At 30.6% G+C, this 44,768-nt stretch carries 48 protein-coding genes, 2 tRNA genes, 1 pseudogene, 2 riboswitches and 1 other annotated feature; of the genes and pseudogenes, 12 read left to right on the forward strand and 39 right to left on the reverse strand.

Translation table 11 applies throughout. From position 1 onward, the window contains the following. The 25 genes and pseudogenes from C7U55_RS11025 to C7U55_RS11145 all read right to left on the reverse strand — a co-directional run. A pseudogene (locus C7U55_RS11025) lies at positions 1-423 on the reverse strand (3-deoxy-7-phosphoheptulonate synthase); the annotation flags it as partial. A gap of 54 nt (positions 424-477) precedes the next feature. Then, positions 478-720 (reverse strand) — a binding site (T-box leader). 78 nt (positions 721-798) lie between these two features. Next, complete coding sequence (locus C7U55_RS11030; protein WP_106988606.1) at positions 799-2,703, reverse strand: penicillin-binding transpeptidase domain-containing protein; 1,905 nt, start codon at positions 2,701-2,703, stop codon at positions 799-801. 44 nt (positions 2,704-2,747) lie between these two features. Continuing rightward, entirely contained in the window at positions 2,748-4,898 is a 2,151-nt protein-coding gene (locus C7U55_RS11035; protein WP_106988607.1) for a penicillin-binding protein, read from the reverse strand. Next, positions 4,898-5,188, reverse strand: a complete 291-nt coding sequence (locus C7U55_RS11040; protein WP_048924543.1) for a hypothetical protein — start codon at positions 5,186-5,188, stop codon at positions 4,898-4,900. Before C7U55_RS11040 ends, C7U55_RS11035 begins: the two co-directional genes overlap by 1 nt. Beyond that, entirely contained in the window at positions 5,185-6,120 is a 936-nt protein-coding gene (rsmH, locus tag C7U55_RS11045; protein ID WP_106988608.1) for a 16S rRNA (cytosine(1402)-N(4))-methyltransferase RsmH, read from the reverse strand. Before rsmH ends, C7U55_RS11040 begins: the two co-directional genes overlap by 4 nt. A 10-nt stretch (positions 6,121-6,130) precedes the next feature. Then, entirely contained in the window at positions 6,131-6,562 is a 432-nt protein-coding gene (gene mraZ / locus C7U55_RS11050) for a division/cell wall cluster transcriptional repressor MraZ (RefSeq protein ID WP_048924545.1), read from the reverse strand. Positions 6,563-6,758: 196 nt separating this feature from the next. Beyond that, complete coding sequence (gene rpmF, locus C7U55_RS11055; RefSeq protein WP_048924546.1) at positions 6,759-6,926, reverse strand: 50S ribosomal protein L32; 168 nt, start codon at positions 6,924-6,926, stop codon at positions 6,759-6,761. A 12-nt stretch (positions 6,927-6,938) separates the two neighbouring features. Further along, entirely contained in the window at positions 6,939-7,439 is a 501-nt protein-coding gene (locus tag C7U55_RS11060; RefSeq protein ID WP_048924547.1) for a YceD family protein, read from the reverse strand. Between the two features lie 142 nt (positions 7,440-7,581). Beyond that, positions 7,582-7,824, reverse strand: coding sequence for a stage VI sporulation protein F (locus C7U55_RS11065; RefSeq protein ID WP_106988609.1), 243 nt, complete (start codon positions 7,822-7,824; stop codon positions 7,582-7,584). 52 nt (positions 7,825-7,876) lie between these two features. Then, positions 7,877-9,181, reverse strand: a complete 1,305-nt coding sequence (gene der / locus C7U55_RS11070) for a ribosome biogenesis GTPase Der (RefSeq protein ID WP_106988610.1) — start codon at positions 9,179-9,181, stop codon at positions 7,877-7,879. A 1-nt stretch (position 9,182) separates the two neighbouring features. Beyond that, positions 9,183-9,851, reverse strand: a complete 669-nt coding sequence (gene cmk, locus C7U55_RS11075) for a (d)CMP kinase (RefSeq protein ID WP_106988611.1) — start codon at positions 9,849-9,851, stop codon at positions 9,183-9,185. Positions 9,852-9,891: 40 nt separating this feature from the next. Then, complete coding sequence (locus C7U55_RS11080; RefSeq protein WP_106988612.1) at positions 9,892-10,635, reverse strand: hypothetical protein; 744 nt, start codon at positions 10,633-10,635, stop codon at positions 9,892-9,894. 58 nt (positions 10,636-10,693) lie between these two features. Then, a complete protein-coding gene (locus C7U55_RS11085) occupies positions 10,694-11,353 on the reverse strand; it encodes an ECF transporter S component (protein ID WP_106988613.1) in 660 nt (219 codons plus the stop codon). Positions 11,354-11,423: 70 nt separating this feature from the next. Continuing rightward, positions 11,424-11,537: riboswitch (FMN riboswitch) on the reverse strand. A gap of 54 nt (positions 11,538-11,591) precedes the next feature. Next, on the reverse strand, positions 11,592-12,047 hold the full coding sequence (locus tag C7U55_RS11090; RefSeq protein ID WP_106988614.1) for a pyridoxamine 5'-phosphate oxidase family protein: 456 nt from the start codon (positions 12,045-12,047) through the stop codon (positions 11,592-11,594). Positions 12,048-12,058: 11 nt separating this feature from the next. Then, positions 12,059-12,700 carry an ECF transporter S component gene (locus tag C7U55_RS11095; RefSeq protein ID WP_106988615.1) on the reverse strand — a complete coding sequence of 214 codons (642 nt, stop codon included), beginning with the start codon at positions 12,698-12,700 and terminating at the stop codon, positions 12,059-12,061. A gap of 81 nt (positions 12,701-12,781) precedes the next feature. Then, a riboswitch (FMN riboswitch) is annotated at positions 12,782-12,898 on the reverse strand. A gap of 38 nt (positions 12,899-12,936) precedes the next feature. Next, complete coding sequence (locus tag C7U55_RS11100; RefSeq protein WP_106988616.1) at positions 12,937-13,713, reverse strand: Cof-type HAD-IIB family hydrolase; 777 nt, start codon at positions 13,711-13,713, stop codon at positions 12,937-12,939. A gap of 1 nt (position 13,714) precedes the next feature. After that, a complete protein-coding gene (gene murI / locus C7U55_RS11105; RefSeq protein ID WP_106988617.1) occupies positions 13,715-14,482 on the reverse strand; it encodes a glutamate racemase in 768 nt (255 codons plus the stop codon). Positions 14,483-14,543: 61 nt separating this feature from the next. Next, a complete protein-coding gene (locus C7U55_RS11110) occupies positions 14,544-15,749 on the reverse strand; it encodes a S1C family serine protease (RefSeq protein WP_227213686.1) in 1,206 nt (401 codons plus the stop codon). A 45-nt stretch (positions 15,750-15,794) separates the two neighbouring features. Further along, positions 15,795-17,048 (reverse strand): sensor histidine kinase, encoded by a 1,254-nt coding sequence (locus C7U55_RS11115; RefSeq protein ID WP_106988619.1) that lies wholly within the window; start codon positions 17,046-17,048, stop codon positions 15,795-15,797. Further along, positions 17,038-17,715 carry a response regulator transcription factor gene (locus C7U55_RS11120; protein ID WP_106988620.1) on the reverse strand — a complete coding sequence of 226 codons (678 nt, stop codon included), beginning with the start codon at positions 17,713-17,715 and terminating at the stop codon, positions 17,038-17,040. The genes C7U55_RS11115 and C7U55_RS11120 overlap by 11 nt, the downstream gene beginning before the upstream one ends. After that, positions 17,708-18,661, reverse strand: a complete 954-nt coding sequence (locus C7U55_RS11125; RefSeq protein WP_106988621.1) for a PhoH family protein — start codon at positions 18,659-18,661, stop codon at positions 17,708-17,710. The genes C7U55_RS11120 and C7U55_RS11125 overlap by 8 nt, the downstream gene beginning before the upstream one ends. Next, positions 18,658-19,563 carry a sporulation protein YqfD gene (locus C7U55_RS11130; protein ID WP_106988622.1) on the reverse strand — a complete coding sequence of 302 codons (906 nt, stop codon included), beginning with the start codon at positions 19,561-19,563 and terminating at the stop codon, positions 18,658-18,660. Before C7U55_RS11130 ends, C7U55_RS11125 begins: the two co-directional genes overlap by 4 nt. Next, positions 19,560-19,751, reverse strand: a complete 192-nt coding sequence (locus C7U55_RS11135; protein ID WP_106988623.1) for a YabP/YqfC family sporulation protein — start codon at positions 19,749-19,751, stop codon at positions 19,560-19,562. Before C7U55_RS11135 ends, C7U55_RS11130 begins: the two co-directional genes overlap by 4 nt. A 64-nt stretch (positions 19,752-19,815) precedes the next feature. Continuing rightward, a complete protein-coding gene (locus C7U55_RS11140; protein ID WP_106988624.1) occupies positions 19,816-20,283 on the reverse strand; it encodes a MarR family winged helix-turn-helix transcriptional regulator in 468 nt (155 codons plus the stop codon). Between the two features lie 12 nt (positions 20,284-20,295). Then, positions 20,296-21,162 (reverse strand): DegV family protein, encoded by an 867-nt coding sequence (locus tag C7U55_RS11145; protein WP_106988625.1) that lies wholly within the window; start codon positions 21,160-21,162, stop codon positions 20,296-20,298. Positions 21,163-21,249: 87 nt separating this feature from the next. Between C7U55_RS11145 and C7U55_RS11150 the strand changes: the two genes are divergently transcribed. Then, the gene (locus C7U55_RS11150; protein ID WP_106988626.1) at positions 21,250-21,849 is read left to right on the forward strand and encodes a YigZ family protein; all 600 of its coding nucleotides are present in this window, start codon (positions 21,250-21,252) and stop codon (positions 21,847-21,849) included. A gap of 59 nt (positions 21,850-21,908) precedes the next feature. On the opposite strand, the gene C7U55_RS11155 is transcribed toward C7U55_RS11150, so the two are convergent. The 4 genes from C7U55_RS11155 to pulA form a co-directional block, all read right to left on the reverse strand. Next, positions 21,909-23,552 carry an AAA family ATPase gene (locus tag C7U55_RS11155; RefSeq protein WP_106988627.1) on the reverse strand — a complete coding sequence of 548 codons (1,644 nt, stop codon included), beginning with the start codon at positions 23,550-23,552 and terminating at the stop codon, positions 21,909-21,911. A 117-nt stretch (positions 23,553-23,669) separates the two neighbouring features. Beyond that, the gene (gene mfd / locus C7U55_RS11160; RefSeq protein ID WP_106988628.1) at positions 23,670-27,098 is read right to left on the reverse strand and encodes a transcription-repair coupling factor; all 3,429 of its coding nucleotides are present in this window, start codon (positions 27,096-27,098) and stop codon (positions 23,670-23,672) included. A gap of 8 nt (positions 27,099-27,106) precedes the next feature. Further along, complete coding sequence (gene pth / locus C7U55_RS11165; protein WP_106988629.1) at positions 27,107-27,661, reverse strand: aminoacyl-tRNA hydrolase; 555 nt, start codon at positions 27,659-27,661, stop codon at positions 27,107-27,109. Between the two features lie 3 nt (positions 27,662-27,664). Beyond that, on the reverse strand, positions 27,665-29,746 hold the full coding sequence (pulA, locus tag C7U55_RS11170; RefSeq protein WP_106988630.1) for a type I pullulanase: 2,082 nt from the start codon (positions 29,744-29,746) through the stop codon (positions 27,665-27,667). A 108-nt stretch (positions 29,747-29,854) separates the two neighbouring features. Between pulA and C7U55_RS11175 the strand changes: the two genes are divergently transcribed. Beyond that, a complete protein-coding gene (locus tag C7U55_RS11175) occupies positions 29,855-30,703 on the forward strand; it encodes a patatin-like phospholipase family protein (protein ID WP_106988631.1) in 849 nt (282 codons plus the stop codon). A gap of 3 nt (positions 30,704-30,706) precedes the next feature. On the opposite strand, the gene C7U55_RS13465 is transcribed toward C7U55_RS11175, so the two are convergent. The 3 genes from C7U55_RS13465 to rfbD are packed head-to-tail and all read right to left on the reverse strand — an operon-like array spanning position 30,707 to position 32,994. Then, positions 30,707-30,889, reverse strand: coding sequence for a hypothetical protein (locus tag C7U55_RS13465; RefSeq protein WP_146139624.1), 183 nt, complete (start codon positions 30,887-30,889; stop codon positions 30,707-30,709). Next, on the reverse strand, positions 30,876-32,147 hold the full coding sequence (locus C7U55_RS11180; protein ID WP_106988632.1) for a dicarboxylate/amino acid:cation symporter: 1,272 nt from the start codon (positions 32,145-32,147) through the stop codon (positions 30,876-30,878). The genes C7U55_RS13465 and C7U55_RS11180 overlap by 14 nt, the downstream gene beginning before the upstream one ends. Beyond that, a complete protein-coding gene (gene rfbD / locus C7U55_RS11185; RefSeq protein WP_106988633.1) occupies positions 32,137-32,994 on the reverse strand; it encodes a dTDP-4-dehydrorhamnose reductase in 858 nt (285 codons plus the stop codon). Before rfbD ends, C7U55_RS11180 begins: the two co-directional genes overlap by 11 nt. Positions 32,995-33,106: 112 nt before the next feature. On the opposite strand from rfbD, the gene C7U55_RS11190 reads away from it, so the two are divergent. The 4 genes from C7U55_RS11190 (at position 33,107) to C7U55_RS11205 (ending at position 35,750) form a co-directional block, all read left to right on the forward strand. Then, positions 33,107-33,193 (forward strand) — tRNA-Leu (locus C7U55_RS11190). A 5-nt stretch (positions 33,194-33,198) separates the two neighbouring features. After that, positions 33,199-33,272 (forward strand) — tRNA-Gly (locus tag C7U55_RS11195). 101 nt (positions 33,273-33,373) lie between these two features. Then, positions 33,374-34,450: a HipA family kinase gene (locus C7U55_RS11200; protein ID WP_106988634.1), complete on the forward strand. Its 1,077-nt coding sequence runs from the start codon at positions 33,374-33,376 to the stop codon at positions 34,448-34,450. A 142-nt stretch (positions 34,451-34,592) separates the two neighbouring features. Beyond that, positions 34,593-35,750: a DNA/RNA non-specific endonuclease gene (locus tag C7U55_RS11205; protein WP_162297445.1), complete on the forward strand. Its 1,158-nt coding sequence runs from the start codon at positions 34,593-34,595 to the stop codon at positions 35,748-35,750. A gap of 21 nt (positions 35,751-35,771) precedes the next feature. Here the strand turns inward: C7U55_RS11205 and C7U55_RS11210 are convergent, their stop codons facing one another. Continuing rightward, positions 35,772-36,215 carry a dUTP diphosphatase gene (locus C7U55_RS11210; RefSeq protein ID WP_106988636.1) on the reverse strand — a complete coding sequence of 148 codons (444 nt, stop codon included), beginning with the start codon at positions 36,213-36,215 and terminating at the stop codon, positions 35,772-35,774. A gap of 71 nt (positions 36,216-36,286) precedes the next feature. Then, entirely contained in the window at positions 36,287-36,808 is a 522-nt protein-coding gene (locus tag C7U55_RS11215; protein WP_106988637.1) for an LptM family lipoprotein, read from the reverse strand. Positions 36,809-36,910: 102 nt separating this feature from the next. Between C7U55_RS11215 and C7U55_RS11220 the strand changes: the two genes are divergently transcribed. The 4 genes from C7U55_RS11220 to C7U55_RS11235 are packed head-to-tail and all read left to right on the forward strand — an operon-like array spanning position 36,911 to position 39,510. Next, positions 36,911-37,498, forward strand: coding sequence for a hydrolase (locus C7U55_RS11220; protein ID WP_048924576.1), 588 nt, complete (start codon positions 36,911-36,913; stop codon positions 37,496-37,498). After that, positions 37,491-38,801 (forward strand): RsmF rRNA methyltransferase first C-terminal domain-containing protein, encoded by a 1,311-nt coding sequence (locus C7U55_RS11225; protein WP_106988638.1) that lies wholly within the window; start codon positions 37,491-37,493, stop codon positions 38,799-38,801. Before C7U55_RS11220 ends, C7U55_RS11225 begins: the two co-directional genes overlap by 8 nt. Continuing rightward, positions 38,798-39,256, forward strand: a complete 459-nt coding sequence (locus tag C7U55_RS11230) for an HD domain-containing protein (RefSeq protein ID WP_106988639.1) — start codon at positions 38,798-38,800, stop codon at positions 39,254-39,256. The genes C7U55_RS11225 and C7U55_RS11230 overlap by 4 nt, the downstream gene beginning before the upstream one ends. A 32-nt stretch (positions 39,257-39,288) precedes the next feature. Beyond that, positions 39,289-39,510: a hypothetical protein gene (locus C7U55_RS11235; protein WP_106988640.1), complete on the forward strand. Its 222-nt coding sequence runs from the start codon at positions 39,289-39,291 to the stop codon at positions 39,508-39,510. Between the two features lie 432 nt (positions 39,511-39,942). On the opposite strand, the gene C7U55_RS11240 is transcribed toward C7U55_RS11235, so the two are convergent. The 5 genes from C7U55_RS11240 to C7U55_RS11260 all read right to left on the reverse strand — a co-directional run bounded on the left by C7U55_RS11240 (position 39,943) and on the right by C7U55_RS11260 (position 43,588). Beyond that, on the reverse strand, positions 39,943-40,599 hold the full coding sequence (locus tag C7U55_RS11240) for an alpha/beta fold hydrolase (RefSeq protein ID WP_106988641.1): 657 nt from the start codon (positions 40,597-40,599) through the stop codon (positions 39,943-39,945). After that, entirely contained in the window at positions 40,599-41,315 is a 717-nt protein-coding gene (locus tag C7U55_RS11245) for a lysophospholipid acyltransferase family protein (RefSeq protein WP_106988642.1), read from the reverse strand. The genes C7U55_RS11240 and C7U55_RS11245 overlap by 1 nt, the downstream gene beginning before the upstream one ends. 4 nt (positions 41,316-41,319) lie before the next feature. Then, positions 41,320-41,790 carry a dihydrofolate reductase gene (locus C7U55_RS11250; protein ID WP_106988643.1) on the reverse strand — a complete coding sequence of 157 codons (471 nt, stop codon included), beginning with the start codon at positions 41,788-41,790 and terminating at the stop codon, positions 41,320-41,322. Beyond that, the gene (gene thyA, locus C7U55_RS11255) at positions 41,790-42,677 is read right to left on the reverse strand and encodes a thymidylate synthase (protein WP_106988644.1); all 888 of its coding nucleotides are present in this window, start codon (positions 42,675-42,677) and stop codon (positions 41,790-41,792) included. The genes C7U55_RS11250 and thyA overlap by 1 nt, the downstream gene beginning before the upstream one ends. Before the next feature lie 521 nt (positions 42,678-43,198). After that, on the reverse strand, positions 43,199-43,588 hold the full coding sequence (locus tag C7U55_RS11260) for an ASCH domain-containing protein (protein ID WP_106988645.1): 390 nt from the start codon (positions 43,586-43,588) through the stop codon (positions 43,199-43,201). Between the two features lie 222 nt (positions 43,589-43,810). Between C7U55_RS11260 and C7U55_RS11265 the strand changes: the two genes are divergently transcribed. Both C7U55_RS11265 and vapD read left to right on the forward strand, forming a co-directional pair. After that, positions 43,811-44,119, forward strand: coding sequence for a hypothetical protein (locus C7U55_RS11265; protein ID WP_106988646.1), 309 nt, complete (start codon positions 43,811-43,813; stop codon positions 44,117-44,119). Next, on the forward strand, positions 44,116-44,427 hold the full coding sequence (vapD, locus tag C7U55_RS11270) for a VapD family protein (RefSeq protein ID WP_048924593.1): 312 nt from the start codon (positions 44,116-44,118) through the stop codon (positions 44,425-44,427). The genes C7U55_RS11265 and vapD overlap by 4 nt, the downstream gene beginning before the upstream one ends. The last annotated feature ends 341 nt before the right edge of the window (positions 44,428-44,768 follow it).

Below are 44,768 nucleotides of genomic sequence, written 5' to 3' on the forward strand. Positions count from 1 at the left end.
TCCTTGGAAAGCATATGGTGATGTTCTTGGTTTAAAAGCGCCTCCTCTTAAAAGATTCGCTCCGGCAGCTTTGGCTGCTTTAGCAATTTCAATGACTTGTTCCTTGCTTTCAACAGAACATGGTCCAGCAATGACAGCTAAGTGTCCTCCCCCAATTTTGACACCACCAACATCAATAACTGAATCTTCTGGATGGAAAGCTCTATTTGCAAGTTTGTATGGTTCTGAAACATGCATGACTTTTTCTACAGCTGGATCAACTTCAATGGATTCTGGATCTACTTTTGTGGTATCGCCAATAATTCCAATAACTGATTGTGTTGCCCCATTTACAACATTCACTCTTAATCCTAATTTTTCTACTGATTCTGATACTTTTTCTACATCTTCTTTAGATGCTGTTGATTTCATTACAATAATCATTTTTCTTTTCCCCTTTTTTCTTATTCCTTGATATAAATAAAAAAACTCTCATCCCTAAAGGACGAGAGCTATCGCTTCGTGATACCACCTTTGTTCATTAATATATTACTATATTAATCTCATTGAGTACAATCATACTCTTCCACGTTAACGGGTGTAACCGGAGATGCCTACTTAAAAACTGTTCAACACTCTACTCCAAGACGAATTCAACAAAAACATTTATTTTCCTTTTCACCAACCAGGAAATCTCTACGCTAAAGGTTAATGCCTACTCTTTCTTTTCACAGTATTTATATCAAATGTAAACTTATTGTATACAAATTCATTTTCACTGTCAACTCTTTGTATTTATTTTATTTAAAAAATAATAAATTATTTTTCTCCTAACATAATCACAATCGTATCTCCTTCTTCAACATATTCTCCCTTTCGAGGAAGTTGATCAATAACAACACTTCCTTTTCCTTCAAATTGAAAACGCAAAGAAATGTTTTGAACTTCTTTTCTTTGTTTACCAATATAATTTTCAACTTTAATAGTCTTTTTATCCATCACTGAAAATGATTTTTGTCTTTGTGATTTTACTTTCTTCACATTTAAAGCTGGTAAAATATCTAACAACATCTTTCTTGCAATCGGTGCTACCGTTGTTCCCCCATATTGAATACAGTTTTTAGGATTGTCCATCGCAATATATAAAACAATTTGTGGATCATCTATTGGAGCAATGCCGACAAAAGAAAGAATATAGCCTCCACCAACATAACTTCCATTGACAGCTTTTTGAGCTGTTCCTGTTTTTCCCCCAATTCGATAACCATCAATATAAACATTTCTTCCTCCACCATCAGTAACAACACTTTCTAAAGCATCTCTTACTTTTTTGGCTGTTTCTTCTTTAATGACTTGTCTTTTTACTTTTCTTTTTGCTTGATAAATAATTTCATTATTATTGTTACGCACTTCTTTTAAAATATGAGGTTGTAAAAGATAACCTCCATTAACACAAGCAGAAATTGCACTCACGAGTTGTAAAGGTGTCACAGAAATACCTTGTCCAAAGGCAACTGTAGCTTGTTCAAGTTCATGGAAATTTTTATAGTCAAACATGATTCCACAGGATTCCCCTGGCAAATCAACTCCTGTTTTTTGTGTTAAACCAAATTTTTTTACATAATTATAAATTCTTTTTTTTCCAAGACGACGCCCAATTTCAACAAAGCCGGGATTGGATGAATTTTGGAGTACTTCACGAAAGGTTTGTAAACCGTGTCCTCCTTTTTTCCATGATTTAATGCGAGCTCCTGAAACATATTCATACCCTTGATCAAAATACGTATCTTTATCCATATCAAAGAGATTTTCATTAAGTGCACTAGAAAAAGTAATAATTTTAAAAGTGGAACCTGGTTCATAGGTTTTCCAAATAGGAATGTTTTGATTATAAATGGAAGAATCTTCGTTTTTATAATCATTAGGATTGAAATCAGGTTTACTAGACATTCCTAGAATTTCTCCATTTTGAGGATTCATTGCTAGAGCCCAAATACCATCAGGATGGTAAATATCATAGGCATTGTTGAGTTCTCTTTCAATAACATCCTGAACTTTTTTATCGATTGTAAGGGATAAATTCATTCCTGAAAGACTTGCACTGTAATGGCTTGGATACATTTTTAAATTATGGCTTTTTGCATCCATATAATAATCAATCGAACCATTTTTTCCTTTTAAATAGCGATCATATTCTAACTCTAATCCAAGTAATCCTTGATTATCAATACCAACAAAACCTAAACAATGACTCAAATACTGATTTAAAGGATAATATCGTTTGGTATCTTTGATTAAATAGACTCCTGATAAATTTAAACGTTGGATGCGTAATGCTTTTTCATCATCTAATTGTCTTCCCTCAGGAGATATTCTTTGAATCGATACCTTTTTATTTAATTTTTCTTCTAAAGACTTGGCATCTACTTGAAGAATTTTAGATAAAGAAATCGCGGTTGTGGCTTTATCTTGAATTTGACTAGGTACGACAACTAATGATGCTGTCGTTAAGTCTGTTGCAAGTATATTTCCACTACAATCATAGATTTTCCCACGATTAGCTTGTACAGGAAATGATCTTTGCCAAGATTCTAAGGCTTTATCATAAATCGTTTTACGATCGATGATTTGTATATATCCTACTTTAAAAATAAGAGCTAGACTTAACAGAACAATAAAGAGTTTAACCATTTTTATTTTTTTAATCGTTTGTTCAAATAACATAGTCTCACCCTTATAAAATATGAAAAAAAGGGCATTTTATGCCCTTAGGATAAGGTGATCGATAAACTATCACCTTTATGAATCACTTGATTGGCTTCGATACTTTGTGAAGTAACATGCCCACTTGTTCCTTCAATTACTAATTGAATTTCTGCCAAGGAAGCATAGGTTTGTACCTCTTTTTTAGACCAACCCGTTAAATCAGGAAGCGTAATATCTGTTCCTTCTGTTTTAATAAATATTTTATCCCCACTTGTCACTTTACTTCTTGCTAGTGGATATTGTTCAATGACACTACCACCATTACCAATAACTTGTACATTTAATGATTTTGATTCAAGTTTTGATTTTACATAATTGACAGATTGATTTGTATAGGAATCTAAAGTATAACTTTCATCAACTGTTTTTTCATCTGGCGCATTATATTGATTAACTACTTGTAAAGCACTTGTCATTGTTTGTTTGACAATATTGGGCATATATTGGGCATAAGAATCACCTGATTTAAAGGTAATAAACATCACAACTTGAGGATCTTCATAAGGCGCAAGTCCAACAAAAGAGTGCATATAGACCGAAGTACTATATCCGCCGTTTTCAACAACTTGCCCTGTCCCCGTTTTACCAATCATACGAACACCATTATCTAATCGATAATTTTTACCTGTTCCTTGTTGATCTTCGATAACACCTAACATCAAATCTCTTACTTCTTTGACCGTATTTTCTGAAAAGATTTGTTTAGAATATTGTGTTGTTGCTTGGTACGTTACTTTATTGGTATCAGGATCAACGATTTTTTCAACAACATGAGGTTGAACAGTTTTTCCCCCATTGCCAAAAACACTATAAGCTTTTAATAGTTGATAAGGGGTTACTGTAGACCCTTGTCCAAATCCAGTAGTAAGGTATTCCAGCTTTCCTGCACTACTACGCGTATACGCATTAATAGAAGAAGAACATGCAAGTCCATCCATGGTATCTCCTTGGAAGAAACCTAAATCATTGAGTTTTTCAGTTAACACTTCTTTAGTAACATATCCTTTATCTAATAAATTACAAATAGCCACGTTACTTGAATGATAAAGTCCTTGATCATAAGTAATCGAACCCCATCCTTGACCATGATTATGGTCTTTAATCGTTGCAACAAGTTTATTTCCATAATAAACATTATACATTCCTGAATTATAGTAAGCATTATGATCATATTTACCTTCTTCAATCGAATCTGCATAAATAAAAGGTTTGAAAACAGAACCACATTCAATCGTTCCTTCTAAAAAGTAATTATTGAATGTCGAAATATTTCTTTCATTAGGATTAAATGAAGGATAAGTTGACATTGCTAGTATTCTTCCTGTTTTAATTTCCATAACACCCGCTGTAACCACTTGTGCTCCGCTTTCATTGTAAGCATTTGACATCAAATAATCGAGGTCTCTTTGTAAACCACTGTCAATCGTTAAATAAATATCTTGTCCATTCGTTGGGTCTTTTTCTCTTAACGTTCCATCTACTAAAGCATAGCCATTAGCATCTGTTTGATATACCTTGTATCCATTTTTTCCTTTAAGTGTTTTATCATAAGAAAGTTCAAGTCCCATTTCACCAACCATCTTTTTAATACTTTGGTCTTCATAGCTTTTTGCATAACCAACAATATAACTACAAAAATCACCTAATGGATAGTAACGTGAATTTGATTCACTGAATTCAATTCCTGATAAATTCAAATCTTCGATTTGTTTTTTAATCGAAGCCGAGAGATTATTTCCTTGACTTCCTAATTCTACTTGGTATCTTCCTGCATCTTTGGCACTTTGAAGTTTTGTCGTAAGTTCGTTTTCATCCATTCCTAAAATAGGAGCCAATTTACTTGCTGTTTTACTAATATTTTTAACATAAGCAAGTTTTTCCCCATATCCTGTACGATTTGAAGATAAAACGAGAATAATTTTATATTTTTTTACATTGACCGCCACTTTTTCTTGATCACTGGTATAAATTTGTCCTCTTTGAGCATATTCAACAGCTTCTTTTTTACTTCTATTTCTCGCAAATTCAGCAATATTTTCACCACTGATCAAATGTTTTCCTGTCGCACCTAAAAATACAATATTAACAACAAGAGCAAAAATAATAATAGCAAAGACAACAGCTGTTATCTTTGCGCTTTTTGATTTCTTCATTATTCTTGAACTCCTGCTGTTGAAGCAGTTGCATCATTTTGATAAGTATATCCTTTAGATGTAGTTACTTCGGCAACTCTATTAAATGAAACAAGTTCTTGTTTTTGCATTTGTAAGCTATCAATATCTGATTCAACTGTATTGATTTCATTTTGTAACTTTTGAATTGTGCGGTTATAAGAAGATTCAACAGACTTAACCATAATAATTCCAAAGACAAAAATAACTGTTGTAATAATTAAAAATGTTTGTGCAAATGATTCAAAACCTGTTTTTCTTCTTTTTTTCATACTCTGACCCTCTCTATTACTCTTAATTTAGCGGAATGAGAACGATGGTTCTCATTTAATTCTTCTTCTGTTGCGATAATTGGTTTTTTATTGATGAGTTTAAATTTTGGTTGCATTCCTTCAGGAATAACAGGTAATCCTTTAGGTACATCCTTTAATTTAGAAACCTCATTAAAAGTATATTTACATATTTTATCTTCCAAACTATGGAAGGTAATAACAGCAATACGCCCATTTATATTTAATAAATCTAAAGCATCTTTTAAAGCTATGTCAAAGACATTTAATTCATCATTAACGGCAATTCTTAATGCTTGAAAAGTTCTTTTAGCGGGATGTCCACCTTTTCTTCTAGCATAGGCAGGAATCGCACTTTTAACAATTTCTACCAATTGGAAAGTTGTATCAATCGGTTGAATTTCACGTTCTTTTTCAATTCTTCTAGCAATTTGTTTCGCAAATTTTTCATCGGCATACTTATATAATATTTCTACAAGTTGTTCGTAACTATAATGATTGACAATTTCATGGGCATCTAAAGAAGATGATTGATCCATACGCATATCTAATCTGGCATCATAGTTATAACTAAAGCCACGCTCTGCATTATCAAATTGTGGTGAAGAAACCCCTAAGTCAAAAAGAATCCCATCAACATGTTCCACACCACGTTGATTAAGTTCTGCTTTAATATTTTTGAAATTTGATTGAATAATGGTAAATTGATTTCCAATAGTTTCTAATCTTTGTCTTGCTGCTTGAATCGCATTTTCATCTTGATCAAAACAATACAAATGTCCAGTTGTCAGTTGTTTTAAAATCAAGCTTGAGTGTCCTGCTCCACCAAGTGTACAATCGACATAAATACCATCGGATTTCACATTCAAACCTTCTACTGCTTCATTTAATAAAACTGTCACATGGTTGAACATACTTTTCCTCCTATAAACTAAAGTCATCTAATGATTCTAAAATATCATCATAACCATCTTGATTATCGTTATAATATTGATCCCATTTTTCTTGTGACCAGATTTCACCATGATTTCCAGCACCAATAATGACACATTCTTTTTCAAGTCCAGCAAGTGTACGTAGGTTTGTGGGTATATTAATTCTTCCTAACTTATCAAATTCACACTCACTGGCACTAGAAATGGTAAAACGGATGGCTTTACGCACTTCTTTTTTGTTTGAAGGAAGTGCTAAAAGCTTTTGGCAAAAAGGTTCCCATTCTTCTTTGGTATAAAAAGCAAGGCATCCATCGAATCCACGAGCAACAAAAATAGAGCCTTGACATTGATTTCTAATCTTTGATGGAATTGTAAGACGTCCTTTGGCATCAATAGAGTGCCTAAACTCACCCATGAACATATTCTTCACCCACTTTTTAACACTTTTATATCCTTTTTTACCACTTTATACCACCATTATATACTCTTTATATCTATTATTCAATAAACGAATGTGAATAAATCATGGGAAATGTTCACAAAATGTGGATAAAGTCATAAAAAAAAGAGGACCTTCGTCCTCTAAAAACAAAAAAATCACCTAAACGGTGATCTTCTTATAAAACTTTTTTACCTTTGTAAGTTCCACAATGTTTACAAACTCTATGAGACATTTTGTATTCTCCACATTCTGGACATACAACTAAAGTTGGTGCAGATAATTTATCATGTGTTCTTCTTTTATTTCTTCTTGTACTAGAAACTCTTCTAAATGGTACTGCCATCTTTATATCCTCCTATTGTTTAAAATAATCTTTCAATTTTGCTAACCTTGGATCAATGTATTCCTCATCTCGATCTTCTTGACCGTCGAGTATTTTCCAACCTTTACCTGATTCCTTGATGTTAGCGTCATCTTTTACGACCCTCATTGGCACTTCTAACATAATGTTTGAAAATACAACTGGTGTAAAATCAACCACATCTTTTTTTGCTTCATGAACGTCTTCAAGCGGATCAGGTTTTTCAAAAGAAAATACTTCCGTCGAATCGATATCAAATGGATAATCAACATCTTCCAACGTTAACGCACATGGAAGAATCATTGTTCCTTTAATATTTAAATCAACATATAATCGTTTATCTCTTGTATCAAGATTCCCGGTACCTGAAACGATGACATCTTTAAGACCATTAATATGGGCATACTTTTCAAACATTTCACTAGGAAAAGTTATTTCTTCTTCAAAATCAAATGTTCCTTTGTGTTTAATAATCCACTGTAAGCTATACTTCATATTAATCACCTTTCCATAACCGCAAAACCTATTATATAGAAACTCACAACATAAGTCAATCTAAAAAAGGCTTAAAATCACAATTTTCGCTCTTTTGTGAAGTTCTTTAACATTATAACAAAATCCAAATCTAAATCAACAATTAAATCATTTTTTCTACATCATTTAAGACATCTTTATTTTTCATAATCTTTACTAATTTATCTATTTTTCTTTGATCTAATGTTTGATTTGTCACTTTAGCAACTGTTTGAATAAACGAACGCATATCTTCTTCATTATTTAAATCTTTCTTTTGCAGATCATTTGCAAGTTTAAAAATATCTTCCTTTTTAACATTTGTCTTTTTAGAAACGCGCTCTACAAGTAAATCTTTATCTTTCATAATATCACCACTGTATATTATGAAAGATAATTGAAAACGTTAAAAAAAGAGATTAATCTCTTTTTCTACAAATAATATGAATTGGTGTTCCTTCAAAACCAAACGCTTCTCTTAAACGGTTTTCTAAATAACGTTTATAACTGAAGTGTAAGTATTGAGGATCATTTGCGAATAAGACAAATGTTGGTGGACAAATCGCCACTTGGTTGGCATAAAAGATTTTTAATCTTCCTCCATTAAATGTTGTAGTTGGATTCATTAATTGAGCATCCACTAAAACATCATTTAATACACTTGTTTGTACACGTTTACGTGAGTTTTCATAAGATTCTTGAATCAATGGAAAAATTTGATTCACTCTTTGTCCTGTTTTTGCGGATGTAAAAACAATACGTGCATAATCAAGATATTTAAATTGTTCATGAATTTCTTTTTCTTTCTTTTGCATTGTTTTTTCATCTTTATCAACAAGATCCCATTTATTATAAACAATGATAACCCCTTTACCTGCTTCATGAGCATAACCGGCAACATGTTTATCTTGTTCTCTAATTCCTGTTTCACCGTCAATAACAACAAGAATGACATCACTTTTTTCAATGGATGTTAAAGCTCTTAAAATTGAATATTTTTCAATATTTTCATAGATTTTTCCTTTTTTTCTCATTCCTGCAGTATCAACTACACGATATTTTTGTCCATCTTTAACAAATGGTGTATCGATAGCATCACGTGTTGTTCCTTCTATATTTGAAACAATAACACGTTCTTCTCCTAAAATTGCATTAGTAAGAGATGATTTTCCAACATTTGGTCGACCAATAATTGAAAAACTAATTTCATCATCATCTGTTTCTTCTTCTTGTAAATCAAGTTGAGAAATAACTTCATCTAATAAATCCCCAATTCCAATCCCATGAGAACCAGATACTGGAATAGGATCTCCTACACCTAAGGCATAGAATTCATAAATATAATCTTTAAATTGATTGTCATCAATTTTATTAACCGCTAAAATAATAGGTTTTCTTGATTTTTGTAAGATACGTGCAACGTATTCATCTTCTTTAGTAATACCTTCTCGACCATTAACAACAAAGATAATGATATCTGCTTCTTCAATGGCAATTTCTGCTTGCATCTTAATTTGTGTTGTAAAAGAGGCATTTTCTAATTCAATACCACCTGTATCAATAATATTAAACTCTTTCGTAAGCCATGATGCTTTGGCGTAAATACGATCACGTGTTACCCCAGCAACATCTTCGACAATAGAAATTCTTTCTCCAACAATTCGGTTAAAAATTGTTGATTTACCAACATTGGCACGACCAACAATAGCAACAACACCTGCCATATTATTCCTCCTTTGCTTTTTGTATTAAAGTTAAAACTTGTTCAACAACTTCTTCTAAAGTAAGAGACGATGTATCTAATTCGATGGCATCCTCTGCTTTTTTAAGTGGTGAGATCTCACGATGTGTATCTTGATAATCTCTTTCTTCAATTTCTTTTTTGATTGTTTCTAAATCAGCATCAAGACCTCTTTCTAAATTTTCTAAATAACGTCTTTTTGCACGTGTTTCCACACTCGCAATTTGATAGATTTTTAAATTTGCATTTGGTAAAACAACCGTTCCAATATCACGTCCATCAAGAATGACATTTCCCGCTTTAGCCATTTTTCTTTGTTCATCTACTAAAAAGCTACGTACCGCTTGATATTTAGAAACACAACTTGCACCAAGTGAAACTTGGTCTTGTCTAATTTGATTACTTACATCTTCATCATTTAAATAAACTTTATTATCTGGTGTTAGACGTATTTGAATATGTTCGATTGCTTGTTCAACCGCTTTTTCATCATTTAAATCAATTTTTTGAGTTAAACAATAGTAAGCCACGCAACGATACATAGCACCCGTATCAATATAAATGAAATTTTCTTTTTTCGCAACCATTTTTGCAATTGTGCTTTTTCCAGCAGCACTTGGTCCATCAATAGCAACTGATATATTTTTTTTCATACATTTCTCTCCCTTTAAAAAAACTAAGGCTTACCTTAGTTTAAAAGAAACTTTGATAAACAATCATTCCAAGTAAAGCAATAAAAATAACAACTAATAAAACAATAATAACATTCATTACTTTAACGACTTTACTTTCCTTTGGTTCATCAACTTCTTCATCTTCTTGTTCTTCGTCAGATTCTTCTTCAACAACTTCTTCTTCAACAACTTTTTCTTCAACAACTTTTTCTTCAACAGGTTCTTCTTCAATGATTTCTTCTTCCACTGCTTCTTGATTTAAAACAGCTTCTGCTTTTTTAGCATCTTCTTCAGGTGACATTGAAGCAAGTTTTTCCATTAAAGACATCTTTTCTTTTGGCTTTTCTTCATCAATTTCTTCTTTTTCTTGATTAATAAACATACCTCTTGAAAATTCTTCTGTGGCAAAGTCTTCTACTGAATCAATTTTAATCGTTCTTTTTTCAGGTTCTCTTATTTTATTTAAGATATCCATACGTGTGTTGTACTCATCTTGTTTTCCAACACTTTCTTTAGCACTTTTTAAAGCTCTATCGAGTTCCTTTGAACTTTCTTCACGCATTTGTTCAAAAGTCTTTGCTTCTGTTAAAGTATCTTCTAAATTTACTTCTTTTTCATCTTTTTTATCTTTTTTCATAAAAGATAAAAAATCATCTTCTTCCTCTACTTGTGGTTTTTCTTGTCTATTTTCTTTTGAAATAGCTACTTCATCTTTTAAACCATCTCTTAACTCTTGATATTTTTTTACTCTTGAATACGTCATTTTCCCACCGTCCCATGCCATTATAACATAATAATGATTATAAAAAAAGAAGCCCTTTTTAGGCTTCTTGTAGATATTTACTTTTAAATCTTTTTTCTACCGGTCTTACAAGATAATAAACGACTCCTGTAATGATTCCTTTAATGAAATTAAAAGGAAAATAGATAATAAAGATCGCTTGTCCATAAGGGGACATAAATGATAAAAAACTTGGTATTGAAATATTGGAACCATATTGTTGATTAAAAGCTTGGATATCAACAGCAAATGGTAGATTTGTATACCATGTTGGCTTCTGCATTAAATACGTTGGTGTTACAAAGAAATAATTAATAACAAACATAATAAAAGCAAATATCAGCATCGTTAAGACCATATCCAACAAATAATTCTTTCTACTTTTTTCTGGATCAAATTTACGTGCAAGTAATGAATACGTTACACAAATTGAAAGTGAGGCAATAAGTGCCGCAATTTGTCCAATCGCAATTGGTCCAACTGGTCCTTTAAATAAAATTGAAACAAAAAACTTACAAATGCAAACAAATAAAGCTGGAACAAATCCTAAAGTTGAAATAGCCACCAATACGACAATTTCTGATAAATCTAAATTCAGCCAAGGTGCAAAGGGATAAGGAATCTCAATCAAATTCAAAATCATCCCAAGTGCTGCCAGCATAGCCGCTAAAACCATTTTTTGTGTCTTAGTACTTTTCATAATAATTCTCCTTTAAAATAAAAAATATCATGAAAATACTAATCTTCATGACTAAAAACATTATTTAAAAAAATGTCTTTCTTCCATCTAGACTCTACTATCGGTAAAGGAATTACACCTTTTCAGCTTGCGCTCGCGGACTATCACCGCCGGTCGGGAATTTCACCCTGCCCTGAAGACTTTCTTTTCGTTTATTATTTTAACACTTCCACAAAAGAAATCAAATCATATGATTTCTTTAGTCATAAGGTTTACATTCAACTGTTTTCTTTTTAAAATCAATAAACAATTGAAAAGCATGACGATTTTCATCCTCATCCCAAATTTCAACAAACTCTGGTGTTACTTCAATAAGAATTTCACTCTCTACATGCGAATAAGCATTATAGCTTTGCCATAAATATTCTTTATATTTCTTTTCAAAAACTCTTCCTGGTTCATCTACCACAAGCCCTTTATTGACAGCTGTCCCTTCAACTTGTGTTCCATTAAAACACATTGCAACACGATTATTTTTAAATAATTGTTGTGTCTTTCTAAAATTTTTATCTGTTTTAAAATAGATTTTATCATCATAAAAAAGATAACTTACATTTCGAACCATAGGATAATTATCCTCGCAACTCGCAAGTGCCATAATTTTCCAATCTCCCATTTTTTGTTTCATGATTTCTTTAGCTTCTAAAAATTCCATCCTATTTCCTCCTATATAATTCCTTGATATCCTAAAATAAATAAAATCATTGTTACTAAAATAATACCTACGACAAAGATATATCCTTTATAGACACTTCCTTGTCGATCTGTTGTTTCCACTAAATGTGTTCTTCTTAATATTTGAACCACTGGTTTATATAAGAAAAAGACAATGGCGGCATTCATCGTTGCTTTAATTAAATTAAAAGGTAAGATTCCTGGAAGCAACATAGGTACAATAGCGCTTCTTGGCATCCCATAATAAATCGGTGTAATAATATAATTCCAAATAAGCATAGAAATCGTTGTACAGATAACGCCTAAGACAAGTCCTAAAACTGCTCCTTTTTGATTATGGATTTTTTTATACATAAAAGCTGCCATGCAAGCAAATGAACAGGTTGAAACCATGTTCATTAAGACATCTAAGATATTACCTCCCTTTAACATAATTTCAAAAACCGAACAAATAAAACTCATTAAAAAAGATATCATGGGACCATAAATAAATCCCCCAATAACAATTAAAATATCTTTGGGATCATATCTTAAAAAAGATACTGCTGGAACAATGGGAAATGAAATCAAAACATTGACAATCATTGCCATGGCACAAAGCATCCCTACTGTTGTTATTTTCTTTGTACTCATTTTTATATACCTCCTTTAAACAAAGAAAACGCACCTAAAATAATCTTCTAGGTACGTTTTTGTATATAAAAAGTAATACAAAAAACACTTCTTTCATCCAGACTTTAACTGTTGCTACTGGAATTTCACCAGTTCGGCCATTATTGGTTCGCGGAGTTTACCGCCAGTAGAGAATTTCACTCTGCCCTGAAGTATTATTTTATTGCACTTCTATTATATAACTATTTCTATCTTTTTTAAAGGTCTATCAATCCATAATGTTTTAAAGCATAAGCAACACCGTCATCATCAACATCTTTCGTCACAAAATCAGCAATGCTTTTTAACTCATCACCGGCATTACCCATAGCTATAGCAAGAGAAACATGTTGTAACATTTGTTTGTCGTTTCCCCCATCACCAAAAGCCATCGTATCTTTTAAATCAAGACCATAATATTCTAAGAATTGATCGATTCCTAATTGTTTTGTCCCACCTATTGGTGAAATATCACAAAAAGTCGGATGCCATCTTGCTGAAATACAATGAGGCATATGACTTAATATTTCTTTTTCTTCTTTTTCATCAACAAAACACATGATTTGATAAATGGATTTATCAATGACATGACTACAATCTCCTGCAGGATGATCATCATTATGAGTAATGGCATGAATGGCATCTACACGCTTATCGCGGTAATTGAAATATTTTGTGTTTTCTTCGGTAAAACCACAAGGAACTTGATGGTCTTCTAAATAATCAAGCAGAGCTTGTAGATCTTCTTTTTTAATGGTATTTGAATAAATGATTTGATCATTTGTATAACAATATTGCCCATTTAAAGTAATGTAACCATCAAAAGGAAAATCATTTAACACATCTAAGCCATCTTTTCCTCTTCCTGTCGCAATAAAAAGTTTAATGCCTTTTTCTTTTAATTTATATAAAGCATCAAAGGTTGATTGGGGAATTTGATGATTTTTAAAACTTACAAGTGTTCCATCGATATCAAAAAAAATTGCTTTTACCATATTATTTACCTATATCCTTCATTTTTTCTAAACGTTTTAAATAACATTCAATACGTTGGAGTTCTTTACCAAGAACTCTTTGTCCTGAATAATAGTATTCTACTGAACTTTCTAAATCTTCTAATTCGATATTTTTTATTAAATAATTGATTGTTCCAAGATTACCATCTAATAAATGAACCTGAGGAAGTAATTTGTGGAAACTATCTTTAAAATAATTAAAATGTGTGCACCCTAAAACAAGTGAACCATATTCTTCAAAATCAAAACATGAAAGAGCTTCTTTTAAATAAGCTAAAACATCTTCACTTTCAAATTCTAGTCTTTCTGCAAAGCGAACAAGCTTTGGTAAAGCCACTAAATCAACTAAATGATCTTTATCTACTCTTTCTACAAGATCTAACATCTTTTTTCCTTTAACGGTAATTGGTGTTGCACAAACTAAAACTTTTTGCTTTCCATAAAGATCGACTGCTTTTTTAACCGCTGGTTCCATTCCAATAATAGGAATATGATATTTCTTCCTCATGATTGAAACAGCGGCACTGGTAGCGGTATTACAAGCAATAACGATTGCTTTACAATCACGTTCAATCATAAATTGAATGATTTCATCTACATAACCTATAATTTCTTCTTTTGTTTTTTCCCCATAAGGAACATGTTTTTCATCTGCATAATAAATAAATTGTTCATGAGGCAATAAATGCATTGCTTCATATAAAACAGATAAACCACCTATTCCTGAATCAAAAATACCTATTTTCATACAATTCCTCTTTCAAACATTCTACAGTTATTATAAAAAAAGATATTGCGTTAAGCAATATCTATTTTTCTTGAAGTGTGACTGTAATTGTTTTTTCATTACCACTACGATTAACTACAACTTTTACTTTATCTCCTGCTTTATGTGAATAAAGCGCTGTTAAGAATGATTTATATGTTGTAATATCTTTACCATCTAATTTAACAATAACATCACCTTGTTGAATACCTGCTTTATTCGCTGCTCCATCACTTGTTACTTTAACAACATAAATTCCTTCATCAACTGAAACTTTAACACCATATCTTTGAAGTTCATAAGATGAATAATCATTTAATGAAACACCTGAAATACCAATAACTGGATGGGATACTTTACCATTTGAACGAATTTGTTCTGCGACTGTAATAACATCATTAATTGGAATCGCAAATCCCATACCTTCAACACTTTCATCTGAGAATTTCATATTCGTAATACCAACAAGTTCACCCTTCATATTAACAAGAGCACCCCCGCTGTTACCAGGGTTGATGGCAGCATCTGTTTGGATAACGTTCATATCCCAATCATCTACATTATCATCATTTAAATCAACAGAAACGGTACGGTCTGTTGCTGAAACAATTCCTTGAGTGACTGTTCCTGAATATTGAATACCTAAAGGTGACCCAATTGCTAAAACCGTTTCTCCTTTATCTAATAAATCAGAATCTCCTAAATCAATGACACTGACATCAAAGCTTGGTTGACATCTTAAAATAGCGACATCACTGTATTCATCACTACCAACAACTTCAGCATCAACGTATTCACCATTTGAAAATACAACCTGTACTTTATTGGCACCATCAATAACATGGTGGTTAGTTATAATGTAAGTATATTTACCAGTTTGATCATAAACGACTCCACTACCACTTCCTGATTGGCTTTCACTTGATGAACTACTATCGTTGAAGCCAAAAATATTATTGGAAGTATTTTGATAAACAACAACCCCAACAACGCTATCGCTGACTTTATCGACCACGCTTGTTGTATCGGTCTTTACATCATAGTTTACTTCTTTAACTGTTCCTTTATTTGATACAGATGCTGTTGTATCATCTGAAGAAGTGATGATGTTATAGAATACATAACCATTCATTGCAAAGGAACATACGATGGCAACAACGAGTAAAATCTTTATGATTTTCTTCCACTTCTTTTCTTTTGGTTTATCTTCATCAACTAATATAAAATTATTGTTATTATCTTCATTCATATTATTTTCCTCCTTTGATGTTACCATCATAAAAAACAATTATGTCTAAATTATATCGTCATTGTGGGAAACTTTGGGATTGATTGGAAGTTTGACAGTAAATGTTGAACCAATGCCCGCGCTACTTTCTACATCAATCGTTCCTTGATTTAATTCTACGATTTTTTTGACAATACTTAAACCTAATCCTGTAGAAATTTTAGAACTTCTTGATTTATCTACTTGATAGAACCGATCATAAATATAATTTAATTTATTTTTAGGAATACCAATTCCTTCATCTTGAACACTTAATATAAACGTATCGTCTGCTTTTTTTGTTTTAATCGTAATAATCCCTTCATTTGAGTATTTGATCGCATTTGAAATAAAATTACTTAAAATCATTTTTATTGTTGAATAATCTAAAATAAGTGGTTCTTTTATTTGATTATGATAAATCAATGAAAGATGTTTTTCTTTTGCAAGGGGTTCAAATAAATCCATACTTTCTTTAACGACCGCTTTAACATCTAATTCTTGATAATCTAATGAAACTTTTGTTTGATCTAAACGAGAAAGTTCTAAAATATCATTAATGATATTTTGCATACGATAACTTTCTTTTAAAAGTATATCCATAAATTCGTTAAATATCTCTGGTGATTCCATCCCATCTCTTTTTAGAATTTCTACACTGCCAATAATGGCAGACATGGGTGTTTTAAGTTCATGAGAGACATCAGAAAGGAATTGTTTTTGCATATCTTCAATTTCTTTCATTTTAGAAACATCGGTAAATAAAACAATCGTTCCATCAAAAATCAATTTTTCATGATCTGAAAAGACTGGTGAAGATTCGACTTGATAATATCTTGATTGAATTTTTACCACAGTTGAAAGAGGTCTTTCAAAAACATAACACTGTTCTACCAAATCTAACATTTCTCCTACAAAAATATCTTTATAATAACGTCCTTTTAAATGAGGAATTTCAAATCCTTTACGAAAGCTTTGATTAGTAAAAGCAATCTTTCCTTCTTTATCAACAAAAAGCATTGGAAGATTCATCGAACGAATCAACTGACTTAAGATTTTTTCATGATATTTATTTTCTATTTCAACTTCTTTTAATTCATTATCTCTTTCTCTTTGCATAAAACGTCCCATGCGTTGATAATGTTTTTCTAGTTGATAGGCATTCACTACATAAATCAAAATAAGGACCAGCATAATTAAAATACTATAAGCTTTGTTAAAATAGGTAAGTAACAAGGCAATAAATCCTAAAACTAAAACTTTAATAGAATTATTCGTCATCTTTTTTCACCAACTTATATCCAACTCCTCTTACCGATTTAAAAGACACTTGGCTTTCTTTAAGTTTTCCTTTAAGTTTAAAAACATGAACATCAACAATGCGGGTATCCCCGTCATATTGAAACCCCCAAATAGATTGAAGCAAAGTTTCTCTTGAAACAGCTTCACGAGGATGTTCTAAAAACATTTTTAAAAGATCATATTCTACTTTTGTTAAAACAATCTTTTGATCTTGAATCATTACTTCACGATTCGTTGTATTCATTAAAACATCACCAAATTTAATTTCATCTAAGAAATGTTTATGATGTCTTCTTAAATGAGCTTCGATGCGGGCAATTAAAACTGCAGATTGAAAAGGTTTTGTTAGATAATCATCTGCACCTGCTTCTAATCCTTTAATAATATCTTCTTGTTCACTACGAGCTGTTAAAAGAATCAGTGGTTTGACATAATCATTACTTCTTACTTCTTTAATAATGGAAACACCATTTTGATAAGGAAGCATCCAATCTACAAGAACTAAATCATAGTCATTTTTTAGAATTGTTTGAACAGCCTCTTTTCCATCAAAAAGGCTATCAACTTGATAGCCTTTTTTAGAAAGTTCATAGGCTAGAATTTTATTGATTGATTGATCATCTTCAATTAAAAGTATTTTATTCATTATTCCCATCATATCTTTCAATTATTCTTTGTACAACTGGGTGTCTTACTACGTCCATCGCTGATAAATGAATAAAAGAAATACCTTTGACCCCTTCTAAAATATCTAAAGCACGTACAAGACCTGATGTTGTATTTCTTGGTAAATCAATTTGTGAAATATCTCCTGTCACAATCATCTTTGAACGGAACCCTAAACGTGTTAAAAACATTTTCATTTGATTATCAGTTGTATTTTGTGCTTCATCTAAAATAACATAAGCATCTTCTAGTGTACGTCCTCGCATATAGGCAAGTGGCGCAATTTCAATCACACCTTTTTCAATCAATTTCTCCGTTTGTTCAACCCCTAACATATCGTGTAAAGCATCGTAAAGTGGACGTAAATAAGGATCGACTTTTTCTTTTAAATCTCCTGGCAAAAAGCCAAGACTTTCACCTGCTTCTACAGCTGGTCGCGTAAGAATGATTTTTTTTACTTCATTATTTTTTAAAGCAGCTACCGCAAAAACAACCGCTAAATACGTTTTTCCAGTTCCCGCAGGTCCAATACCAAAAACGACATCATTATTTTTTAGAGCATAGTAATAACTTTTTTGTCCTAGTGTTTTTGGATAAATAAGTTTTCCATTATAGGTTCTCGCAATTTTTATATGATAAAGTTCTGAGAGTTGATCCAATTTATCTTTTTCTACCAATTTTTGAGCATAGACCACATCACGTCTAGAAATAGAGACCCCTGAAACAATCAGTTTTAATAAAGAAAAAATAACTTTTTTCGTTTTTTCAAGATTTTCTTTTTCTCCAACAAGTGTCATTTCATCCCCTCTTAAAGAGATTTCTACTTGAAAATGATCTTCTAAAACTTCTAGATTTTCATCTTTTACTCCTGATAAATTAACAAGTTGTTCAATATTATAGGCTTCTAATTTAACGACTTCTTTCATGTTTCCTCCCTAATCGCAATATTTTCAATAAAGACATATTGCATTTTTAAAACATATTTCTCATCTATTATACCATAAGATAAGATTTTTTCTTTGTCAATTTTTACATCTTTTGGTAATTGACTTCTTATTTCAAATAAAAGATAAGCAAAATTCTCTTTTTGTTTTTTAGGAATAGAAACTTCTAGAGTTTGATACGTATAAGCTTCAATGCTTCCAAGTGTAGGGATAATTTTGATTTTTTTGCTGGTATCTTCTATTTGATGAGAAATAAGAATATCCCCTTTTTTGACATATTGATTGATTTTAACAAGGACATTGCCTTGTTGGACATCAATTTTAGAAATAACCCCATCTTTTTTAGCAATATAATCTTGATACTTTAAAACTGTTTCTTGATTATGACTGGCTGGAGTGTATTCAACATGTAAAATACTACCCTTTTGATAGATATTTAAATAATCAAGTTGGTTTTTATGTTTTTGTTTAAAAGTATCATAGAGTTGGTTGATTTGTTTATAGGTAAGTTTTGGATGAAGAAAAGATATCTCATGACTGAGTTCTTGATTTAGTTGTTGGTTTAATGTGGGCAAGGTTCCTTTGACTTCAATATGATAAAGATATTGTGGTAAAAAAAAGAGTGTACAAGCAAAACTTATAGTAAAAAGGATTTGGGGAAAATGAAAAATACATAATAGATAATGAAAGATACCGATACTTTTTTGTATTGGAAGATGCAGTTTATAGGTAAGATGTCTTTGATAGATAGGAACATAAAAGCTGTAATGGGTGGAATCGATTTGTTTAAGTTGAAAAAGGGTGAGTTGATATTTTTTTATTGTTTTTAAAAAAGTTAGAATGTTATCAGTTTCTAGAAGGATATAATCGTAGCCTAAATTCATAAAATGTTGATACTTTCAAACTCACCATAAAGCATCACTTCATCTTGACTATAGTAATGAATTTCAATGTTTTTTCCTTTAATAGAGATTATTTGTTGATCGATTTTACATTCAAATAAAGTAGGTTCTAAAGTAATAATTAATTGATAATGTTTAATAAGAATTCTCTTTTTTTGAAGACAAATCATAATATCACCTATTTAAACGTATGATATTTTTAAATGAATATGAAAAAAAGCCAACATTGTTGACTTATTTTTGATTTTTTCTTTTAAGTAATTCATTTCGATAAATAACCAAATCTTTATAGATTTCATTTAAGGTAGAAAAAACCCATTCTACTCTTTCTTTAGGAATATGATGTGTGTATATTGAATCCAATTCTTGATGAAATTGTTCATGAACTTTTAAAGCTTCACGTCCTTGATCAGTCAATCTTAAATAATAAATACGATGATCTTGAGCTGATTTTTCTTTAATTAAAAAACCTTTTTCAATAATCTTTTTAACTGCTGTTGTTAATGTCCCAAGAGTTATATTTAAATGATTAGCAACTGCTGACATCGACGGACTTGTTTCTTTATCAACCGCTTCTAAAACATGCATTTCAGACATTGAAAGCTGTTTAAAAGGTCCTTGTTTTAAATACAATTCTTGAATATCCATGGCAATATTAAAAACATCTACTACCGTTTCAACCGTATCGACTCTTTTTGTCATGTCTTTCACCTATTATCCTTCGTATTTTTTAATATATTGATAACCAATACCACCAATACCCATATGTGCACCAACCACTGCAGGTAATTCTCTTACAAGTATTTCACATTCACCAATTTGTTCAATCAATTTTTGTTTCATTTCTAAAGCAAGATCTTCACATAAAACATGTTCAATAGCAAAAACAAAATCTTTATTATTGACTTTACAATCATTGACCATATGATCAATAATCTTTAAGTTTGCCTTCTTTGCTGTTCTTACTTTACCAAAAGTATCAATTTTACCACCTAAATCATAATTTAATTTCATGATAGGTACAATTTTTAAAAGCCCCGCAAGAGTGGCAACAGCCGGAGTAATACGACCACCCTTTTTTAAATGTTCTAAGTTAGGAACCATGATAATCGTTGCAGAATCTTCCACAAGCTTTTCTAAAATTTCTTTAATCTCTTCTGGTGATTTTCCTTCACCAGCAAGTTTTGCGGCAACTTCTACAAGATATTTTTGATTACTTGCAGTACCTTTTGTATCTACTAAAGTTACAGGCATTTCTAACATATCACAAGCCAACTTCATCCCATTCATTGTAGAAGATAGACCTGTCGCAATTGGTAAACCAATAATATGACTGTACCCTTGTTCTTTAATTTTTTGAACTGCTTCTTGCAGTGAACCTGTTGATGGTTGAGAAGTCATCACCATAATACCGTCTTTTTCCATACGTTTAAAAACATCTTCGCTATGAATTTCTAAATCATCCAAATAACTTTTTTCATCCATAGTGATTGTAAGTGGCACAATAAATATCCCTTGATCTTCTTTTGAACCCACTGGGATTTGACATCCACTATCCGCTAATATAGCAATTTTTTCCATACTCTCCACCTCTTCCTCATATAATATAACAAATTATAGCTTATTTTTAAAGTTTTATGTTATGATAAAAGCCAAGAAGGTGAAAAAATGAAATCGATTAAAGAAATAACAGAGCATACACTTGTCATAAAAAAATCTGAATTTATTTGTACGCTCATCCCTTTAAATGATGAAAATAAAATCAATGAAACCATTGGTTTTTATAAAGAAAAGTATAAAGATGCCACTCATAATTGTATCGCCTACCTTGTAGGAACCAAAGAAAGAGCCAATGATGATGGGGAACCCTCAGGAACTGCAGGACTTCCTATGCTTAATGTTTTGAAAAAACAAGAGCTTTCCAATATCATTGCCATCGTAACAAGATATTTTGGTGGAATTAAACTTGGTGCAGGGGGATTGACCCGTGCCTATAGCCAAGCTGTTGCTGAAGCTTTAAAAGAAGCGAATATTGTTGAAAAACATTTAATTGATGTTTACGATGTTTCTCTTGATTATAGCTTTACCAAGAAATTTGAACATTTGCTTAAAGTGAATGCGATTGATTGTATTAATAAAGAATATAGTGACCAAGTAACTTATCGTCTTTATATTGATGATCTTTCTTTCTTTGATACAATTCAAGAATTGACAAGCAATCGTTACACAAAAGAATTTATAAAAAAAGAATATGTACCTGTAAAATAATACGCATCAAAAATGCGTATTTTTTCATAATTAAAAAGCCATGGAACTTCCATAGCTTATTATCTTTCAATCCATTTCATCATGACATCTTTTCCATGATGGGCTAAGCCTATATAAATCACTTTTCCTTTTAAATTATAGTCATATTTTCTATCTTTGATTTGTTGAATAGCTTCATTTGATAATTTATCCAATGCTTTTTCAAAATCTTTTTTATCTTCTTTGAAATACTTAAATTCAATAACAAACGATGTTTTCTTTTCATCCTTGGCTTGAATGATGATGTCACATCTTCCTTTACCCTCTTCTCTATTAGAAATAACTTTATAGTTATTTGATAAACAGATACACATTCCTAACATCATCATATGATAACTGTTTTCATCATTTAAATCATGATAGCTTGGTAACATCAAGATGTTTTGATAACTGTCAAAAAACTCATCTCTATCTTCTTGAAGTAAATTATATACAACATCATTTAGTTGACCAGTTTGTAGTGCTAAATAGTACTCTGTCAAATTAATAAATTCTTTTCTTATTTCTTTATTAGGTATTTCTACACGATATTGATCATTTAAAGCATCAATTGATTTTGTAACCGTGAGATATCCAGCACTTACAAACATCCCCCATAAGTTAGGTGTATTTGCCACTTCATAAAAGCTTGTTTGAAGGACAACTCTTGTTTCTAGATAGTTATTCTTTATAAGTTTTTCATATTGTTTTTTAAAGTCGTAGTCTGCTTTTTCTATAGCTTGTTTAAGCATTGTATTAGCACTCGTATTGACCCAATAAGGAACAAGTACTTTTCTTCTTGCATAATTTAAAATAGACCATGGATTATAGATTTCTTTATCTCCCATTTTATAGCCATCATACATTTCTTTGACTTCTTCATCTAATTCTAAATCATAATATTCTAACAGTTCTTTGGTTTCTTCTATACTGAAGCCAAAATATTCACTATAATCATTATCAATCACTGTATACACATCTAAATTATTTAAATCACTGAAGATATTTTCTTTAGCCACTCTTTGAATTCCTGTAAGCATTGCATATTTTAAGCTGGTTGATGTTTTAAGAGAATTATGAAGCAATCCTGCAAGTCCTCCTCTTACTTCATCATAGAACCCTCCTGTATGTGCTTCTACAAATGGTGTATCATATTCATCTATGAATACCATAACTTCTTTTCCATAATAATCTTCCATTCTTTCCATCAAGAATGAAATTGCATCATCTATTCCCTTAAGATTATTCTTGTTATTATCAGCTAATACTTCATAAAGTCTTTCATAATTTGTTTTCTTAAATCCCTTAAGATTTTCAAATACAAAATCATATTTATCCCATTGATTTTGTATTTGTGTTCTTATCGTTGAAACAACTGTTTCTTTATCTCTTTTGGCATCCGCAAAAGAGATAAAGATTATTGGATATTGATTGATTTCAGCTGCATAAGGTGTTTCCATGATTTTTGTACCATTAAAAATTTTTTTAGAGTCTTTGGTAATATCAAAGAATTCTGCCATCATTGACATATTGATGGTTTTTCCAAATCTTCTAGGACGAGTAATCAATGTTACATCTGTCCCCCTATCTAAGAACTCTTTGATCATCAAGGTCTTATCTACAAAATAATAATTTCCTTCTACAAGTCTTGAAAAGCTTTTTGTTCCTATTGGTATTTTCTTCATTTCCATCACCCTTTCGTTATTATTATAAACGATTCTATCGTTATTGACCACTTGTTATTTTAGATAAAATATCTTAAACAAAAAAAGAAAAGTACGTTTTTCGTACGTATCTTTCCTTTATTTTTTAGATAATGTTTCAATAAATTCATTTAAATGATTCAACCATTGATTATTCTTTTGAATCGTAATTGTCACTTGATTATCAAGTGATTTAAATGCTGGTTTAGTAAAGAGTTGATTGGCAAGAAGAAAGAGTTTATCACCAGAAATTATTTCAAAAGCATTTGATGAAAAGATAATTTCTAGTTTTTTACCATGGTCTTTAATATCTTCAATAATTGAATAATGAGAAAGAATTTCAAGTTTTCTTTTTTCAATTAAAGTTTGGATAGCTTCTGGTAAGTTTCCATAATAATCATCAAATTCCGCTTTTAAACTATTAAGCTCACTCATTGTTTTTGCTTCATCTAAACGTTGATAGAGTTCTAATTTTTCATAATCACTTTCAACATAATCACCTGGAATATAACCATCAACATTAACATTTAAGTTTTTGATATTTTCTTCTGTTTTTTCTTCTTTATGCATTCTTACATTAATCGCATCTTGTAAGATCTTCATATACATTTCAAAACCAATATCATCAATAAAGCCAGCTTGTCTGCCACCTAAGATATCTCCTGAACCACGAATTGATAAATCACGCATTGCAATTTTATAACCACTACCTAGTTCAGTAAATTCTTTAATAGCTTTTAGACGTTTTAAAGCATCATCTTGAATAGCTTTATCTTTTTTATAAAGAAGATAAGCATAAGCACCTCTTTCACTTCGTCCAACACGTCCTCTAATTTGGTAGAGTTGTGCTAAGCCAAATTTATCCGCATCTTCAACAATCATTGTATTCGCATTAGGAATATCAATTCCTGTTTCAATAATTGTTGTACAAATTAAGACATTAAATTCTTTATTCATGAAACGAAGCATCACATCTTCAAGTTCATTTTTATCCATTTGTCCATGTCCAATAGCGACTTTGGCATTAGGAACTGTTGAAGCAATTTTATAAGCGACATTAGCAATTCTGTCAGTATGATTATAAAGATAGAAGACTTGTCCATCTCTAGCAAGTTCTCGTTCAATGACTTGTTTAATCAGCGTATCGTTTTTTTCAACGACATAGGTTTGGACTGGTAATCTGTTTTTTGGTGGTGTATCGATTTTTGATAAACCACGAATGCCCATTAAAGACATTTGTAAAGTACGAGGAATTGGTGTTGCTGAAAGCGAAAGAACATCAATAGTTTCACGATATTCTTTGATTTTTTCTTTTTGTTTAACACCAAAACGTTGTTCTTCATCGATTACAAGTAAGCCTAAATCACTAAACTGTACGTCTTTTGATAATATACGATGAGTTCCAATCAATAAATCAATCTTTCCTTCTTTGACTTCTTTTAAAATACGTTTTTTTTCTTTGGATGAAGTAAAACGATTGAGTAAAGCAATTTCCACTGGGAAATTTTTAAAACGTTCGGTTGCTGTTTTAAAATGTTGCATTGATAAAATTGTTGTTGGACAAAGGAAGGCGACTTGTTTATGATCGAGAATAGCTTTAAAAGCCCCTCGTAAAGCTACTTCTGTTTTTCCAAAACCAACATCGCCACATAAAAGACGATCCATTGGTTGAGGTTTTTCCATATCCATTTTAATTTCATCAACACTACGTTGTTGATCTTTTGTAAGTTCATAACCAAATTGATTTTCAAAATCGATTTGGAGTTCATTATCCTTAGAAAAAGAAAAACCTGGCGACGACATACGCGCAGCATAAAGTTCAATTAATTGATCAGCAATATCATCAATTTTATTTTTCGCACGTTGTTTGGCCTTAGCCCATTTACTGCTGCCTAAAGCATGGATCATTGGGACTTTTCCATCTGAACTTGCATATTTACGAATCATTTTAAATTGTTCCACTGGGATATAAAGTGTATCATCTCCAGCATAAGCCACATAAAGATAATCTTTATGATAGCCTTTGACATCAAGCGTCTTGATTCCTAAATATTGCCCAATTCCATAACTATCATGAACCACATAATCACCCACATTTAATTCTTGGAAATTACGTAATGTTTTCGCATCTTTAAATCGAAAGTATTTCGCTTTAGAAACATTAACTTCACCAAAAAGTTCATGTGCTGTTAAAATAACCGTTTTTTCTTCCATTAGTTCAATCCCTGTAGAAAGATTTCCTACATAAAGATTGATTCCTGGATAAATCACTTCATCAATTCCCACAAGCGTATATTTCATTTCATGACGATCAAAGAGTTCAATCATGAGTTGTAATTGATGTTTATTCTCTAAGGAAATAAGAATTTGACTGTTTTTTAAATAGTCATTGATTTGTTGGATAACACGTTTTTCATCATCACGATTAAACATGACATCATGACTGACAAAGACTTGATCATCTTTACTAGTACTAAAGGTATTGATGCATTGATAATCATCTTGAACAATATGATCAAAGTTTTGATAGAGTTGGTTATCTTTAAGGAAACGTCCACTTTGACTGAGTTCTTGATAATAATAGAAGTTTTCAGAAAGATAGTTTTTGATTTGAAAATCAATATCTTCTTTTTGACAAAGAATTGTCACCGGATCTTTTAAATAGTCTTTAATACTTGTAACACTTTTAAAAAGATGATAATAAGCATATTGACTACTGTCCGTGGCGTGTGCTTTTAAGTTTTCAATATCAATCATGATTTTTTCTTCAAAATCATCTTTAAATAAATCATCCATTTTTTGATATTGTTCTTCAAAAGAATCTTTGATTTTGGTAATAACTAGACCGATTTCTTGATCCAAATATAAAAGATCAGTTGCTGGAATGATTTCAATTTCATTAACTTTTTCAATTGTTCTTTGTGTTTTTTCATCAAAAAATTTTAAATAATCAATTTCATCATCAAAGAAGTCAATACGTATTGGATGATCATATTGCATTGAAAAAACATCAATAACACCCCCACGTTTAGAAAAATAAAACGGTTGATCAACACGCGTTGTATGCATATAACCTGCTTGAATTAAAAATCTTTGCAAGTCATAAACATCGATATGATCTCCAACTTTTAAAGTCATACAGTTCTTTTTAAAAACATCTTTGCTTGGAACATAACGCATAACACTATGACCATGGCTAATTAATAAATGGGGTTTTTCTTTTGAAAGTTCATACATCGTTGAAAGTCTTTGCCCTAAAAGTTCACCTGAAGCAGCAAGACTTTCAATACGATAAGATTCATCAACTGGAAAATAAAGGACATCATCAATCATTTGCGATACTTGTTTATAAAGTAAATTTGCTTCATATTGATTAGATTTAATAATCAACATATCTTTCTTTAAAGTCAAAAATGCGCTAGCAATAAGCAGCGCTTCGGCGTTTTGTGAGTTAACGACGATATTTTGTTTATTGAGTAAAGCTTGAAAAGCTTTGTTATCTTTTAATAAATTAAGTATTTTTTTCATAAGTGCCTCTAATTAAAACGATTCATAGCGTGATTGAAACCATGTTCTAAATAATCAATGATCGCATCACTGGCGTTTTCTACACCTTGTTCAATAGCTTCTTGCTCTTCACTTGTAAAACGTGATAAAACATAATCGACCACTTTGATATATTTACTGCGATCAATTCCCACACGAATACGATTAAAATTTTGACTTCCAGTATGCAAGATAATGTTTTTAATACCATTATGTCCTCCAGCACTTCCACTTTGTCTTAAGCGAAGCTTTCCTACAGGCATATCTAAATCATCATAAACAACTAAAATATCTTCTTGGCTGATTTTAAAGAAATCCATCACTTGTCTAACTGATTCTCCCGAAAGGTTCATATAGGTTTGTGGTTTTAATAAAAGTACATCTTCTCCTTTATATTTACCCTTTCCATAAAGTCCTTTAAATTTATTTTGACTGATTTCAATATTTAATTTTTCACTTAAACGATCTAATACCATAAATCCTGTATTATGTCTTGTTCTTTCATATTCTTTGCCAGGATTTCCAAGTCCTATAATTAATTTCATTTTTTACCTCTTTAATCCAAAAATTTTCATTGAAATAGGTGCCAAATATGTGCATGATTCATGATCATTATAAATCACTTCATATTCATCCATATCATTTATTTCAAAATCATAATACGATGGATTAAAATATGCAACAATCTCTTTATATTTTCCTTTATTTTGTTTCACACTATAACGTAAAATACGATAATCAAAATGATTTGTAGTAACATTTTCCTTAACTTCTTGTATTGTTTCATACCTAAATCCACTATTTTCTTTTCTAAGTTGAATGATTTGTTTAAGAATTTCAATATCATCTTGATTTTCATCCACTAAAGACCAATTCACCGCATTAATAGAATCAAGCGTATTGTACGTATTTCCTAAACCGCCTTTACTACGATAAAATTCTTGTCCACAATGAATAAAAGGAATTCCTTGTGATAAAACAAGTGCTACATTAAGCATCAATTGTCTTTTTTTACGTGTTTCAAGGGGTTCATCTCCATTACTGATCGCAAACTTATCAAAAGTAGTCGCATTATCATGACATTCAACATAATTAATACTTTGATCAACATAACTATAGCGATTGGTGTTTTTCATACATTCGCCACCAATTTCACAATTGTACATATTTCCCGCAAAGTAACCTTTATCTTTTAAAGTGGAATCACTGCTTCCCCCTTTTAAAGTTTCACGATAATAGTCATTAAAGAAACCGATATTCAACATTTTTTGATGATTATCTTGCATTCCTTTTTCTTGATCAGACATGGCTGTAGGCATATTCCATCCTTCTCCATAGACAATAAAACTATCATCAATTTTAGAAGCTTGATTATACACCTGATTTAACGTTTCTATATCAATGATTCCCATTAAATCAAAACGGAAACCATCGACACCATAAAGTTTTTGCCAACGAAGACACATATCTTTAATATAACGTCTTGTCATTTGATGTCTTGATTCTAAATCATTTCCACACCAAGAACCATTAGACATTTCACCATATTGATTTTTTCTAAAATAGTACCCTGGAACGGTTCTTTCAAACGCACTTGTAAAGTAATCATACATATGATTATAAACCACATCCATGACAACCCTTAAACCTTTTTGATGCAAGGATGACACCATATGACGACATTCTTTCACACGGGAATAACCATCTTGTGGATTTAAAGCATAGCTTCCTTCAGGTACATTGTATTGAATTGGATCATAACCCCAGTTATACATCACGGTTGGATGAAGTTCATCAACGGTCGCAAAATCATACATTGGCATGATTTGAATATGAGTAATTCCTAAATCGACTAAATAATCAAAACCTGCTTTATTCCCTTTTGGTGTTTTTAAATTTTCTTCAACCAAAGACATAAAAGTCCCTGGATGAGATGCTTTGATTGAAGAAGACATTGTAAAATCTCGGACACTTAATTCATAAATAATCGCATCCGTTTTTCTTTTCATATGAGGAAGTTTTTCTAAGTAAAGGGATTCATTGATTTGATCAACATCAATAACGATATTACTTTTACTATTCGCATTTGAAGCATAAGCATAAGGGTCTAATGTCTCATGGAAGCTTTTATGATGACGAATCAAATAATTATATTCTTGATTTTCTAAATCTCCTTTGATTGTTGTTTCAAAGACTCCTCTTTCTTTTCTTTCCATGGTATAAGCAAGATCACCCACTTTGACCATCACTTCTAAAGCTGTGGGTGCCCATACTTTAAAGATTGTTTGGTTTTTTTGATAAAGAGGACCAAGTACCCCATCATAATAGAAAAGTTCGTCAAAATCATCGAGTTCAGATAAGCGAACATATTGTAAGATGGCACTTAAACCATAATTATCGACCATTTCATAATGATGATTTAAATCAATATGAACATCTTTAAAATAATATTTTACACAAATATCATCTTCACATGTTTCACAAACACTTAGTTCAATAAGTGTTTCTTTTGTTAAATCTCTTAAATAAAATTTGGGTGAAATGCCCCCATAATATTTTTTAGAAAGTTTAACTTCTATTTTATTTAACTCTATTAAATTTGCGAGCATTCGCACTTTGCCTTGTTCCATTTTTAATCACCTAATCGTATTATACGCAAAATTATTCTTTTATTCAAACATCTTCTCTTTTTGCTTTGAGGTTCAAATTTTTATGTTATAATAGCCTCGGTGATGAAAATGAAAGTAGGTTTAGTATTAGAAGGTGGCGCTATGCGTGGTTTATATACGGCAGGTGTCATTGATACATTTTTAAAAGAAAAGATTGAGGTTGATAAAATTATTGGTGTTTCTGCAGGTGCTTTGTTTGGGATGAATTATAAATCTAAACAACAAGGTCGTGTCTTAAGATATAACAAAGCTTATGTAGGTAATAAAAATTATATGGGTGTTTATTCTTTTTTAAAGACAGGAAATGTGATGAATGAAGAATTTTGTTTTGAAAGACTTATTGATGATCTTGATCCAATCGATTATAAAACTTATCAAGAGTCAAAAGTTGATTTCTATGCCGTTGTGACAAACTTACAAACAGGAAAAGCTGAATATAAATTATTAGATACTTTAGATAATTATGATGAAATCGAATATTTAAGAGCATCCGGTTCAATGCCTTTTGTTTCTCACACGATTCAAATCAATGGTAATGATTATTTAGATGGTGGATGTAGTGATAGTATTCCTATTGAAAAGATGTTAGAAATGGATGTTGATAAAATTATCGTGGTTTTAACACGTCCCCTTCATTATCGTAAAAAGCCCTCTAATAAGCATCTTAATAAGCTTTTCTATCGTCATTATCCTCATTTTGTCGAGACTTTAAATAATCGTTATTTAAATTATAATCATTCTCTTGATTTAATTACAAAATTAGAAAAAGAAAAGAAAATCTTTGTCTTAAGACCAAGTCAACTTATTCCTATTGGACGTCTTGAAAAAGATAAAGAAGTCATCCAACAAATGTATGATTTAGGCGTAAGTGATTGTAATAACCAATTAAAAAACTTAAAAAAATACTTAAGAGGCTAAAATTTAGCCTCTTATTAGTTGATATTTCATTAAAAGACATTCTCTGATTTTCTTTCTGTTTTCCTTTTTTAAGTCATTGACTTTTGACACACCATCACCATCTTTCATCAACTCTTGTTGAAAGTAATCATAACACATTTCTAAAAAAAAATAGAACGATCTTTCAATCATTCTATTTTCGACCATAATAAATATCTCGATCAACTGCTTTATTCATAGACGCTACAACAGTTGTACATACGGCATCACCGGTAATATTAACAGCTGTTCTTGTCATATCCAAGATACGGTCAATTCCCATAATTAAAGCAATTCCTTCAACTGGTAAACCAACCGAATTAAAGACCATGGTAAGCGTAATTAAACCAACACTTGGCACTCCTGCAGTTCCAATGGAAGCAAGAGTAGCTGTCCCAATGACCGTTGCATAATCCATCATTGATAAATGAATACCAAAAGCTTGTGCTGTAAAGACAACAGCCACACCTTGCATGATGGATGTTCCATCCATATTGATGGTAGCTCCTAATGGAATCGTAAAAGAAGATATCTTTTTAGAAACCCCCATTTTTTCAGCAAGTGTGTCAATATTCATTGGAATTGTCGCATTGGATGTTGATGTTGAAAAAGCAAATGCCATAACTGGGAAAAAGTTTTTAATAAAGATAATCGGATTTAAACCTGAGAAAATCTTTAACATCGACATATAAACCCCAAAACATTGAACTCCTAATGCAAGTAGAACACATGCCATATATTTTAATAATGGGATAAAAACATCAAAACCAATTTCTGCGAAAGTTTTAGAAATCAAACAGAACACCCCAATTGGTGCAAGTTTCATAACTACCATTGTCATTTCCATCATAATATCATTAAATTGACTAAAGAAGTTTTTAACGATATCTGCACGATCTGACATATTTGCAAGAATAACTCCTAAAATAAGTGCAAATAAAATAATTTGAAGCATTGTTCCATTGGCGAGTGATTCAAAAATATTCGTTGGAATAATATTTAAAAGTGTTTCTGTCACACTTGTTGCTTGGGTTGATTCAGTCACCTGAGAGGTTACTTTGATAGCTGACATATCTAAACCTATTCCTGGATTAATCAAATTAGCCACACACAAGGCTACTACAACAGCTAAAGCTGTGGTACATAAATAAAACAACATGGTTTTTAAACCTACAGCTCCTAGTTTTTTAGTATCTCCTACTGCCATACTTCCACAAACAATAGAACAGAAAACAAGTGGCACAACAAGCATACGCATTAAACGAATGAAACCTTGACCAATAACATAAAAAGCCCCACCGACAATAAATTCATCCACAACTTTATTGCTTGGAATACAATAATTAATGATGATTCCTGTGATTGCCCCTAAAATCAAGGCAATAAAAATCATCGTTGTTAAACCTAACTTCTTTTTATTTTTCATTGAGGAGTCCCCTTTCTTCCATATATTCTTTTAAAGACTCCTTCCAGTCAGGAAAATCATAAACAGGTGTCATTGTCATAATAAAATTATCCAAGACAGAAAACGCAGGTCTTTCTCTTGAAAAATCAGACATATGTGTCACAACAGGTTTCATTTCTACTTGTTTTCCTGTAAGTCTTAGTATTTCACTTGCAAATTCAAAGCGGCTACAAACTCCTTTATTCGTTGCATGATAAGTTCCATATTCATTTGTTTGAATCAAATGAAGAATAAAACGAGCAAGTTCTTTAGCACTGGTTGGTGAACCAAATTGATCACCTGCAATACTTAGATTTTCTCCTTGATCTACTTTTTCTAATAATTGATTAATAAAGTTATTTCCTAAACCATAAACCCATGTACTACGTATAATAAAATGTTTATACGTAAATTCTTTAACATAACGTTCTCCTGCCAGCTTACTTTTTCCATAAGCTGTTTTAGGATGCGTTTCATCAAATTCGGTATAAGGTTTTTGGCTTTTCCCATCAAAAACATCATCTGTTGAAATATGTACAAGTTTTGCTTCTACTTTTCGTGCCACAATTGATAAATTTCTTGCTCCTAAAGCATTCGTTTTAAAAGCTTTTGCTAAATTCTTTTCACATTCTTGTAAATCCGTAAGCCCCGCACAGTTAATAATAACATCAGGTCGATTCATTTCTCCAAAACGTAAGACCTCATCTGTGTCAGTAATATCTAAATCATCTATATCAGTATCAAGAATTTTATATTCTAGCTTATCGATAACTTCATTAATTGCGCGACCAATTTGTCCTTTAGCTCCACAAATCCATATTTTTTGCATAATTGTCCCCCTTTTTTATCTTAAACATTATAGCGAGTACCTTTTTTAATGTCAAACCTCAATCTTTTTCTTGTTTTATTGAATAGGACTTGTTATAATAAAAAAGCGCTAAGCCCGAATGGCGAAATTGGTAGACGCAGCAGACTCAAAATCTGCCGGTGTAACAGCTGTACCGGTTCGAGTCCGGTTTCGGGCACCAAACTTGCGGGTGTAGTTCAATGGTAGAACTTCAGCCTTCCAAGCTGACTACGTGGGTTCGATTCCCATCACCCGCTCCAAGTGTTTATAAAAGGTCGTAATGACCTTTTTTTATTTTATTTATCCTATGCTATAATATCTAATAAAGGAGGCGTTTTATGAAATATATAACATTGAAGCTTTGCCTTTAAGAATAAAAAACGCTCTTAACGATAAATCAAAAAACACTATCAAAGAATTAAATCATTGGTTTAAAGGAAGATGTATTCCATCTTGGCGAAAAGATTTAAAAAGACTCTTAGATAATCTTCATAGCGAATCTACTGATAAATTATTAGATAAGGCTTATGGTTTATCTCTTTCTGATCAATATTGGTTTAAGGAAGAAAGTGATTCAATCGAATGGAAAGACATTCATTTTTTTGATCATGATTTTGAATCCATGGAATTTATAACAGCCTCTTTTTCAAGTTCAACTCAAGAAAGCAGTTATAATCAACAATCCCTTATTTCTCCTAACAACACCACAGATGGAATGTTGCAGAAAACTTGGATTATTGAAAATAGGAAAAGATATTTAATAAAAGGCACATATACTCCTAGTAGACAAGAACCTCTAAATGAATGGCTTGCTTCCACCATATGTAACCGTTTAGGATTTGATCATTGTCATTATGAATTATCCTTTTATAATAAGACCCTTGTTTCTAAATGTAAGAATTTTATAAAAGACAATGAAGAAATCATTCCTGCATGTGATCTTTTTGAATCCGTAAAAAAAGATAACAATCCCTATGATTTTGAACATTATATTCACATTTTAGAAAAACTAGATATAAAAAATGTAAGAAATGAATTAGAAAATATGTTTATTCTTGATTATTTAATTATGAATGAAGATCGCCATTTACGTAATTTTGGTGCTATTTTTAATGTTGAAACATTGAAATATGAAAAATTAGCACCTATTTTTGATACAGATCAATCTATGCAATGTAGTAAAATTACTTCTAAAATGAATTTCTATGATGGTTATGGGAAATTCTTTTATAATACTAATAAAAAGTTTTCTGATTATTTAAATTATATAAGTAATCTTTCTAGATTTGATTTAAGTTTATTAGGAAATATTGTTGAAGAATATAAAAATCTTTTATATAAATATCGAGAAACGATGGATATGTCTGAAACAAGAATTGAAAAATTAGTAAATGGTTTAGATTACAGAATAAATCATTTAAAAGAAATCATTGGATAGTTTCTTAACGAAACTATCTTTTTTATGTTATTGTTGTTATAATAATTTTTGTTTTTAAATTGAAATAAATGGTGTTTAACAATTTTTTATAAAACTTCTTGTTATAAAGATATTATATACTACTCTAGAAAGGATGAATTTTATGAAGAAAATATTTACACTCTTTATGTCTTTAGTAATGCTTTTTTCTTTTTCTGGTTGTAGTCAAAAGCAAACGGAAAAGACAATACAAAATATTACACTTTCTCTTAATGTAGAAGATCAAAATGAAACAAATGATGTGGATGTTTATGTGGATTCTAAAAAAATCGATACGATTGAAAATAATAGTCAAGGAACTTATCAATTAGAATTAGCACAAGGAACCCATCAGCTTAAAGCAAAGCAAGAAGATAAAGAAGCAACGAAGTCATTTCAGGTAACCAATACAAATTATTACGCTTATCAAATTGATATCAGTGATGCTATTACTTTCTCTAAATCAACGGCTTCTTTAGAAAATATTCCTGAATATAACGGTCAACCCTATGTAGAACTTGATGATAGCCAACCTACTTTTTCTAAAGAAGATTATCAAACAGATACCTATATTAAGCTTAGTGATTTAGACCATCTTGGGCGTACAGGTAGATCGATTGCTTGTCTTGGACAAGAAACAATGCCAAGTAGTAAAAGAGAATCCATTGGGATGATCAAACCTTCTGGTTGGAAAACACAAAGATATGATGATTTGATTTCTACCAAATATCTTTATAATCGTTGTCATCAAATTGCCTTTATGTTATCAGGATTAAATGCAGAGGAAAAAAATTTAATGACGGGAACACGTTATTTCAATGTAACAGGGATGCTTCCTTTTGAAGAAAAAGTGAGTGATTATATTAAAAACACCAACCACCATATTCTCTATGAAGCCATTCCTATTTATCAGGATGATGAACTTGTTGCACGTGGGCTTGTTTTACAAGCCGCTTCAATAGAAGATGAAGAAATTCGTTTTAGAGTTTATATTTATAATGTTCAACCAGGAATTACGATTGATTATCAAACAGGTGATTCAAGAAAAGCTACTGAAGGTGAATGTACTTATGGGATAAGCGAAGAAAAAGATCCATTTGATTATCATCAAAGTGATACTAATGAAAAAGAATATGTTTTAAATATAAAAAATAAAAAATATCATGATCCTCATTGTTCAAGTGTTTCTAGAATGAGTGATTCTAATAAAGAAGTTGTTACTTCTACAGCTAAACAATTAAATGAACAAGGTTATAGTCCTTGTGGTATTTGTCAAAAATAAAAAACAGCTTATGCTGTTTTTTTATATATGATCAATAATTTCATCGAGGTCAATGCCTAGATTAAATCCTAATGAAAAATAATCATCAATAGCGTTTTGATAATCGGTACTTGAATAAGACGAAGATACAGAAACAATTGCTTGATAGATTTTTAAAATCAAGTCTTCTATAGAGGATGAATTGGGTATTTCTGTATGATTTTTGATCGTATCGATTCTAAGTTCATAGCCAATCGACATCAACATTTTTAAGCCTTCCATATAATGACCTAGCAGTTCTTCATGATTGATAGCTTCTTCCTTTTCCCAAAAAAGATAACAACGGGAATCAAGTGATACTTCTCCTAAATCATGTAAGAAAGAGAGCGTTTTTTGTTTGAGTCTTTCTACATTTAGAATTTCATTTTTACCTACTTGTAGCTCCTTGTTAACATATACTTGATACATTTTACTTAATTCATTCATAAAATCACTCCTTCATGTCTTTATTATACCACTTTATATGAACTGCATATGAAAAAAAGAGCTAGTGCTCTTTAATCAAATTGTTTTTTAAAATCATTCCATTTATCTTCTGTGTAGCCTTTAATATTTTCTAAACCTTGTTCAACATCATCCACTGCTCCATCATAATCACCATCACCATTTCCATAATAGTGCATCATAAGAGTTTTCATGCTTTTTCCTAGTTCTAAAACTTGTTTTTGTTCCTCTGTCAATTTTTTATCGGTATTTTCTTCAATGTATTGTAGACGTGATGCTGCTTCATAGATTTTTTTGGCTTCTTCTTGATTATCTTGAGTAACTCCACCTTTAATTTTATCGTAACCTTCTTGAATTGTTTTTGTGAGTTCTTGAATATCATCACCTTTTATATTACTTACATAGGTTGTATCTTTTTTGATATTTTGATCAATATCATTAAAATCATCTTTGACATCATCCCAAGCAATTTCAATATCTCCTTTAAAGTTATTTGCTGTTTTGTCAACTTGTCGACATCCTGTTAGCGTAAAGGCAAAGATCATCAGAAATAGATATATGATTATTTTTTTCATTTAATTAACCTCTTTTCGTTATTAGTATGTACGATTTATAAGGGATTATACTTTTATTTAGAAGAGGTTTTAGGTAAAATAGTAACAAAAGAGGGATGAATAATGACAAATAAAGAAAGATTTATTGAAATTTATAAAACATATATTAAAAGACCTGGAAGTGAAAAGCTTTTAGAGTATTTATTATCGCCCCATTCTGATTTTTTTGAAGCGCCTGCCAGTGCAAGATTTCATGGAAATTATGATGGTGGTTTATTGGATCATAGTTTAAATGTTTATGATTGTTTAAAAGATTACTTACAAAGAGAGCGTGTAAAAAGTACTTATGGTATGAATTATAGTGAAGAAACAATTGCAATTGTTTCTTTATTACATGATTTATGTAAAATCAATTGTTATAAAAAAGGAACACGCAATGTCAAAAAAGATGGTCAATGGATTCAAGTACCGAACTATGAATTTGATGATCAAATGCCTTATGGACATGGTGAAAAAAGTGTCTATATGATTAGTGGTTATATGCGTCTTACACGTGAAGAAGCTTTTGCGATTCGTTATCATATGGGCTTTGCTTCAGTAGAAGATGCAAGAAATGTTGGAAAAGCTTTTGAAATGTTTCCTTTAGCTTTTGCTTTATCTACGGCAGATATGGAAGCAACTTATTTTATTGAGGGGAAAAAAGATGAATAATGAATTTTTAACAAGAATGCAGAATTTATTAAAGGATGATTATGAGGCTTTTATTGCTTCTTTAAAACAAGAAGAGGTCAAAGGTTTTTATTTAAATCCTTTAAAACAAGATGTTTTAAAACATTTAGATACGAAATATATCCAAAAACATCCTTATATTAAAGATGGTTATTATTTTGATTATAAAAACTACCCACTAGGTAAAAGCCCTTATTTTATGTGTGGGCTTTACTATATTCAAGAACCAAGTGCCATGGCTGTTGCTTCTTGTATAGATATTCAAAAAGATGATTATGTTTTAGATATGTGTGGGGCTCCTGGTGGGAAGACATGTTATGTGGCAAGCCGTTTATCAAATGAAGGGTTAATGATTGCCAATGATATATCTAAATTAAGAGCAACAATTCTATCAAGCAATATTGAACGTTTTGGTTTACAAAATACCATTGTCACAAATGTGGATCCTTTAAAAATGAAATTTAAAAGTTTTTTTGACAAGATCATTTTAGATGCTCCTTGTTCAGGGGAAGGAATGTTTCGAAAAGATCAAGAAGCAATTAATACATGGTCGATGCAAAAGGTCAATGAATGTGCCTATATTCAAAGAAATTTAATCAATAAAGCTTATAAGATGTTGAAAAAAGAGGGAATCCTCATTTATTCAACTTGTACGTATTCTTTAGAAGAAAATGAAAAACAAGTGGAATACATGATTAATGAATTAGGGATGAAACTTATTCCAATTGAAAAACAAGAAGGCATGTCTGATGGTTTTGTCGATGGTACAATTCGTATGTATCCTTTTAAAAATAAAGGTGAAGGACAATTTATTGCTTTGCTTCAAAAAACAACTGAAACAGAAAATTCTAAAGAAAAAATCTTAAAACCAAACTTAAATAAAGAACAAATGATGCTTGTAAAGAAGTTTTATGATGAAAATCTAAACATCCCAGTTCCTTTATATCTTTACCAATCCAATAATCATGTATACGCTATTCAAAATCATTTTCCTGATTTATCTTTAAAAGTTTTAAGAAATGGCCTTTATTTAGGTGAATGTAAAAAAGGAAGATTTGAACCAAGCCTTTCCTTAGCTCTCACTTTAAATAAAGAAGATGTTAAAAGATCTTATAATTATCCTTGTAATAGCCAAGAAATCAAAGATTATCTCTCAGGTCTTACTTTAAAAGGTGATGGTGAAAAAGGCTATGGTGTCATCTTTGTCGATGGTTATCCGCTCTCTTTCTATAAAGAAAGCAACAATCAAGTAAAAAATCTCTATCCTAAAGGATTAAGACGATGAAACGTTATATAGAAATTGAAAAACTGGTCTATCAAGAAATTGAAAAAAACTGTTTTGGAAATAAGAAAAGAAATGGTTATCGTCATCTCTTTGGGGTAAGTCAACTTTGTCGTTTATACAGTACCCATTTTCAACTTGATCAAGGACTTTGTGCTATCATGGGATTATTACATGATTATTCTGTTTATAAAAATAATACTTCCTTTAATCATGCTGTTTTATCAAGTGAACTTGCTGAAAAATTATTAAAAGAAACATTATTATTTGATGAAAAGGAAATAGAAATAATTGTTGAAGCCATCAAAAATCATTCAACTAAAAATAAAAGACATGATAGGTATAGCGAACTTTTAAAAATGTGTGATGTGGTAGATTCTTATCTTCATGAACCAGAAATGATATTAGATCATGACAGAAAATATTATTTAGAAAAATGGAGAAAACTTGATGAATAAAAAGGTTTCCATTTGTAGAAATCATTATTATTTTGGTCATTCTTGCCTCTATTGCGATTTCTTATACTTTAGGTTATATTGAAGATTCAAAAAATTCTAAAGATCATTTAATGGCAAGACATATTTTAAAAGCCGTTCAAGTGATGGGAACAAAATATTATCATCTTGGTGATTACTACCAAGATAAAGCTAATGAAAGTGTTTCAAATGTCGTAAGTGCCCAAGTAGAGACGATGAACATGTCCAAAGAATAAAAGAATTTTATCATAAAGTTGTTTCAGGAAATGAAGATTATATACCTTTTAAAGCCATCTCTACAATTGAAAAAGGAAAGATTTTGGTTATTCGTTATAAAAATCTTGAACGTGGCCTTGTTTATGAATGAATCAAGGAAAATCATCAAAAAAGACGATCCTATTGGTAACGAACAGTGGCAATCGATGTCATCAAAGATATAGAATTATATGATCAACGTATTTATTGGAATGGATATCATCCTGAAGACATGCCTTATCTTAATGATCAATATAAACTTACATTATAATCTTCTAAAAGTTCATAGGTTCATTAGAACCCATGGACTTTTTTCTGTAAACGAACAAATAATATGCGGAAGTTTATCAATTTATTTTGATATTCTTCCGCACATTGTAAGTAAAAAGCACTTTATTATAAAAAGTGCTTTCCTAAATAAAATATTGAATAATAAGATCTGCAATCTTATCATTATGTATAATATAACTACTATGATCTTCATCATCTAAAATCACAAATTTACTGTTTTCAATATGATGAGAAATACGTTCAATATGATCCAATTTAATTAAATCATCACTTCCCGCTAAAAGAAGTGTTTTTGCTTTTACTTGATGGAGTTGTTTATTAGAAATATGTGGTTCTTTTAACATTAATTTAATTAATGGATTCTTTGTTTTTTGATACTGATTTTTCATATCTTGATAAACTTCATCAATCACCCCATTAGGCTTGACATTGACTCCCGCTAGAATAAGATTTTCAATCAGTTCTGGTTCATCGCTTGATGCAAGTAAACCAATAATGGCACCATCACTACTGCCCATCAAAGTAACCTTTTTTAAATCAAGTTGTTTAATAAAGTTTTTAATATCATTTGCCATATCTTGATAATGATATTCTTTGACTTTTTCACTTTGTCCATGGCCTCTTGAATCAAGGGTATAAACGGTATAGTATTTTTTTAATTTTTCAACCGCTTCATCAAAAATAAAGTGATTTTCTTCATTTCCGTGTAAAAGAATGAGAGGGTTCCCCTCTCCATGTTTTTCATAATATAAACGAATGTTATTTACATTGATAAACATTATTTTAAAACTCCATCCATACAAGTTTGAATACGACTTTGAACAAGTGCAGCAATTTCATTGGTTTTTAAATCTTTGTATTCTTCATATTCAATAGGTTTTAAATAATGAATTTGTGCTGTTACTGGTTTGATTGTATTGTTATCAAAGACTTGATAACAATCGATCATTGCGACTGGAACAATTGGACAATGTGTTTTCAACGCAATTTTAAAGGTTCCACCTTTAAATTCTCCCATTGTATTTCCTTTTTTAGAACGTGTTCCTTCAGAGAAGATGACATAGTTTGTTCCTTCACTGATTTCTTTAGAAACTTCTTTCACCATTTTTGCTCCATCACGAATACTTGTACGATCCAATGAATAGTAATCTAAAGTTTTAACAACATCTTTAATTAAGATCATTGAAGCTAATTCTTTTTTTAAGACAAATTTTGTAGTATTTTTATCTGTTTTAAAAAGTGCAACAATATCAAATAAACCTTGATGGTTAGGAGCAATAAGATAACCATTTTCTTTTGGTAGGTTTTCTAAACCATAACATTTTAAATCAACACGTGCTTTTTTAACGATTTCATCAGCAACGTTATGTATAAATTGGTATCCTTCATCAATTGTTGGATATTTTTCTTTATTTTGATATTGTTTTAATTTATAGAACCACCAATAAGGTAGTTTAAAGATACATCTTAAGACAACTAAAATAATTCTTTTCATATGATCATCCTTTTTTATAAATTTGTAAAACAAAGGTTTCTAATTGTGTTTCTTTTTCTAAATGAAAATCATATTCTTCAAAACTCGGAAAATACGTTTCTCCTGTATGTTTTCCTGGTATTCTTGAAATAATGAGTTCATCAACATAAGGCAAAGCTTGTTTATAAATAGAAGCTCCTCCAGAGATATAAAGATCTTCATTTTTATCCTTATATTCTTGAATCACTTCAATTAAATCATTTCTAACTTCAACGCGTTCATCATCTAAACCACTTTTAGTAACAACAATTGTTTTTCTATTTGGAAGTGGTCTTCCAATAGCAAGATAAGTTGTTTTTCCCATAAGAATTGTTCGATTAAGTGTTGTTTTTTTGAAATGTTGGAGCTCTTCTTTATTATGCCAAGGCATTCCGTTCTTTGAATCTTTTTTTCCTATTAATAAATCATCATCTGTCGCTACAATTATTGAAATCATTAGACACTCACCTTTCCCACAAGTTTTCCATGAGATTGATAGTTTTCAATCTTAATATCATCAATCGTAAAATCAAAGATTGATTTTACTTCAGGATTTAAAACAAGTTGACATTTAGGATAAGGTGTTCTTGAGATTTGTTCCTTAACAACATCAAAATGATCTTTATAAATATGGGCATCTCCAATCGTATGTACAAATTCTTTAGGTTTGTATCCACACACTTGTGCAAGCATTGAAGTAAATAAAGCATAAGATGCAATATTAAATGGAACACCTAAAAATGTATCCGCACTTCTTTGATAAAGTTGACAACTTAAGTATTTTTTATCACTACTTACATAGAATTGTAAGAAGGCATGACATGGTGGAAGTGCCATTTCGTCAACTTCTGCAGGATTCCATGCACAAATAATATGTCTTCTTGAAAATGGATTATTTTTTAATGAATCTACAAGTTTAGCAACTTGATCGACTCCTTCATTGTTGAAATTACGCCATTGTCTACCATAAACAGGACCTAATTCTCCATATTTGACGACAAAAGGATCATCAGCAGGTAATTCTTTAATTTTTGCGACGAATTCTTCTAATGTTTCCCCTTGAAAATCTTCACTCTTTTTAAAGGTTTCATAAGGCCATTCATTCCAAATCTTTACATTACGATCAACTAGATACTTAATGTTTGTATCCCCTTTAATAAACCATAAAAGTTCTTCTGCAATGGGTCTTAAAAACATTTTCTTTGTTGTAAGTAAAGGAAAACCATCGGTAAGATCATAACGTGTTTGATACCCAAAAACACTTCTTGTTCCTGTTCCTGTACGATCATCACGATCTTGTCCGTTTTCTAATATATATTGACACATATCTAAATATTGTTTCATTTTTATCTTTCACCTCTTGTCTCATTATATAGAAAAATAAATAAAAAGTCATCAACCATGATGACTTTAAATAAATTATTTAAATTTTGGTTTATAATCAAAAAGAATTGTATTCAAGAGCTTTCTTATAATATTTGAGTATTTTTTTGAAGGAACCTGTTCTTTTAAATAACATGCAATTGTATTTTTCTCAAATCCCAAAGCAATAGATAATGATTCTTTTTTTTATATCATACAAAGTTATTAGATTTTTGATTTCATTAATTGAAACAATGTTTTCTTCTTTTCTATATTGTTCATCTACTTCCTTCATTTGTAAGTCCATTAATCCTGGTATATCTAATTCTTTACCACAGTTTTTACAATAAGCTACAGTAATATTAAAATGATATTCTTTATTTCTAATGATATATTTTTTTCGTTCTTTCTTAATTATATAACCAGAGTGTTCTCGACACTCTGGACAAAGAATTTGTTTATTGATATTTATCCCTCCACTTTGTAATATTACTTGAAATTTTTTATCTTCTAACTCTTCTTAATCTATATACATATGATTGAGGTGGCACATGAATATGAAAATCTGAAATCTTTAACTCATTTTCATATTTTTCTACTTTACCAAGCATATATGCGATAGCCTTATCTTTTCCTTTAAAATAATCATCATATGCCATTTTATTAATACCACCGCTATGACATATTTTCTTCCAAATTATTTCAGGTCGATCTTCTAACATGCCTACAAGTTTTACTTCACCTATTACTTTCATGATTGGAGATGTCGTATAAATAACTATAGCCTCAACATTTTGTCTTCTAAATCTATTTTTTCTATATTCAACTGTTTTTGCTCCGTTTAATATTTGTGTTGCATATTTAAGTTTAATAGACATTAAAACTTTACACATATACATTCCTTTCTTTTATTTTATCTAAAATTTATTAACTTATATGAAAATTATAACTTATTCAAATAAACAAATCATTAGCTGAATTATCCCATGACATTCTATGAAAATGAATAAAAAAATTAAAATTAAGAAGAAAAATAAAAAATTTTGACGTATATACTTATGAAGGGTGTTATACTATTGATAATAACTTTATAATAAGAAAAGGAGATGATAGAGATGTTGATGGAAATCTATTTAAGTGAAGAAAAAGCAAAGAAGAATAATATTGATATAAATGCTTGTTATCAAAAAATAAATCATTATTTTCTTGATCGTGGTGTAAAGATAAAAGCACCTGGTGTGTATCAAGGAATTAAAAGTGATTTTGGTACTTTTGTAACTGCACAAATGCAGTTACCTGATACAAATTGGTTTTTAAAAATTGTTGATCAATGGTATATAAGCTATTTTGGTGATAATCCAGATAGTCCTGAATTTAGAGAAGATGCTTTAAAAAGCTATTATGAAGTAGAAGCAATGGTATGAGTAAAAAAGCACTTAATTTTGATTTAAATGATTCATTATTAAGAAAAAATTACCCTTCAAACAATTATAAGAAAGCCTGGTATGATATAAGATACTTTTTAGAAAATAGTGGATTTAAACATAGACAGTATTCTGGATATATTTCAAAAAGTGATCTATCTATGTCAAAAACAATACAAATCATTAAGAAAATGTCTAAGAAATACAATTGGCTTTCTTTATCTGTTCAAGAATTCGATGTTACTCTTATCGGAGATGAATTTAGTTTAAAAAAATATATTCAACAAAAAAATAATTTTAGTTTGTAAAAAGTAGAATGTCAGTACCAATTGACGTTCTACTTTTAATTAGGGTTTGTCAAGAAAAGTGTGTAAGTAATTTAAACATTACTAAAAAATAGGTTATTCAAGTTTGTGATTATTTCTTGTAGTGTCACTAAAAGAACTTGTATTTAATAAGCAGCAGTGTTAAAACTTTATCTTTAATACTGCTGCTTTTTGAGTATATAAAAGGTTATGCAATATATGAACAATTGCATCCTTCTTGGTTAAGATTGGCTACTTAAATATTGATTGATTCTAGTTGTAAAATGATCATCTATCATCAATTGATTTAATACCATTGACCAATTCCTAATATGACCATTTTC

Origin of the sequence: Faecalibacillus faecis, assembly GCF_003024675.1 — a bacterium.
Lineage (GTDB): Bacteria > Bacillota_I > Bacilli_A > Erysipelotrichales > Coprobacillaceae > Faecalibacillus > Faecalibacillus faecis.

Excerpts from the sequence above, each read along its gene's own strand:
- C7U55_RS11100 (WP_106988616.1), bottom strand. The coding sequence starts at position 13,713 with ATGGTAAAAGCAATTTTTTTTGATATCGATGGAACACTTGTAAGTTTT.
- C7U55_RS11110 (WP_227213686.1), bottom strand. The coding sequence starts at position 15,749 with ATGAATGAAGATAATAACAATAATTTTATATTAGTTGATGAAGATAAA.
- murI (WP_106988617.1), bottom strand. The coding sequence starts at position 14,482 with ATGAAAATAGGTATTTTTGATTCAGGAATAGGTGGTTTATCTGTTTTA.
- C7U55_RS11205 (WP_162297445.1), top strand. The coding sequence starts at position 34,593 with ATGAAGAAAATATTTACACTCTTTATGTCTTTAGTAATGCTTTTTTCT.
- C7U55_RS11035 (WP_106988607.1), bottom strand. The coding sequence starts at position 4,898 with ATGAAGAAATCAAAAAGCGCAAAGATAACAGCTGTTGTCTTTGCTATT.
- C7U55_RS11215 (WP_106988637.1), bottom strand. The coding sequence starts at position 36,808 with ATGAAAAAAATAATCATATATCTATTTCTGATGATCTTTGCCTTTACG.
- C7U55_RS11125 (WP_106988621.1), bottom strand. The coding sequence starts at position 18,661 with ATGAAAGAAGTCGTTAAATTAGAAGCCTATAATATTGAACAACTTGTT.
- C7U55_RS11030 (WP_106988606.1), bottom strand. The coding sequence starts at position 2,703 with ATGTTATTTGAACAAACGATTAAAAAAATAAAAATGGTTAAACTCTTT.
- rpmF (WP_048924546.1), bottom strand. The coding sequence starts at position 6,926 with ATGGCAGTACCATTTAGAAGAGTTTCTAGTACAAGAAGAAATAAAAGA.
- C7U55_RS11210 (WP_106988636.1), bottom strand. The coding sequence starts at position 36,215 with ATGAATGAATTAAGTAAAATGTATCAAGTATATGTTAACAAGGAGCTA.
- cmk (WP_106988611.1), bottom strand. The coding sequence starts at position 9,851 with ATGAAAAAAAATATATCAGTTGCTATTGATGGACCAAGTGCTGCTGGA.
- mfd (WP_106988628.1), bottom strand. The coding sequence starts at position 27,098 with ATGAAAAAAATACTTAATTTATTAAAAGATAACAAAGCTTTTCAAGCT.
- C7U55_RS11250 (WP_106988643.1), bottom strand. The coding sequence starts at position 41,790 with ATGATTTCAATAATTGTAGCGACAGATGATGATTTATTAATAGGAAAA.
- C7U55_RS11180 (WP_106988632.1), bottom strand. The coding sequence starts at position 32,147 with ATGAAAAATAAAAAGAAGTTAGGTTTAACAACGATGATTTTTATTGCC.
- C7U55_RS11095 (WP_106988615.1), bottom strand. The coding sequence starts at position 12,700 with ATGAGTACAAAGAAAATAACAACAGTAGGGATGCTTTGTGCCATGGCA.
- C7U55_RS11240 (WP_106988641.1), bottom strand. The coding sequence starts at position 40,599 with ATGTTTATCAATGTAAATAACATTCGTTTATATTATGAAAAACATGGA.
- C7U55_RS11140 (WP_106988624.1), bottom strand. The coding sequence starts at position 20,283 with ATGACAAAAAGAGTCGATACGGTTGAAACGGTAGTAGATGTTTTTAAT.
- C7U55_RS11265 (WP_106988646.1), top strand. The coding sequence starts at position 43,811 with ATGTTGATGGAAATCTATTTAAGTGAAGAAAAAGCAAAGAAGAATAAT.
- C7U55_RS11155 (WP_106988627.1), bottom strand. The coding sequence starts at position 23,552 with ATGAAGAAAATACCAATAGGAACAAAAAGCTTTTCAAGACTTGTAGAA.
- pulA (WP_106988630.1), bottom strand. The coding sequence starts at position 29,746 with ATGGAACAAGGCAAAGTGCGAATGCTCGCAAATTTAATAGAGTTAAAT.
- C7U55_RS11145 (WP_106988625.1), bottom strand. The coding sequence starts at position 21,162 with ATGGAAAAAATTGCTATATTAGCGGATAGTGGATGTCAAATCCCAGTG.
- C7U55_RS11115 (WP_106988619.1), bottom strand. The coding sequence starts at position 17,048 with ATGACGAATAATTCTATTAAAGTTTTAGTTTTAGGATTTATTGCCTTG.
- C7U55_RS11085 (WP_106988613.1), bottom strand. The coding sequence starts at position 11,353 with ATGAAAAGTACTAAGACACAAAAAATGGTTTTAGCGGCTATGCTGGCA.
- thyA (WP_106988644.1), bottom strand. The coding sequence starts at position 42,677 with ATGAAACAATATTTAGATATGTGTCAATATATATTAGAAAACGGACAA.
- rfbD (WP_106988633.1), bottom strand. The coding sequence starts at position 32,994 with ATGCAAAAAATATGGATTTGTGGAGCTAAAGGACAAATTGGTCGCGCA.
- pth (WP_106988629.1), bottom strand. The coding sequence starts at position 27,661 with ATGAAATTAATTATAGGACTTGGAAATCCTGGCAAAGAATATGAAAGA.
- C7U55_RS11135 (WP_106988623.1), bottom strand. The coding sequence starts at position 19,751 with ATGATTTGTCTTCAAAAAAAGAGAATTCTTATTAAACATTATCAATTA.
- C7U55_RS11225 (WP_106988638.1), top strand. The coding sequence starts at position 37,491 with ATGAATAATGAATTTTTAACAAGAATGCAGAATTTATTAAAGGATGAT.
- C7U55_RS11150 (WP_106988626.1), top strand. The coding sequence starts at position 21,250 with ATGAAATCGATTAAAGAAATAACAGAGCATACACTTGTCATAAAAAAA.
- C7U55_RS11245 (WP_106988642.1), bottom strand. The coding sequence starts at position 41,315 with ATGAAAAGAATTATTTTAGTTGTCTTAAGATGTATCTTTAAACTACCT.
- C7U55_RS11230 (WP_106988639.1), top strand. The coding sequence starts at position 38,798 with ATGAAACGTTATATAGAAATTGAAAAACTGGTCTATCAAGAAATTGAA.
- C7U55_RS11060 (WP_048924547.1), bottom strand. The coding sequence starts at position 7,439 with ATGAAGTATAGCTTACAGTGGATTATTAAACACAAAGGAACATTTGAT.
- C7U55_RS11065 (WP_106988609.1), bottom strand. The coding sequence starts at position 7,824 with ATGAAAGATAAAGATTTACTTGTAGAGCGCGTTTCTAAAAAGACAAAT.
- C7U55_RS11260 (WP_106988645.1), bottom strand. The coding sequence starts at position 43,588 with ATGTGTAAAGTTTTAATGTCTATTAAACTTAAATATGCAACACAAATA.
- C7U55_RS11130 (WP_106988622.1), bottom strand. The coding sequence starts at position 19,563 with ATGAATTTAGGCTACGATTATATCCTTCTAGAAACTGATAACATTCTA.
- C7U55_RS11090 (WP_106988614.1), bottom strand. The coding sequence starts at position 12,047 with ATGGAATTTTTAGAAGCTAAAGAAATCATGAAACAAAAAATGGGAGAT.
- C7U55_RS11040 (WP_048924543.1), bottom strand. The coding sequence starts at position 5,188 with ATGAAAAAAAGAAGAAAAACAGGTTTTGAATCATTTGCACAAACATTT.
- mraZ (WP_048924545.1), bottom strand. The coding sequence starts at position 6,562 with ATGTTCATGGGTGAGTTTAGGCACTCTATTGATGCCAAAGGACGTCTT.
- C7U55_RS11080 (WP_106988612.1), bottom strand. The coding sequence starts at position 10,635 with ATGACGTATTCAAGAGTAAAAAAATATCAAGAGTTAAGAGATGGTTTA.
- C7U55_RS13465 (WP_146139624.1), bottom strand. The coding sequence starts at position 30,889 with ATGGTCGAAAATAGAATGATTGAAAGATCGTTCTATTTTTTTTTAGAA.
- der (WP_106988610.1), bottom strand. The coding sequence starts at position 9,181 with ATGGCAGGTGTTGTTGCTATTGTTGGTCGTGCCAATGTTGGTAAATCA.
- C7U55_RS11120 (WP_106988620.1), bottom strand. The coding sequence starts at position 17,715 with ATGAATAAAATACTTTTAATTGAAGATGATCAATCAATCAATAAAATT.
- rsmH (WP_106988608.1), bottom strand. The coding sequence starts at position 6,120 with ATGTTCAACCATGTGACAGTTTTATTAAATGAAGCAGTAGAAGGTTTG.
- C7U55_RS11220 (WP_048924576.1), top strand. The coding sequence starts at position 36,911 with ATGACAAATAAAGAAAGATTTATTGAAATTTATAAAACATATATTAAA.
- C7U55_RS11175 (WP_106988631.1), top strand. The coding sequence starts at position 29,855 with ATGAAAGTAGGTTTAGTATTAGAAGGTGGCGCTATGCGTGGTTTATAT.
- vapD (WP_048924593.1), top strand. The coding sequence starts at position 44,116 with ATGAGTAAAAAAGCACTTAATTTTGATTTAAATGATTCATTATTAAGA.